The organism is Janthinobacterium breve, assembly GCF_051380895.1.
Classification (GTDB): Bacteria; Pseudomonadota; Gammaproteobacteria; order Burkholderiales; family Burkholderiaceae_D; genus Janthinobacterium.
In genome coordinates this window covers 1-57,671 of the sequence record NZ_JBNYXY010000004.1, presented here as the reverse complement: position 1 = coordinate 57,671, position 57,671 = coordinate 1, and the positions used below count along the sequence as shown (strand labels likewise).

General features: G+C 62.4%; 50 protein-coding genes and 1 tRNA gene (1 of these 51 running past the window's edge). 15 read left to right on the top strand and 36 right to left on the bottom strand.

Annotated elements, in window-relative coordinates:
* From ACQ4W0_RS08260 to ACQ4W0_RS08250, 3 genes are all read left to right on the top strand, one after another.
* A protein-coding gene (locus tag ACQ4W0_RS08260; RefSeq protein ID WP_436576636.1) for a LysR substrate-binding domain-containing protein crosses the window boundary here: on the top strand, positions 1–186 show its final stretch. It extends 750 nt beyond the left edge of the window; the window shows 186 of its 936 coding nt (coding positions 751–936); its start codon lies off the left edge, out of view; it ends in the stop codon at positions 184–186.
* Between the two features lie 186 nt (positions 187–372).
* Entirely contained in the window at positions 373–1,419 is a 1,047-nt protein-coding gene (locus ACQ4W0_RS08255; RefSeq protein ID WP_436576329.1) for a hypothetical protein, read from the top strand.
* A 234-nt stretch (positions 1,420–1,653) separates the two neighbouring features.
* Positions 1,654–5,250, top strand: a complete 3,597-nt coding sequence (locus tag ACQ4W0_RS08250; protein ID WP_436576328.1) for an indolepyruvate ferredoxin oxidoreductase family protein — start codon at positions 1,654–1,656, stop codon at positions 5,248–5,250.
* A 53-nt stretch (positions 5,251–5,303) separates the two neighbouring features.
* Here ACQ4W0_RS08250 and ACQ4W0_RS08245 read toward each other — a convergent pair whose 3' ends face one another.
* Entirely contained in the window at positions 5,304–6,314 is a 1,011-nt protein-coding gene (locus tag ACQ4W0_RS08245) for a substrate-binding domain-containing protein (protein ID WP_436576327.1), read from the bottom strand.
* A gap of 435 nt (positions 6,315–6,749) precedes the next feature.
* On the opposite strand from ACQ4W0_RS08245, the gene ACQ4W0_RS08240 reads away from it, so the two are divergent.
* Positions 6,750–7,082, top strand: a complete 333-nt coding sequence (locus ACQ4W0_RS08240; protein WP_436576326.1) for a hypothetical protein — start codon at positions 6,750–6,752, stop codon at positions 7,080–7,082.
* Between the two features lies 1 nt (position 7,083).
* On the opposite strand, the gene ACQ4W0_RS08235 is transcribed toward ACQ4W0_RS08240, so the two are convergent.
* On the bottom strand, positions 7,084–8,127 hold the full coding sequence (locus ACQ4W0_RS08235; RefSeq protein WP_436576325.1) for an MBL fold metallo-hydrolase: 1,044 nt from the start codon (positions 8,125–8,127) through the stop codon (positions 7,084–7,086).
* A gap of 169 nt (positions 8,128–8,296) precedes the next feature.
* Between ACQ4W0_RS08235 and ACQ4W0_RS08230 the strand changes: the two genes are divergently transcribed.
* Positions 8,297–8,920: a TetR/AcrR family transcriptional regulator gene (locus tag ACQ4W0_RS08230; protein ID WP_436576324.1), complete on the top strand. Its 624-nt coding sequence runs from the start codon at positions 8,297–8,299 to the stop codon at positions 8,918–8,920.
* On the opposite strand, the gene ACQ4W0_RS08225 is transcribed toward ACQ4W0_RS08230, so the two are convergent.
* Both ACQ4W0_RS08225 and ACQ4W0_RS08220 read right to left on the bottom strand, forming a co-directional pair.
* Positions 8,893–9,990 carry a WD40/YVTN/BNR-like repeat-containing protein gene (locus ACQ4W0_RS08225; RefSeq protein WP_436576635.1) on the bottom strand — a complete coding sequence of 366 codons (1,098 nt, stop codon included), beginning with the start codon at positions 9,988–9,990 and terminating at the stop codon, positions 8,893–8,895. The two genes, ACQ4W0_RS08230 and ACQ4W0_RS08225, sit on opposite strands and share 28 nt — an antisense overlap.
* 26 nt (positions 9,991–10,016) lie before the next feature.
* Positions 10,017–10,286 carry a MoaD/ThiS family protein gene (locus ACQ4W0_RS08220; RefSeq protein WP_436576323.1) on the bottom strand — a complete coding sequence of 90 codons (270 nt, stop codon included), beginning with the start codon at positions 10,284–10,286 and terminating at the stop codon, positions 10,017–10,019.
* Positions 10,287–10,388: 102 nt separating this feature from the next.
* On the opposite strand from ACQ4W0_RS08220, the gene ACQ4W0_RS08215 reads away from it, so the two are divergent.
* A complete protein-coding gene (locus ACQ4W0_RS08215; protein WP_070258491.1) occupies positions 10,389–10,700 on the top strand; it encodes a hypothetical protein in 312 nt (103 codons plus the stop codon).
* A gap of 1 nt (position 10,701) precedes the next feature.
* Here ACQ4W0_RS08215 and ACQ4W0_RS08210 read toward each other — a convergent pair whose 3' ends face one another.
* From ACQ4W0_RS08210 to ACQ4W0_RS08150, 13 genes are all read right to left on the bottom strand, one after another.
* Positions 10,702–11,010: a 2Fe-2S iron-sulfur cluster-binding protein gene (locus tag ACQ4W0_RS08210; protein ID WP_436576322.1), complete on the bottom strand. Its 309-nt coding sequence runs from the start codon at positions 11,008–11,010 to the stop codon at positions 10,702–10,704.
* Positions 11,011–11,019: 9 nt separating this feature from the next.
* On the bottom strand, positions 11,020–12,171 hold the full coding sequence (locus ACQ4W0_RS08205; protein ID WP_436576321.1) for a Gfo/Idh/MocA family protein: 1,152 nt from the start codon (positions 12,169–12,171) through the stop codon (positions 11,020–11,022).
* Between the two features lie 9 nt (positions 12,172–12,180).
* Complete coding sequence (locus ACQ4W0_RS08200) at positions 12,181–13,233, bottom strand: sugar phosphate isomerase/epimerase family protein (protein ID WP_436576320.1); 1,053 nt, start codon at positions 13,231–13,233, stop codon at positions 12,181–12,183.
* A gap of 93 nt (positions 13,234–13,326) precedes the next feature.
* On the bottom strand, positions 13,327–14,295 hold the full coding sequence (locus tag ACQ4W0_RS08195) for a substrate-binding domain-containing protein (protein ID WP_436576319.1): 969 nt from the start codon (positions 14,293–14,295) through the stop codon (positions 13,327–13,329).
* Positions 14,296–14,356: 61 nt separating this feature from the next.
* A complete protein-coding gene (locus ACQ4W0_RS08190) occupies positions 14,357–15,376 on the bottom strand; it encodes an ABC transporter permease (RefSeq protein ID WP_436576318.1) in 1,020 nt (339 codons plus the stop codon).
* The gene (locus tag ACQ4W0_RS08185; RefSeq protein ID WP_436576317.1) at positions 15,357–16,844 is read right to left on the bottom strand and encodes a sugar ABC transporter ATP-binding protein; all 1,488 of its coding nucleotides are present in this window, start codon (positions 16,842–16,844) and stop codon (positions 15,357–15,359) included. The genes ACQ4W0_RS08190 and ACQ4W0_RS08185 overlap by 20 nt, the downstream gene beginning before the upstream one ends.
* Complete coding sequence (locus tag ACQ4W0_RS08180; protein WP_436576316.1) at positions 16,844–17,869, bottom strand: LacI family DNA-binding transcriptional regulator; 1,026 nt, start codon at positions 17,867–17,869, stop codon at positions 16,844–16,846. Before ACQ4W0_RS08180 ends, ACQ4W0_RS08185 begins: the two co-directional genes overlap by 1 nt.
* Before the next feature lie 138 nt (positions 17,870–18,007).
* Positions 18,008–18,595 (bottom strand): hypothetical protein, encoded by a 588-nt coding sequence (locus ACQ4W0_RS08175; RefSeq protein WP_436576315.1) that lies wholly within the window; start codon positions 18,593–18,595, stop codon positions 18,008–18,010.
* 28 nt (positions 18,596–18,623) lie between these two features.
* Entirely contained in the window at positions 18,624–19,535 is a 912-nt protein-coding gene (locus tag ACQ4W0_RS08170; protein WP_436576314.1) for a glycerophosphodiester phosphodiesterase, read from the bottom strand.
* Positions 19,510–21,150 carry a hypothetical protein gene (locus tag ACQ4W0_RS08165; RefSeq protein ID WP_436576313.1) on the bottom strand — a complete coding sequence of 547 codons (1,641 nt, stop codon included), beginning with the start codon at positions 21,148–21,150 and terminating at the stop codon, positions 19,510–19,512. Before ACQ4W0_RS08165 ends, ACQ4W0_RS08170 begins: the two co-directional genes overlap by 26 nt.
* A 1-nt stretch (position 21,151) precedes the next feature.
* Positions 21,152–22,006 carry a hypothetical protein gene (locus ACQ4W0_RS08160; protein ID WP_436576312.1) on the bottom strand — a complete coding sequence of 285 codons (855 nt, stop codon included), beginning with the start codon at positions 22,004–22,006 and terminating at the stop codon, positions 21,152–21,154.
* A 28-nt stretch (positions 22,007–22,034) separates the two neighbouring features.
* Positions 22,035–23,057 (bottom strand): hypothetical protein, encoded by a 1,023-nt coding sequence (locus tag ACQ4W0_RS08155; RefSeq protein ID WP_436576311.1) that lies wholly within the window; start codon positions 23,055–23,057, stop codon positions 22,035–22,037.
* Complete coding sequence (locus ACQ4W0_RS08150) at positions 23,054–23,818, bottom strand: hypothetical protein (protein WP_436576310.1); 765 nt, start codon at positions 23,816–23,818, stop codon at positions 23,054–23,056. Before ACQ4W0_RS08150 ends, ACQ4W0_RS08155 begins: the two co-directional genes overlap by 4 nt.
* A gap of 175 nt (positions 23,819–23,993) precedes the next feature.
* Here ACQ4W0_RS08150 and ACQ4W0_RS08145 point away from each other — a divergent pair, with 175 nt between their 5' ends.
* The 4 genes from ACQ4W0_RS08145 (at position 23,994) to ACQ4W0_RS08130 (ending at position 28,458) form a co-directional block, all read left to right on the top strand.
* Positions 23,994–25,388 (top strand): caspase family protein, encoded by a 1,395-nt coding sequence (locus tag ACQ4W0_RS08145; RefSeq protein WP_436576309.1) that lies wholly within the window; start codon positions 23,994–23,996, stop codon positions 25,386–25,388.
* A gap of 85 nt (positions 25,389–25,473) precedes the next feature.
* On the top strand, positions 25,474–26,298 hold the full coding sequence (locus ACQ4W0_RS08140) for a hypothetical protein (protein WP_436576308.1): 825 nt from the start codon (positions 25,474–25,476) through the stop codon (positions 26,296–26,298).
* A 48-nt stretch (positions 26,299–26,346) separates the two neighbouring features.
* Complete coding sequence (locus ACQ4W0_RS08135) at positions 26,347–27,078, top strand: hypothetical protein (protein ID WP_436576307.1); 732 nt, start codon at positions 26,347–26,349, stop codon at positions 27,076–27,078.
* 114 nt (positions 27,079–27,192) lie between these two features.
* Complete coding sequence (locus tag ACQ4W0_RS08130) at positions 27,193–28,458, top strand: DUF6445 family protein (protein WP_436576306.1); 1,266 nt, start codon at positions 27,193–27,195, stop codon at positions 28,456–28,458.
* Between the two features lie 62 nt (positions 28,459–28,520).
* Here the strand turns inward: ACQ4W0_RS08130 and ACQ4W0_RS08125 are convergent, their stop codons facing one another.
* The 16 genes from ACQ4W0_RS08125 to ACQ4W0_RS08050 all read right to left on the bottom strand — a co-directional run bounded on the left by ACQ4W0_RS08125 (position 28,521) and on the right by ACQ4W0_RS08050 (position 49,568).
* Entirely contained in the window at positions 28,521–29,462 is a 942-nt protein-coding gene (locus tag ACQ4W0_RS08125) for a LysR family transcriptional regulator (protein ID WP_035823672.1), read from the bottom strand.
* A gap of 91 nt (positions 29,463–29,553) precedes the next feature.
* Complete coding sequence (locus ACQ4W0_RS08120; protein WP_436576305.1) at positions 29,554–30,528, bottom strand: glycoside hydrolase family 43 protein; 975 nt, start codon at positions 30,526–30,528, stop codon at positions 29,554–29,556.
* Between the two features lie 5 nt (positions 30,529–30,533).
* Positions 30,534–31,508, bottom strand: a complete 975-nt coding sequence (gene yjfF, locus ACQ4W0_RS08115; RefSeq protein ID WP_436576304.1) for a galactofuranose ABC transporter, permease protein YjfF — start codon at positions 31,506–31,508, stop codon at positions 30,534–30,536.
* Positions 31,505–32,587, bottom strand: a complete 1,083-nt coding sequence (locus tag ACQ4W0_RS08110) for an ABC transporter permease (protein ID WP_436576303.1) — start codon at positions 32,585–32,587, stop codon at positions 31,505–31,507. The genes yjfF and ACQ4W0_RS08110 overlap by 4 nt, the downstream gene beginning before the upstream one ends.
* The gene (locus ACQ4W0_RS08105; RefSeq protein ID WP_436576302.1) at positions 32,584–34,125 is read right to left on the bottom strand and encodes a sugar ABC transporter ATP-binding protein; all 1,542 of its coding nucleotides are present in this window, start codon (positions 34,123–34,125) and stop codon (positions 32,584–32,586) included. Before ACQ4W0_RS08105 ends, ACQ4W0_RS08110 begins: the two co-directional genes overlap by 4 nt.
* 9 nt (positions 34,126–34,134) lie before the next feature.
* On the bottom strand, positions 34,135–35,109 hold the full coding sequence (locus ACQ4W0_RS08100) for an ABC transporter substrate-binding protein (protein ID WP_436576301.1): 975 nt from the start codon (positions 35,107–35,109) through the stop codon (positions 34,135–34,137).
* A 158-nt stretch (positions 35,110–35,267) separates the two neighbouring features.
* Positions 35,268–36,293 (bottom strand): arabinan endo-1,5-alpha-L-arabinosidase, encoded by a 1,026-nt coding sequence (locus ACQ4W0_RS08095; protein WP_436576300.1) that lies wholly within the window; start codon positions 36,291–36,293, stop codon positions 35,268–35,270.
* A 65-nt stretch (positions 36,294–36,358) separates the two neighbouring features.
* Positions 36,359–37,909 carry an alpha-N-arabinofuranosidase gene (locus tag ACQ4W0_RS08090; RefSeq protein ID WP_436576299.1) on the bottom strand — a complete coding sequence of 517 codons (1,551 nt, stop codon included), beginning with the start codon at positions 37,907–37,909 and terminating at the stop codon, positions 36,359–36,361.
* Positions 37,910–38,067: 158 nt separating this feature from the next.
* Positions 38,068–38,835 (bottom strand): SDR family NAD(P)-dependent oxidoreductase, encoded by a 768-nt coding sequence (locus tag ACQ4W0_RS08085; RefSeq protein ID WP_436576298.1) that lies wholly within the window; start codon positions 38,833–38,835, stop codon positions 38,068–38,070.
* Positions 38,836–38,866: 31 nt separating this feature from the next.
* A complete protein-coding gene (locus ACQ4W0_RS08080; protein ID WP_436576297.1) occupies positions 38,867–40,444 on the bottom strand; it encodes an aldehyde dehydrogenase (NADP(+)) in 1,578 nt (525 codons plus the stop codon).
* The gene (gene araD1, locus ACQ4W0_RS08075) at positions 40,441–41,433 is read right to left on the bottom strand and encodes an AraD1 family protein (RefSeq protein WP_436576296.1); all 993 of its coding nucleotides are present in this window, start codon (positions 41,431–41,433) and stop codon (positions 40,441–40,443) included. Before araD1 ends, ACQ4W0_RS08080 begins: the two co-directional genes overlap by 4 nt.
* A 12-nt stretch (positions 41,434–41,445) precedes the next feature.
* A complete protein-coding gene (locus tag ACQ4W0_RS08070; RefSeq protein WP_436576295.1) occupies positions 41,446–43,188 on the bottom strand; it encodes an IlvD/Edd family dehydratase in 1,743 nt (580 codons plus the stop codon).
* 195 nt (positions 43,189–43,383) lie between these two features.
* Entirely contained in the window at positions 43,384–44,454 is a 1,071-nt protein-coding gene (locus ACQ4W0_RS08065) for an aldose epimerase family protein (protein WP_436576294.1), read from the bottom strand.
* A gap of 18 nt (positions 44,455–44,472) precedes the next feature.
* On the bottom strand, positions 44,473–45,420 hold the full coding sequence (locus tag ACQ4W0_RS08060; RefSeq protein WP_436576293.1) for a glycoside hydrolase family 43 protein: 948 nt from the start codon (positions 45,418–45,420) through the stop codon (positions 44,473–44,475).
* A gap of 23 nt (positions 45,421–45,443) precedes the next feature.
* The gene (locus tag ACQ4W0_RS08055; RefSeq protein WP_436576292.1) at positions 45,444–46,796 is read right to left on the bottom strand and encodes an MFS transporter; all 1,353 of its coding nucleotides are present in this window, start codon (positions 46,794–46,796) and stop codon (positions 45,444–45,446) included.
* A gap of 114 nt (positions 46,797–46,910) precedes the next feature.
* The gene (locus tag ACQ4W0_RS08050; protein ID WP_436576291.1) at positions 46,911–49,568 is read right to left on the bottom strand and encodes a TonB-dependent receptor; all 2,658 of its coding nucleotides are present in this window, start codon (positions 49,566–49,568) and stop codon (positions 46,911–46,913) included.
* 546 nt (positions 49,569–50,114) lie between these two features.
* Between ACQ4W0_RS08050 and ACQ4W0_RS08045 the strand changes: the two genes are divergently transcribed.
* From ACQ4W0_RS08045 to ACQ4W0_RS08030, 4 genes are read left to right on the top strand one after another with little or no spacing between them, the layout of a single operon-like run.
* Entirely contained in the window at positions 50,115–52,256 is a 2,142-nt protein-coding gene (locus ACQ4W0_RS08045; protein ID WP_436576290.1) for a TonB-dependent receptor, read from the top strand.
* A gap of 9 nt (positions 52,257–52,265) precedes the next feature.
* Positions 52,266–52,571, top strand: coding sequence for a hypothetical protein (locus ACQ4W0_RS08040; RefSeq protein ID WP_436576289.1), 306 nt, complete (start codon positions 52,266–52,268; stop codon positions 52,569–52,571).
* Positions 52,572–52,582: 11 nt separating this feature from the next.
* A complete protein-coding gene (locus tag ACQ4W0_RS08035; RefSeq protein ID WP_436576288.1) occupies positions 52,583–54,115 on the top strand; it encodes a PepSY-associated TM helix domain-containing protein in 1,533 nt (510 codons plus the stop codon).
* Entirely contained in the window at positions 54,108–54,443 is a 336-nt protein-coding gene (locus ACQ4W0_RS08030) for a DUF3325 domain-containing protein (protein ID WP_436576287.1), read from the top strand. Before ACQ4W0_RS08035 ends, ACQ4W0_RS08030 begins: the two co-directional genes overlap by 8 nt.
* A 49-nt stretch (positions 54,444–54,492) precedes the next feature.
* Here ACQ4W0_RS08030 and ACQ4W0_RS08025 read toward each other — a convergent pair.
* A tRNA-Arg gene (locus ACQ4W0_RS08025) sits at positions 54,493–54,568 on the bottom strand.
* A 199-nt stretch (positions 54,569–54,767) separates the two neighbouring features.
* Here ACQ4W0_RS08025 and ACQ4W0_RS08020 point away from each other — a divergent pair.
* A complete protein-coding gene (locus ACQ4W0_RS08020; RefSeq protein ID WP_436576286.1) occupies positions 54,768–55,331 on the top strand; it encodes a c-type cytochrome in 564 nt (187 codons plus the stop codon).
* A gap of 116 nt (positions 55,332–55,447) precedes the next feature.
* On the opposite strand, the gene ACQ4W0_RS08015 is transcribed toward ACQ4W0_RS08020, so the two are convergent.
* Together ACQ4W0_RS08015 and ACQ4W0_RS08010 are read right to left on the bottom strand one after the other, a co-directional pair.
* A complete protein-coding gene (locus tag ACQ4W0_RS08015) occupies positions 55,448–57,352 on the bottom strand; it encodes a methyl-accepting chemotaxis protein (protein ID WP_436576634.1) in 1,905 nt (634 codons plus the stop codon).
* A 242-nt stretch (positions 57,353–57,594) separates the two neighbouring features.
* Positions 57,595–57,671: IS3 family transposase (locus ACQ4W0_RS08010; protein ID WP_436576283.1), on the bottom strand; the 77-nt coding region annotated here is incomplete at its 5' end.

The following is a 57,671-nucleotide window of genomic DNA, read 5'->3' as shown; positions in this document are numbered from 1 at the left end:
GACAGCGGCGTCATGCGCAGCTATGCCATCCACAGCCCCGTGCTGTCGCGCACAGTGGCCCTGTGCGCGTCGAAGAACATTCCCCTGACGAATGCAGGCAACGCCGTAAAAAACCTCGTGCTGCAAGTGGCCGCCGAGCTGTGCGGCAGCGGGCGTTGGGTGGGGGCGCATGTGCTGTCCGCATAGCATCGTCTGCGCATCGCCATACCAAAAATACTATCAATTATTTCCATAAAGAAATATCATACCGCATTATCTATTTCGCAATAATGCCTTATGCCATACCTTCGCCCTCTCTTGTCTTTCCTGTTTGTCTGCACGGGCGCCCTTGGCGCATGGCATAGCGCCATGGCCGGCGGACCAGAAAAATCCATGCCCGCCTTCGAATTGCTGCTGCGCGACGTCACGCAGCCTATCAAGAGTGAGGATATCGACGTCGTCGTCTTCATGTCGCCGGAAGAATGCACGCCAGCCACCGGCAAGAATCTGTTCGGTCAAGTCTTAGCAAAAGATAATACGTCAATGCTGCATAGCTGGACTTGCCGCGCCCTGATGGAAGCGGCCGCCGATCCCGCGCAAAAGCTGGCGTTCATCCCCACGCTGTCGAGCGCGAAGCAGCCTTCCGCCCTGGCCACCGTGCAGGCATTGCCAGCCAGCCCGACGGGACGCCGCTATGCCGCCCTCGTCAACTGGCATATCGAGAACGTCACTTCTACGTCGAGCTGCAGCTTCATCGCCTGCGTTTTTTCCTTCACCATGAGCAGCGAAATCGCCGTCGTTGACCGCCTCGACAACAAGTTGATCTGGCACTCGATCCAGAATATCTCCAATTCCATCTTCTCCGACCGCTATGACGAAAAGACGGGCCCGAGCTTGGGCGCGCAGGCGATCTCCACGGCGCTCATTCCCGTGCTGGCAGAAAACCGGGCACAGCTCGGCGACGCCGCCGGCGTGCTGCGCAGCACGGCGCTGGAAGCTGACTCCGCCATCGCCCCTCCCGGCACGGCCCTGGGCACGAAAGCCAACCTGATCATCTTCAACGACTACAACAACAGCAGCAAGCACAGCAGCGACGCCTACGTGGGGCGCCTTTACGATCTGAAGGCGCCACACTTGCCGAAAAAAACCAGTTTCACCTTTTACAATGCCGTCTACAGGAGCTACGTTGCCTTGCAATTAGTCCCCGGGAAGTACGACATCTCGTTCACGACAGAACCGTATAGCGTGGAGATCCAGGCCGGCGGCGCGCCCGTGTATCTGCGTTTATCCAAGGGGATGTTCAACAAGGCGAAGGTGGACAGAATCGATGCCGGAGAAGCCCTGGCACTGGCCCTGAAATCGACCAATCTGCTCTTGCCGGAAGCGACGCCCGCCTCCCACCCGCAACGGCCCCGTCCCGTTTTCTGGACCCAGCCCTGAGTCCTCGCGTCTCCCCAAATGGCGGCTGGCCCGCCATATCATTTTTTCTTATACCCCCATCGCCAAACCGTATTTGCCCCTTCCGCCCCCCCGTTCTACACTGACCACATTAACTATTTTAAATTTAAAATAGTTATGTGCCGCCCACACGCGGCCATCCCGTCTGCACAGCGCGCGCCTTACCGGGCGCGACCTTGTACAGCCGCTATCTGAAACACCCTTTTGGAGACAGCCATGTCCGTGACCACGGAAAACGGCTCCGCAGCGTTCGCTAGAAACGCCGGTGCCGCGCCATCTACGCCCCCCGACACATCCCGTTTGACCAGCGTCAGCCTCGACGACAAATACACGGCCACTTCCGGCGCCATCTTCCTGTCCGGCATCCAGGCCCTCGTGCGCCTGCCCATGATGCAGCGTCTGCGCGACCAGGCCGCCGGATTGAACACGGCCGGCTTCATTTCCGGCTACCGCGGTTCGCCCCTGGGCGGCCTCGATGAAAACCTGTGGAAAGCCAAGAAGCAGCTGGAAGCGCACCACGTGCAGTTCGTGCCCGGCGTCAACGAAGACTTGGCGGCCACGGCCGTCTGGGGTTCGCAGCAGGTGGACCTGATCGGCCCGGCCAAGTACGACGGCGTCTTCGCCATGTGGTACGGCAAGGGCCCGGGCGTGGACCGCTGCGGCGATGTCTTCAAGCACATGAACCATGCGGGCACATCCAAACTGGGCGGCGTGCTGCTGGTGGCCGGCGACGACCATGGCGCGTACTCGTCGACCCTGCCGCACCAGTCCGACCATCTGTTTTCCGCCTCGATGATTCCCGTCTTGTACCCGTGCAATGTGCAGGAATACCTGGACCTGGGCATCCACGGCTGGGCCATGTCGCGCTTTTCCGGCTGCACGGTGGCCTTCAAGGCGCTGGCCGACACGGTCGAATCGTCGGCCTCCATCGATGCCGACCCGTTCCGCGTGGAAGTCAAGATTCCGCAAGACTTCATCATGCCCGAAGGCGGCCTGAACGCGCGTCTGTCGAGCATCCCGCTGGGCCAGCAGGCGCGCAACCAGGAAGCGCTGATGCAGGACTACAAGATCTATGCGGCCCTGGCCTACGCGCGCGAAAACAAGCTCAACCACACCACCATCGACAGCCCGAACGCCAAGCTGGGCATCATCGCTTCCGGCAAGTCCTACCTGGACGTACTGGAAGCGCTTGAAGAACTGGGCATCGACGAGCAGATGGCGGCCGACGTCGGCATGCGTTTGTTCAAGGTGGCCATGCCGTGGCCGCTGGAACCGGACAGCGTGCGTGAATTTGCGCAAGGTCTCGATGAAATTCTCGTGGTAGAAGAGAAGCGGCAGATCGTCGAATATCAGTTGAAAGAACAACTCTACAACTGGCGCGACGATGTGCGCCCCAGAGTCATCGGCAAGTTCGACGAAAAAGGTGAATGGGTGGCGCCGCGCGGCGAATGGCTGCTGACGTCGAAGGCGGATTTTTCCGTCTCGCAAGTAGCGCGTGTCATCGCCAGCCGCATCGCGCGCCTGATTTCCGACCCCGTCACCTGCGACCTGATCAAGGCACGACTGAGTTTCCTCGACGCCAAGGATGCCGTCCTGAAAAAGGCCGTGAATACGCCATTTCGCCCCGCGTTTTACTGCTCCGGCTGCCCGCACAACACCTCGACCAAGGTGCCCGACGGCAGCCTGGCCCTGGCCGGCATCGGCTGCCACGTGATGGCGACGTCGATCTACCCGGAAATGAACAAGCTGACCACGCACATGGGCGGCGAAGGCGCACCGTGGATCGGTCAAGCCGCGTTTTCCACACTGCCGCACGTCTTCCAGAACCTGGGCGACGGCACGTATTTCCACTCGGGCTACCTGGCCATCCGCGCCGCGCAGGCGGCCAAGGTGAACATCACCTATAAAATTCTGTACAACGACGCCGTCGCCATGACGGGCGGCCAGCCCGTGGACGGCTTGATTACCGTGCCCATGATGGCGCAGCAAGTGGCGGCCGAAGGCATCGCCCGCATCGCGCTGGTCACGGAGGATCTGTCGCGCTACAGCGACCGCAGCAACCTGCCCGCCCACCTGACCTTGCACGACCGCAAGGACATGGATGCCGTGCAGCGCGAATTGCGCGAGGTGCAAGGCGTGTCCGTGCTGATCTACGACCAGACCTGCGCGGCAGAGAAACGCCGGCGTCGCAAGAAAGGCGAGTATCCGGACATTGCCAAACGCATGGTCATCAACGACGCCGTCTGCGAAGGCTGCGGCGACTGCGGCGTGCAGTCGAATTGCGTGTCGATCTTGCCGAAGGAAACGGAATTTGGCCGCAAGCGCACCATCGACCAATCCTCGTGCAACAAGGATTATTCGTGCGCCAAGGGCTTTTGCCCCAGCTTCGTCACCGTCGAAGGCGGCAGCCTGAAGAAGACCAAGACGGGCGCCGGCAAGCCGGGCGAAACGGACAACTTCGGCCCGCTACCGGAACCTACCCTGCCCGCTTGTGACGCGCCGTACAACATCCTGATCAATGGCATCGGCGGCACGGGCGTCATCACCGTGGGCGCCCTGATGGGCATGGCGGCCCACCTGGAAGGCAAGGGCGCTTCCGTGCTGGACATGACGGGCATGTCGCAAAAGAACGGTTCCGTCACCTCGCACGTGAAAATCGCCAAGTCGCCTGCCCACATCCGCGCGCAGCGCATCGCCACGGGCGAAGCGGACCTGATTTTAGGGTGCGACATGCTGACGGCCGGCGCGCAGGATGCCGTGTCGAAAATGCGCCCGGGCCGCAGCCTGGCCGTCGTCAACCTGCATGAGCAACCGCCGGGCACGTTCGCGCAAAATGCCGACTGGCAATATCCAACGGCGGAAGTGCGCCAGCTGATCGAGGAATCCGTGGGCGGCGCCGACGCGGCCGACTTCATCGACGCGACCAAACTGGCGACCGCGCTGATGGGCGACTCGATCGCCGCCAACCTGTTCATGCTCGGCTATGCCTGGCAAAAGGGTCGCATCCCGTTGACGGAAGCGGCGCTGCTGCGCGCCATCGAACTCAATGGCGTGGGCATCGAGTCAAACAAGAAGAGCTTCCTGTGGGGCCGTCGCGCCGCCGTCGACGTGCGCAAAGTGACACAGATCGCCACGCCATCGCAAGCGATCATCGTGCAAATGCCGCAAAGCCTCGATAGCGTGATCAAGAAGCGCGTGGAGTTCCTCACCGCCTACCAGAACGCTGCGTATGCGGACGGTTATTTGACCCTGGTCAAACAGGTGCGCGACCGCGAGAATACTCTGGGACTGAGCCAGAAGCTGTCGACGGCCGTGGCGAAAAGCTATTTCAAATTGCTGGCCTACAAGGACGAGTATGAAGTGGCGCGCCTGTACACAGATGGCCGTTTCGTGGAGCAATTGCAGCAGCAATTCGAAGGGAATTTCTCCGTGAAATTCAACCTGGCGCCGCCGCTGTTCGCGAAAAAGGATGCGAAAGGGCATCTGGTGAAAGCGGAGTTCGGTTCCTGGATGTGGCGTGCCTTCAAGCTGTTGGCGAAAGCCAAGGGCTTGCGCGGCGGCGCGTTTGACGTCTTCGGTTACACGGCCGAACGCAAGATGGAACGCGCGCTGATCGTCGACTACCGCGAACTGCTGGCTGGCCTGCTAGTCAACCTGACGGCGGAGAACCTGGCTACCTGCGTGGAACTGGCCTCGCTGCCCGAGAAAATCCGCGGCTTCGGCCACGTCAAGGAAGCGACCGTCGCCACCTACCGCCAGGAAAAAGCGAGACTACTGGCTGTGCTGGCCGATGGAACGAAACACGCGGCCTAGCAAACCGGTAGGGCAATGAAAAACGCAGAGCCTCGGCTCTGCGTCTTTTTTTATCAATCCGGGCAGCGTCCCACCGTCGCTCCCGGCAACAGCACCGGTTGCCAGATTTCCTGCAGCTTTTCCGGCGGCGTACCGGCCAGCAAGGATTGCAGCATCTCGACCATCTTGGCGCCGGCGCGGCGCAGGTCGGGCTGGGCTATGGTGGTGACGTTGATGCCAATCAAGGTGTCTTCCACATTGCCCCAGACAATGACGGAGATTTCCTTGCCAATCTCGATGCCCGCATCCATCAGCGCGCGCACCACGCCCACGCCGGACAGGTGATTATCGACGATGACGGCCGTGGGACGGGGCGAGCAGGCCAGCAATTGCTGCATGGCCTGGTAGCCGCTGCGGCGGTCGAAAGTATTGTCGAGCAAATAGTGGGGATCCAGCGGCAACCCCGCCTGCGCCATGCAGCGGATAAAGCTTTCCTTGCGCTCGTAGGCGAAATGCAAATCCAGCGGCGCACTCAACAACGCGATGCGCTGGTGGCCGTGTGCAGCCAGGAAAGACACCGCCAAGTCGATACCCGTATCGTTGTCGTAGTCAAAATATGCGTACGGCGCGTCGATGCGTGTGCGGCCATTCGCGACAAAGGGAAAGCCCACCTTCGTCAGGTAGGCGATGCGTTCATCGACCACCTTGGTGCGGCCCACCACCAGGCCATCGACCTGGCGCCCGCGCACCATGGTTTCATACGAGGGCTGTTCATTCTGCGGCGACACGGGGGCGATGATGAGGCTCATCTTCGACGCCTCGACGGCGTCGGACATGCCATTCACCACGGAAAGAAAGACGCTGTCGCCCAGGTCGCTGGGCAGCAGGGGATAGATCATGCCCAGCACATTGGTGCGGCCGACGGCCAGGCTGCGCGCCAGCGGGTTGGGCCGGTAGCCGACTTTCTTGGCGGCGGCCAGGACGATTTCACGGGTGCGGGAATTGACTTCCGGATAGCCGTTCAACGCCCTGCTGACTGTCGTTTTCGACATGCCGAGGGCAATTGCGAGGCTCTTGAGATTCATGTGTTAACTACCTGTCTGTATGGCAAAAGAAACCAACTCTGACCGTCAATTATAGCCCAGAGCGCCAAGCAGACCGCGCATTACCGTGCGCCGCAATGGTAGAAAAACAACAACATATTGATACTCTGGAAAGTCGCTTTTAATGGCGGCCATTTTTGCTACGTCCGCAGTGTGGCAGCGGCCATGGCACACTAACAATGGCTGCAAGCGACAGCGTGTACTCACTTTAAAGGGTATGGCGCCAGCTTCGGCATACCGGTTTGGCAACTCAGGGCGCGCATGCTAAAATTATCAAGAAAGCATAATTAGCTGGCACTATGCGAGAATTTGTCCTACTCTTGATGCAGGTAAAGATTACCTGCAGACATGTCGCGCCACCCGGCCTGACCTTTCCCCTTCTGCGCACGCCTGGACATACTTTCAAAGGTGAACAATGTGGTCACGCTGACGTCCGTCAACAATCTGCAAGCCTCGCTGGCCACGGCGCAGCGACGCGTCGAGCAAAGCCAGAACCAGGTGCAACGCGACAGCGAACAGCTGGCGCAAAGCCGCCAGTCGCTGGCGCGAGAACAGGAATCGCTGAGCCAGACGCAGCGCAGCAGCCAGCAAGCCGAGGCCGAGGCTCCGGCCGCCGTCAAAGCGCCGCAGCTGAACCAGGCGATCAAGGTGGCCGTGCCGCAGCAAGCGGCCCCCGCCGCGCCGAAAAGCACGCCCCAGCTGAACAGCTATGGCCAGACCGTGGGCCGCCTGATCGACGTGACGGCGTAAATTACCGAACCATCTCTTCTTCCAGCATCGCCAGCCACCATTTTTTACCCTTCTGCGGCTGCGTCAGGTCGACCACCTCGCCCATCTGCGGCGTGGCCAGGTTCACGCCCTGCTTCGCCGCCAGCCCCGTAATGCGGTCGAACGGTTCATGCCAGGCATGTAAGCCCAGGTCAAAGGTGCCGTTATGCACGGGCATCAGCCACTTGCCGCGCAAGTCCAGGTGGGCTTGCAGGGTTTCCTCCGGCTGCATGTGCACGTCCGGCCACAGCTTGTCATACGCGCCCGTCTCGATCATGGTCACGTCAAACGGCCCGTACTTGTCGCCGATCTGCTTGAAACCGCCGAAATAGCCGGAGTCGCCGCTGAAAAACACGCGCACGTCCGGCGCATCGATGACCCACGACGCCCACAGCGTTTGATTGCCATCAAACAAGCCGCGTCCGGAAAAATGCTGTGATGGCGTCGCCACCAGTTTCACGCCGGCAATCGTGGTGCCTTGCCACCAGTCGAATTGCTGCACCTTGGCGGCCGGCACGCCCCATTCAATCAGGGTATCGCCCACGCCCAGCGGCGTGACGAAGTGCTCGGTCTTGGCAGCCAGTTGCAGCACGGCGGCATGGTCGAGGTGGTCGTAATGGTCGTGCGACAGGATCACGGCCTTGATCGGCGGCAAGTCGGCGATGCTGATGGGCGGCTGGTGAAAACGCTTCGGTCCCGCCCATTGCACGGGCGAGGCACGCTCGGAAAACACGGGGTCGGTGAGGAAGAATTCATTGTTCAGTTTCAGCAGCAGGGTCGAGTGGCCTAGGCGAAACAGGCTGTTGTCGGGTGCGGCCAGCAACTGCGCCTGGCTCAAGGCTTGCACGGGTACGGCTGCAGCCGGCACCGTGCTGTCGGGCTTATCGAAGAGAAATGTCCACATCAGCTTGAGCGTTGCTGCCGTACCCAGTTTGTGCATCTGCACGGGATTGCGGAACTTGCCTTCGTGGCGTTGTGGCGATTCAGTCGGCGCGGCAGGCGCGGCGCGCAAGGTGCAAGAACTCATGATGATCAGGACTCCCAGAAAGAAGAGACGACGTGCGACTCGGTGCAAGTGCATATGCGGCCCGGCAAAGAATTAACAAGGATTAAATTACACTACACAGTGTAGTTCCTATTTCTGGCAAAGTAAACCAAGAGGTGTAAAATATTGTTTTCAAAAGAGATTTCCCGCCATGGCCGCACCGCAACGCCTCACTGACCGCAAGCGCGTCGCCATCGTCGATGCCGCCATCGCCGAGTTTCGCGAGCACGGTTTTGACGCGACCAGCATGGACAAGATCGCTGCCACGGCTGCCGTTTCCAAGCGCACCGTGTACAACCATTTCCCCAGCAAGGACGAGCTGTTTGCGGAAATCCTGCAGCGTCTGTGGGAAAGCAGCGTGGCCCAGCCAGCAGTGCCCTATGTTGCCGACCAGCCGCTGCGCCCACAGGTGCTGGCCTTGGTCGAGCAAAAAATGGTCTTGCTATGCGACGCGGCATTCATCGACCTGGCGCGCGTGGTCTTTGGCGAAACCATCCACTCGCCCGAGCGGGCGCAAGCCATGGTGGCGCGTCTGAATGAAAAGGAAACGGGCCTGAATATCTGGATCCGCGCGGCGCAGCAAGATGGCCGCATCAAGGCGGGCGAGACGCTGGAAGTGGCGCATCTGCTAATGTCGCCACTGAAGACCTTTGCCTTCTGGCCGCAGATCACCCTGGGTGAGCCTCTGCTGGGGCCGGCACGCCGGCGCGAAGTGACGGAACTGGCCGTCGATATCTTCCTGTGCTACTACGGCGTGGCAAAACAGACGGCATAAACGGGCGGCAAATGGGCAGACAGCGTCTGCCAATGGTCGCCCTCATCGCCAGAATACCAGGCGCCGCCCGTGGTCGAGGCCATCAGCAGGCTGCGCCCGTCGTCGGCCAGCGCCAGCCCGTGGCGGTACACCAGGTCGTAGCAATGCTGCTGCGGCAAGCCCGCGCGCAAGACGTCGAAGGTTTTGCCGCCGTCGCGCGTGCGTGTGACGGCCAGCGCGCCGTCAAGGGGAATGCGCAGCACGTCAGCCTGTGCAGGCACGAACCAGGCTATGTCGCCATCGCGCGGATGCACGGCCACGGCAAAGCCGAAATGCGACAGCGGCGCCGTGGTCACTTCCTGCCAATGCCAGCCTGCATCGTGCGAACGCCAGATGCCGTTATGGTGCTGGCACCACAGCGCCTCGGGCGTGCCGGCACTGCGCACGATGCGGTGCGGATCTTGCACGGCTTCGTTTTCATCGAGTTCGGGCGGCATGTAGTCGGCCCGCATGCCCGTCGCGCTCAAGGCCCAGTTGGCGCCGCCATCGCTGGTTTGCCAGACGCCGCCGCAGGAAATGCCGACCAGCACCTTGCTGCTGTCGCGCGGGTCGACGCAAATGCTGTGGATGCCGGGCACGTCGTAGCCGCCGCCAAACCACTGCGCCCGCTGCGGCACGTGCCACAAGGACTCGACCAGTTGCCAGCTGTCGCCGCGGTCGCCGGAACGGAACAGGCCACCAGGCAGGGTCCCCGCCCACAAGACGCCAGGCTGGTCCGCGCCGCCGGCCGCCAGCGACCAGACCTGCTGCAGGGTCCAGGCGATGGTATCGCTGCTGTCCTCGGGTTTCACGGGATAGGCGGGCACGGCGACTTCTTGCCATGTGGCACTGCCCCTGTCCAGGCGGTGCAGCTTGGCGCCGAAGTGCCCCAGGTTCAGGGCCGCGTACAGGGTACCGTCGCGGCTATCGTGCAGCAGCATGGAAACGGGGTCGCCGGCAAACTGCACCAGCGCCAGCTGCCAGGCGCCGGCCGCATCGACATCGAACTGGAACAAGCCCTTGCGGGTGCCGAGATACGCGCGTTGTCCCATGCCTCGTTCCATGCCTGGTGCCATGATTAACCTCCGGAAAGTGCCTGCAAGATATACACCTGACTGTCGGGCTGCAAGGCGTCGTCAAGCACGCGCCGTTCGCGGCAGCGCGCGCCATCGATGAAGATCACCACGTTGCGACGCAATGCCCCCTGCTCGTCGAGCACGTAGCCGCGCAGGCGCGGCTGCTGCGCAAACGCGGCATCGAGTGCGGCGCGCAGCCGTAACGCGGCCACCTCCACCGTGGGGACGTCGATGAAACGTGCCAGTTGTTGGGTAAAATGCAAGTGCGCCATGCTGCCTTCGACGTCGTCGGCCTGGACTCATTCTAGTCCGCTTTGCCGACGATACAATGGCGTTACCGCTAAAATAGCGGCAAGCACACAAGGAGGCCAGGCATGACGATTACCCCGGAAGAATTAGCGGTGCTGATGCAGGAAGTGGAAGTGGCCGATCCCATCGATTTTGCCGACCTGCCTTTCGACGAGCAGGAATTGCGCGGGCTGATCGCCAATCACCTGTGCGAAATGGCCGATGCGATGGAAAGTTTCAGCCCGGAAGACCGCAACCTGGCGCTGCTGGCCGTGGCGGCCAAGCTGGTGCTGGAAAATCTGGTATTGCACGTACAGTTGCTGCGCCGCCACGGCTTGCCCGTGAGCGACAGCGTGGACGCGCTGCTGCAGCGGCTCAAGGGCGGCAAGCCGTCGTGATTCAGGTGCCCGTGCGCACGGCGCGCGCCTGCACGGTAAGATCACTTTCCGCCACGGCCACGCAGGGCAGGATGTAGCCATCGAGCCGTTCATCGGGGCTGATGCCGGGCCAGTCCACCGTGTAGCGTATCTTTCCTTCGGGCATGTGGCACAGGCAGGTACGACAAGTGCCGTTGCGGCAGGAACTGAGCAGGCGGATACCGGCCAGCTCGGCGGCGGCCAGCACGGTGGTGCCGGCCTCGGCCGTGAATTGCCAGCCTTGCGGAAGGATAGTGATAGTAAAGGTGGTGATGCTCAGGGGCGCGCTCATGCGCCCAGTTTAACAGTCCGCCAGCGTGGTCCAGTGACCGCCCGCCGCATGGCTGCGCAGCACGGCTTCGGCAAAGGCCAGGCCCGCCACGCCATCGGCCACCGTCGGCAGCCAGCTGGCTTCCTTGGGCACGGGCAAGCCCGCTTGCAGGGCGCGGATGGCCAGGGCCGCATCCAGGTACAGCTGGGCAAACGCTTCCAGATAACCCTCCGGATGGCCGGCAGGCACGCGCGTGGCGTGGCGCGCGGCAGCACTGTCGACCCGCCCCGGGCGCAGCATCTGGCGGTTGCCACCCTGCGGCGTGACCCACAGTTGGTTCGGCTGTTCCTGGTCAAAGTCCAGTTGCGCCTTGCTGCCGAACAGGCGCAGGCGCACCGTGTTTTCGCAACCGGTCGCCACCTGGCTGGCCCACAGGGTGCCCTTGGCGCCATTCGCATAGCGCAACATCACCTGCACGTGGTCGTCCAGCGTGCGATTCGGAACAAAAGTCGACAGTTCCGCCAGCACGGCGTGCGGCGTGAGTCCGCTGACGAATTGCGCCAGGTGATACGCATGCAAGCCCACGTCCAACAAAGTGCCGCCGGGGCCCGCCTTGAGCGGATCGTTATGCCAGTTGCCCTCGTTCATGCCACCGGCCGTGATCGCATCGGCCAGCCAATCCTGCGAGTATTCCACTTGCACCAGGCGCAGCTCGCCGATCTCGCCCGCCTCGACCATGGCTTTCGCATGGCGCAGCAGCGGGTAGCCGCTGTAGGTATGCGTGAGGGCAAACAGCAGATTTTTGCGTTGCGCCAGCGCCGCCAGCGCCTGGCCCTCTGCCAGCGAGATGCCCAGCGGCTTGTCGCAAATCACGTGGATGCCCGCTTCCAGGAACGCCGTGGCGACGGGCGCATGCAAGTGATTCGGCGTGACGATGGCCACCGCCTCGATGCCGTCCGCCCTGGCAGCCTCTGCCTGCGCCATGGCGCGGTAATCGCAATAGCTGCGCTCGGGCGCCAGGTGCAGCGCGGCGCCGCTTGCCTGTGCGCGCGCCGGGTCGGACGACAGGGCGCCCGCCACCAGCTCGTACTGGTCATCGATGCGCGCCGCGATGCGGTGCACGGCGCCGATGAACGCACCCTGCCCGCCCCCTACCATGCCCAACCGTAAGCGTCGCTGCATATCGTCTCCTTATGTCAAGCCAAGCAAGTGATGAATTTGATCCTGGTCAACCGCACTGCCCGCGAAATCGTCGAACGCGTGCTCGGCTACATGGATGATGTGCTCGCGGATGAAACGCGCCCCTTCGGCGGCACCATCTTCCGGATGTTTCAAACAGCATTCCCACTCCAGCACGGCCCAGCCGGGAAAATCGTACTGGGCCATCTTCGAAAAGATCGCCTTGAAGTCGATCTGCCCGTCACCCAGCGAGCGGAAGCGCCCGGCGCGGTCTTGCCAGTCGCCATAGCCGCCATACACGCCCTGGCGCCCGTTCGGACGGAATTCCGCATCCTTGACATGGAAGGCCTTGATGCGCGCATGATAAATATCGATGAAGGCCAGGTAATCGAGCTGCTGCAGCACGAAATGGCTGGGGTCGTACAAAATCGAGGCGCGCGGGTGATCGTTGACGGCGGCCAGAAAGCGCTCGAAGGTCACGCCATCGTGCAAATCCTCGCCCGGATGCAGTTCATAGCAAAGGTCCACGCCGGCCGCATCGAACGCATCGAGGATGGGCAGCCAGCGCTTGGCCAGTTCCGCGAATGCCGTCTCCACCAGGCCGGCGGGGCGCTGCGGCCACGGATACAAGTAGGGCCAGGCCAGCGCGCCGGAAAACGTCACGTGCGCCTGCAAACCCAGGCGCTGCGAGGCCGTGGCCGCCCACAGCAGCTGCTGCGTGGCCCAGGCCGTGCGGGCGGCGCTGTCGCCCCGCACGTACTCGGGCGCAAAACCGTCGAACAGGGCGTCATAGGCGGGATGCACGGCGATCAGCTGGCCCTGCAAGTGCGTCGACAATTCCGTCACCTGCAAGCCATGGCGCGCGAGAAGCGCCTTGACGTCGTCACAGTACTGCTGGCTGGCCGCCGCTTGTTCCAGATCAAACAAGCGCGGCGCCGTGGGCAGCTGCAAGCCTTTGTAGCCCAGGCCGGCCGCCCATTGCGCCAGGTGTTCGAGCGAATCGAACGGCGGCGCATCGCCGAGAAACTGGGCCAGGAAAATGGCCGGGCCCTGGATGGTTTTCATGTCAATATCCTGTTAGATAAAGCCGGGGTCAGACCCACAATGCCGCTAACGCAAAGGTCATTGCTAGCGGGCGAGGGGGTCTGACCCCAGAATTTAAAAAGGCGAGTTCGGAAAGTAGAACTGCTTGGCGTTCTCGCGCGTGATCAGCACCGACGGGATGATGGTGTTGGCCGGTAATTTTTCCCCTTTCAGGCGCGCTTCCGTCGTCAGCTTGATGGCGTCGTACATGAACTTGGGCGAGTACGACACGTCGGCCACGATCAGCGGGTCGGAACCGTCCATGATCTTCTTCACGGCGCCCTTCGCGCCGGCGCCGCCGAACACTTGCTTGATGTCCGTGCGCTTGGCTTGCGCGATGGCTTTTTGCACGCCGATGGCCATGTCGTCATCGGCGGCCCAGACGGCGTCGATATGCTTGAAGCGGGTCAGATAATCCTGCATGACCTTGAAGGCATCGTCGCGGTTCCAGTTGCCATACTTGGCATCGAGCACCTTGATTTCGGGATGGCCTTTCATGACGGCAGAAAACGCATCGTAGCGCTCATTGTCGAGGGTGGTCGGCATGCCGCGCAGCACGACGATATTGCCCTTGCCATTCAGGCTTTTCGCCAGATACTCGGCTGGCAGCTTGCCGAAGGCCGTGTTGTCGCCCGCAATGTATGCATCCTGCGACTGCGTGTTCGTCAAGCCGCGGTCGACCACGGTGACATACACACCCTTGTTTTTGACTTGCGCCACGGGCTGCGTCAGGGACGCCGACTCGATGGGGAAGATCACCAGGGTGTTGATCTTGTTCACCGTCAACATGTCCTGCAGCTGGTTGGCCTGCTCGGGCGCCGTGGCGGCCGTCTTGACGATGATCTTCAGCCCCGGATGGGCTTTTTCCAGCTCCGCCTTGGCCTGGTTCGCCCACCACACGATGCCCGAGGTAAAACTGTGCGTGGCCGTGGGGATGGCCACGCCGACGACCAGCTTGTCTGCCGCCTGCGCCGGCCCCATCGGCAGCGCCCACGCCTGCATCACCAGCACTGCCATCCCTGCTACCCGTATAAAGCTCTTCATGCTGCTCTCCTCCAAGGTTGTGGGCGCCCGTTGGCCGCCCTTTCAGAACGCCGCTGTGTTTTTATTTGCGGCCTCGCTGCAGGAAGGCGACGGCGATGATCACCACGCCTTGCACTGCGGCATTCAGGTAGACACTGATGATGCTGGTCAAATTCAGGATATTGCTGATCACGGACAAGAGGATGGCGCCGATGACGGTGCCGACGATGCGCCCCTCTCCGCCTTTCAGGGCCGTGCCGCCCACGACGACGGCGGCGATGGCTTCGAGTTCCCACAGCAAGCCCGTGGTCGGCGTGGCCGAACCCAGGCGCGGCACGTACAGCACGGTGGCGATGCCCACGCACACGCCCAGCAGCATGTAGGTGACGATCTTGACTCTGTCGACATTGATGGCCGCATAGCGCGCCACTTGCTCGTTGGAACCAATCGCCTGCACATGGCGGCCAAAGGTGGTGCGGTTGAGAATGATGGCGCCGGCCGCCGCCACGAACAGGAAAATCCAGATCGGTATCGGCGCGCCCAGCACGCTCGTGTAGTAGACGGGGCTGTACAGCTCGGACAGGGTGGCGTCCAGGGTCAGCGCGCCGCCATCGGCCAGGTAGGTCAGCACGGCACGGAAGATGCCCAGCGTGCCCAGCGTAACAATGAACGGTTCGATATTACCCTTGCTGATGAGCAAGCCATGCATCAGGCCAAAGCCGGCACCGAGGATCAAGGCCATGGCGATGCCCAGCACCAGCATGGTGATCGGTGCCAGGTTGCCACCCGCCCCTTGCGCCAGCGCATTCATGAAATAAATCATGCAACCGGCGATCAGGGCCGCCATGGAGCCCACCGACAGGTCGATGCCGCCGGAAATGATGACAAAAGTCATGCCCACGGCGATGATGCCGATGAAGGCCGTGCGCGTGAGCACGTTCATCAAGTTATCCAGGGTGGCGAAGTCGCCATTGAGCAAGGTGCCCGCGATGCACAGAGCTAACAAGCCCAGCACGGGGCCAAAGCCCTTGATGCGCGCGCCGAAGCGGGCAACGGCGGCTGGCAAGGGGGAAACGGTGGTGTCAGTGCGTGCCGGTTGCATGGGCAATCAACTCCTCTTCGGTCAGGTGGTCAGCAGACAGGGTGGCTTGCAAGGTGCCGGCGCGCATCACCGCCACGCGGTGGCACAGGCCGATCAATTCGATCAGTTCGGACGAAATCACGATCACGGCGCGCCCTTCGGCGGCCAGGCGGTGGATCAAAAAGTAAATGTCGCGCTTGGCGCCCACGTCCACGCCACGGCTAGGTTCATCGAGCACGACGACACGCGGGTCCGAATGCAGGTATTTCGCCAGCGCCAGCTTTTGCTGGTTGCCGCCGGACAGCATGCGCGCGCGGCTGTCCAGGTCGCCCGTGCGGATATTGAAATCCTCGACCGCCCTGGCCAGCGCCTGCTTCTCCGCCTTGACATCGAGCCACGGCCGCGCATAGCGCTCCATCGTCATCATGGTGAGGTTTTCGCGCAAGCCCAGGTTCACGTGCAAGCCCTTGCCCTTGCGGTCTTCGCTCAGGTAGGTCATGCCGTGCTGCATGGCCTGCTTGGGGGTACGGATGTCCACGGGTTGACCATTGATCTCGATCAAACCCGCGCTGCGCGCGCGCAAGCCCAGCAGTGCCTCGAACGATTCCGTGCGCCCCGCGCCCACCAGGCCCGCAAAGCCCAGCACTTCGCCCGCGCGCACCTCGAAAGACAGGTCTGTCGACCAGCCGGGCACGCTCAAGCCATCGACCTTCAGCAGGATCGGGGCATCCGGCGCCAGCGGCACTTTCGCGGGGAACATGTCGGACAGTTCGCGTCCCACCATCAGGTTCGCCATTTGCTGGCGCGTGAGGCTGGCAGTCGGTTCGCGCGTGACGAAACGCCCGTCGCGCATGACGATGACTTCGTCCGTGTTGCGCTCCACTTCATCGAGCTTGTGCGAGATATACAGGATGGTGACGCCGTCCGCCTTCAGCTGCGCCATGACGGCAAACAGACGCTGCGTCTCGGACGACGTCAGGGTGGCAGTCGGCTCATCCATGATCAAAAAGCGGGCGCGGCGCGACAGGGCCTTGGCGATTTCCACAAGCTGCTTTTCAGCCACGATCAGGTCGCGGATTTTTGTGTCGGGCGACACCTCCAGGCCTACCTGTTTCAAATAGCGCGACGCTTCTTCGCGCATGGCGGCCTCGTCCAGCAGCCAGCCGCGCGTCTTTTCGTGGCCCAGGAACATGTTTTGCGCCACCGTCAGGTGCTCGGCCAGGTTGAATTCCTGGTGGATCAGCACGATGCCAGCAAGCTCCGCCGCACGCGAACTGGCGAAGCGCCGGGGCTGGCCATCGATCAGCAACTGCCCTTCGCTCACGCTCTCGTAGCCGGCGAGGATTTTCATCAGGGTCGACTTGCCGGCGCCATTTTCGCCCAGCAAGCCATACACGCGCCCCGGCGACAAGGTAAAACTGACGCCATGCAAGACGCGCACGGGGCCGAAATCCTTGCAGACCCCCTCGAAACCGACGGCAACGCTCACTATGCACTCCCTCGTAAAACCAAGTTATGGTTGAGTAACACCCCAGGTACCTGTGCAGCAGGATCCGCCAAACGCAGGAGTAATAATCGCGCCGCCGTCTCGCCCAGCTCGCGCATCGGTTGCGCGATGGTGGTCAGGCCCGGGGCGATCTGCGCGGCAATGGCGATATCGTCGAAGCCGATGACGGCCACGTCTTCAGGCACGCGCTTGCCCAGCTGGCGCAGCGCGCTCAGCACGCCGATGGCCAGGGTGTCGGAGACGGCAAAGATGGCCGTGGGCGCATCGGGCTGGGCCATCATCTGCAAAGTGGCGGCCGTGCCCGCTTCATAGTCGAGGCTTTGCACCGTGTGCACCCACTGCGGCTGCACGGGCAAGCCGGCGGCCGCCAGGGTGTCCAGATAGCCTTGCTGGCGTTGCCGCGCGTACAGGTAACGTTCATCCGAATTGATCAGGCCGATACGCGTGTGGCCGCGCGACAGCAGATGCGCAACGGCGTCCGATGCGGCGCGGTGGTTGTCGATGCCGACATAGGGCACGGCCACGGCGGGGTCGAATTCGCAGCACGCCACCCACGGCAGGCTGACGGATTCATGCGACAGCGCATGTTGCACCGTGTCAGGATCGAGGCAGATGGCGCCATCGGCGCGGTGCATGCGCAGCAAGTCGAAATACGAGCGCTCGCGGCCCGCATCGGCGCCCGTGTCGCACAGCAGCACAAAGTAGCCGTGTTCGCGCGCCACCGTGTCGATGCCGCGCACGATCTGCGCATAGAAGGGGTTGCCCACGTCCGGCACCATGGTTAGCAGCATGCGGCTCTCGGCCGTGCGCAGGCTGCGCGCCAGATGGTTCATGCGGTAGCCGAGCGCCGCCACGGACGCGAGCACCTTGTCGCGCGTGGGCGCCCGCACCCCGGCCTGCTCGTTCATCACGCGCGAGACGGTGGCCACCGACACCCCCGCATGCGCGGCAACGGCGCTGATGGAGACGGTTTCTGTCGGCAAAGAAGACGGGACGGCTGGCGGCATGGCGTTTTTCACATAAATGTAATCGATTACATTTATATGCCAGCACGCCGCCTGATGCAAACATTATCGATGCTGCAATGCGCAAAAAACAGGCAGGACAATACGCAAAAACGGCCCTGCACGGGCCGTCGTCAACGCTTATTTCTGGGACGGGACGCGCGTTTGCTGCACAGCAAAACCGGTGCGCACGGCGGAGAGGGCCGCCACCCACAATATCAGGCCGGCACCCAGGCAGCCGACGGGATGAATGGGGCCGTGGCGCACGGTGAGCGGATAGCCGATGGCCCACACGCACAGGGCCATGCCGATCACCAGGTGGCGGCGCGCCTTGAACAGCCAGGCCAGCGGAAAGAAATGCAGGCCCACGATCAAAATGACGGCGGGGATGAACCACGCCTGCAAGCCCAGGTTTTTCAGGACGTTGCCAACGATGAAGATGGCAATCCATTGCCCCGCGTTCACGATATTGAACAGCCGGCCCGCGCGCTTGGCCTCCGGTGTCTGTTCCGCCGCCGCATGCGCAGCGCGGTGGCGGCGAAACTGGCGCCACGCCAGCATGAACAGCAAGACGGTGATGCCGGCAACCGGCAGTAGTCGCAACGGATCCGCGCCATACGTCTGCACGCACCAGGCGGCGACCCAGGCGCCGCCAAACAGCGAAAAGAACATGGCGCCGATGGCGCTACGGGCAAGCGCGGCGGCAGGATCGGTCTGTGGCAAGGTCATGGCAGGGTCTCCCGGTCAATAAAAGTGATTACTTCATCATCGCGCAAAACGTTTCGGGATTGCCGTCAAGAATGACGCCGCTGGGCCAGCGGTGGCTGCGCTGCTGGGCGCGCAGCAAGGACGCGGCCAGGGCCGAGTCGCCATCGACAGCGTACACGAAGACGGGCATGCTCAGGCTGGCCGCATCGGCCAGCAAATTCGGATTGGCATCCAGGCTGCGCGCATCCACGTGCACGCCGGCGGGCATGCCGATCTGCTGCTGCACGCGCTGCAGCCACGGCTTGTCGAGCTTGGGCGGGCGGGCATTTTTCGCGATATAGCGGCTGACCCGGTTCGCGCCGGCCGCCTGCGCATTGCGCGCGTCAAACACGAGCAGGCCCAGGTAGCCTTGCGGATCGGCGCGGCGCGCACAAGCCAGGTTATTCGGCACGCCCGACGTCAAGAACCAGTTGCCATGCTTGATGTTCGCACGCAATTGCCCCACCAGGGTCGCGATGGGCGCGCACGACGACACGACATCCTTGATTTCCGCATTCAGGGTTTTAGCGGGGAACGCCGTCGCCAGGTCGGCAACATCGCTGACGAACGGCGGCGTTTCCGCCGTCGGTGCGCCGCGGTTCTTCATGCTGGCGGCGCGCCAGTCGTCGGCCGTCAGTTGCTTCACGGTGCGGGGCGATCCCGTGTCGACGACTCTCCCCGTCAGCAGGTCGTGGTGCACCACCCAGCTGCCGTCGCCCAGCAGCTGCAAATCCGTCTCGACGCCGTCCCAGGTGCCGAAATACGTGTTGCGCAGCGCGCTCAGCGAGTTTTCCGGCGCATTGCCGGCGCCGCGGTGGGCATGCACCTTCATGCCCAGGCAGTCGGCCTGGACAGCCGTGCTGGCCATGCAGAGCAGCAAGGCCAGTGCGGCCGCCTTATTTTTGTCCCGGATGATAACCATAATGAATTCCCTGCAAAACGTGGATGCGGATCGCTTCGTTGACGGGGTAGCTGTAGCCCTGCCCCACCGCCACGACGTGCGTTATATTGGCCAGCAAACCCTTGCCGGCGATCTGCCAGCGCGTGCTGTCATCGGCGGCCTGGCGGTTCCAGTCCAGCATCTGGCGAAACAGCTCGCTGCGCGTGACATTATTGTCCGAGAGGCTGAAGATACCCCAGGTTCCCAGAAAGGCACCGGCCAGCACGCCCGTGGCGATCCAGGCGGAACGGCGGCTCAGCTGGCCATCGGCACCCGCCTGCTCGCCCCGGCGGGCCGCCAGCACCAGCAAGCCCACCGTGGCGATCAGGTACAGCAGTTTCGAGAAGTGGCCGATGGCGCCCAGCAAGGAGAAAAACAGGGCCACGGGCGGCACGATGGCCGCGCGCGCCGCTTCCTTGCCCTCTTCAAAGTACTTGCCACCCACTTCGAAGTCGTTGCGGCTGGCGCGGTACTCCACCAGCTTTTCCGCCGTCTGGCGCGCGGCGAACTGGTCGAACAGACGGCTGAACTCGGCGGGGCTGGCATACGCCTCTTGCACCACGGCGCCTTTGGGCAAGCGCAAACCCTTGCTCGCTTCGCTGCCGTCGCCACCGTCCGGCCCGTCGCGCAGGACGGCCTGGATGCCAGGGCGCGCCACGAAGGCGGGGAAGGACAAGCCTGGCGGAATGCGCTCGCCCTTGATGCTCAAGCCCTTGCTGGCCGCTTCCGACGCATAGCGGCGCTTGACTGCCAGGCGGAACGATAACTGGTCGGCCGGGTGCCAGTTGGCCGGGACGGGCACTTTCTTGCGCACATTATTGACCACCGCCGCACGCCGGCGCGCCGGCACCGATTCCGGTTGCCAGCCGTGGCGCGACAGGCTTTGCCGGTAATCGCTCCATGCCGATTCCTGCTGCTGGCGCAAGCCCGTATCGTCGTCGGGAATCATGCCCGAATACAATTTCCACTTTGCGTGCACCTCTTGAATCGCCTGCTGGTACTTCTCATAGTAACCGGCCGCGCCGCCTGCGATCTTGCGGACGTTGAAATTGATCAACTGCTCTTTGGCTGGCTCCATGCGCTCGTCAAGATGGCCGACCGAGACGGCCAGGAACGGGAACAGCGCCAGGAAGGCCTTGCCTTCAGGCTTGGCAAACAGGGTGGGATCATCGACCAGCCCCTGCAATTGCAGGCTGCCGCCCACCAGCGAGCGCTGCATCAAGGTGGTGTTGAAGGCCAGGCGGCGAAATTGCGCATCGCGCGTTTCGACCAGCACAGTGACCGTGGTCTTCAAAATGCTGAACACGACCGCAGCCGTGGCGACGCAGCAAAAGATGATCTTTTTCCAGCTGGGACCGCGACCATTGTTCTTCAGCCGGCGGCGCCACATCAGTTGCAGCACCACCAGCGCGGCGGCGATGCCCGACAGGCTGCGGCCATAGAATTCCACGCCCTCCACGTCGTGCGGCTTGACGTCGCCGCCCACCACGTCGAGCAAGCGGGCATTGAAGCCCAGCTCGAAGCACAGGTAAATAATCGTCAGGACGATCAGAATCAAGGTCTGCCGGATTTGCAGACTGCGTAAACTCGCGGCCATCTTATTTCCTCAAATCGATGACGAGGGGCTTGATCTCTTCGGCCTGGAAGATCATCGGCGCTGCCGCAGGCGCCGCGCTGCGCTGCGCGGGCAGGCTGATGGCGGCGGGCGCCGCCGCTCTGGCCTGGCTCTCCTGGCGGCGCGGCTTGGCGCTGGCGCGGCTGCCCGCTTTCGGTGCGGCGGCGGGCGCCGGGGCCGCTGCCGGTGGCGCCGGGATCACGCGCCCGCTGTCGCCGCCCGGCACGGTGGCGATGACGGGGCCGGTGGCGCGCAAGGCGTCGTCGGCAAACGGCTGCGCGCGCGTATCGACGCCGGGCGGCACGGCCACGCTGGCGTTGAGCAGGCGGTTGTCCGTGTAGATCATGCGCGACAAACGGTTGTAGTTGGGAAAGTCGATATTCAGCGATTTCGCGTCGGCAGCCAGTTCCACGCGGGGGCGGTCCTTGCAATTGCCCACCGTCCACTGCAGCACGTCCGTGCCCTGGAAAGCCAGCACTTCATAGCGGTAGGCGCAGTTGCGTTCCTGGGTTTCCACGATCACCACGGTGCGCTCGCCCACGTTTTCCACGCGCGCCACGCGGGCCGTGATGGCGTTGGCCAGCGGCACGACGCGGAAGGCCTGCGACAGCTTGATCGAATACTTGCCTTGCGGGTCCTTGCGCAAAGTGCCTTCCGTGCCGTCGCGCAGGCGGAAGGTGGACATCGGCGTGCCGAACAACTCGGCCGTATCGAGGCCCACCATCACGCCGCCACGGCCATTCGGCGTCATGGCGCAACCCGTCAACAGGACGCCAGCGGCCACGCCGGCGATCAATGTGCGCCAATGCGCGGATGCAAAAATCTTATACGTTGTCATGCTGGATAACTTTCTCTTATTTCACAATTCAGGGATTGACGACGGCCAGCGGATTGCCCGGGCCTGGCGGCGGCAAGACTTTCTGGCGGTCGCGCGACAGCACGGTGAAGGCGCCCAGGGTGTCCGGTCCGGCGACGATTTCCAGCTGCTCGCGCTGCAGCCAGCTGCGGATTTCCGCTTCTGTTGCCTCGGCGCGGAACAGCACGCGCGTGCGCACGCCCGTCTCGACGCCGCTACCGCCGTTGCGGAATTCGGCATGGCCGACCACGGCGCCGTCTCTCGGCAGGAACAGCCACGCCGATTGCACCACCATTACGCTGGCGGCCACGGCCGTGACGAGCTTCAGCCAGCGGCTGGCGTTGGCCGCCTGCTCAGGCTTAGCTACCGGTGCAAGCGCATCGGCTGCAGCGATCTGCAACTGCTGCAGTCCCTGGCGCAGCAATTGCCGGTAGGCCACGCGGCCATCCTTGCCCAGCTCGCTCGACAGCGGCGTGCCCGTCAGCGCATAGTCGGCGCCGGGCAAGGCTACGCGGGCGATGACGCCGGGCGCCGCCGTGGCGGCATTGGCGCGGCCATGCGTTTCCAGCCAGCGTGCCGCCTGCAGGCGCTCCTGGCTGAACACGCCCAGGCAGGCGCCCAGGTCCGTCACGGCCAGAATCACGGGCATGTCGCACAGCACAAGGCCCGCACGGGGGTCGGCGGGCGCGTCGCGCTCCTCGACCACTAGGCCGCAGGCGTCCGCGTATGCTGTGTCGGGCGTGACAAGCCAGCCGCGCCAGCGCTGCCGCGTGCTATCCCAGGCATCAAGCAGCACGGCGCCAAAGCCGGGGTGGCGCGCCAGCAGGTGGATTTGTCCACCGGCGATGGGCCGCGCGGCCAGCGGCGCGGCGTCGCTGCGGCGCGCAAAGCCGGCCAGCACGTGTTCTGGCACGGCAATGCCGCGCCAGTCGGGGGTATCGCCGCTCACATCCGCGTCCAGCAGCTCGGCGGAGGATGGGGCAGATGGCAGGCGCGCGGCGACGATGGCCAGCGAGGGCGTCAATGCAGTCATGCCGGTGGCCTTTCATCGGTGTTGTGAGAAGTGGACACGGGGTCCAGGTGCAGGGATAACGCGGCCACGCACAAAATATCCAAAACTATTTGCGCCGCCTGCATGTCGCGCGCGGTCAAGGCATCGCCCACGCGCAGCTTGAGCAGGGTCAAGACCCAGCTGCCCAGCAGGGTAGAGCGGTGGGCCGGTTCGACGATCTGGCGTCCTGCGCTATTGGGATCGCCCTTCTGCCTGTGCACCAGGCCCAGCTTGCCGCCGTGGTAATGCGCGGAAGCGATCTGCTCGGCCAGCTCCCTGACAGGCATGCCGCCGCAGCCGCAATGGCGCAGCAGCAAGATCAAATCACGGGGCAAGGTAGTGATAAAAGTGTCGGCCGCGTCGCGCACCTGCTGCGGCGTGAGCTGATAGTCGCGCAGCGGTTCGGCATAGGCGTCGGGCGCGCGCAGCTCGCAGCCCTCTTGCGCATCGGCATCTTCATCATCGCGCTGCTTGCGCAGCTGGTCAATGATGAAGCGCTTGAAGTACAGGAACAAAGCACCGACGTGGTGGGGTGCGGCGTCGCTATCGCTGTGGAGGACTTTTTCAATGAAAAACTGGTGGCGCAAATCCGCCAGCGAGTCGCCCAGCGACGCCGCCTCGCGCGGGCGGCACGGCGTCAGCGCGGCGATGACGCGCTGGTAAAACTCGCCCAGTTCGCCTTGCGTCAGCTGCGGGCGGCGGGTCCAGAAAGCATGAATCCGTTCAAATTGTTCCGATTGCACAGCCGGTCCGATCGTATGTTGGGCGGCACGCGCCACTGGCCGGCGGCGACACCCACCGTGCGCTGGCCAGACAAGAGAAACTTGTCAGTAAGGTAAAATGCATTTAAGCAATTTTCTCATATCACAGTAAAAATCGCTAACTTTTGTTACTTTCACGACAATTCCCGAGACGCCCATGCATCGCCTGATTCCCCTGTTCTTGAGCCTGTTCTTTTTGCTGGGCAGCAACCTCGCGCACGCCGCCGTGCCAGCGCCTGTGCAAGCGGCTCCCGGCAAGCGCATCGCCCTGGTGATCGGCAACGCGGCCTATCCGCAGCCGCTATTGAATCCCGTGAACGATGCGCGCGCCATGGCCGAACGCCTGCGCCGTCTGGGCTTTGAAGTGCTGTTACGCACGGACATCACGGCGGCGCAGCTGCAAAAGGCGTCGGCCGAGTTTTCCACGCAGGCACGGGGCGCCGATATCGCCCTCGTGTTTTACGCGGGCCACGGCGCGCAGGCGGGCGAAGCCAATTATGTGCTGCCGCTGGGCGCCAACATGAATGCGCTGAGTGCGACGGCCATCGCCGCGCAGGGCGTGTCCGTCTCCAGCCTGGCGGGCGATTTGCAGCGCACGGGCGCGCGCGGCGCCGTGCTGATCCTCGACGCTTGCCGCCAGGAATATACGCGCGGCGGTGCAATGGCGCCCGTGCCTGGCGGCAGCAATGCGGCCAGCCACGGTTTTGCCGACACGCAAGCGCCACGCGGCGTGGTGATCGCCTATTCGGCGGGACCGGGCGCTCTGGCGCGCGATTTCTGGTCGCCCGATTCACGCAACAGCCCGTACACCAGCGCCCTGCTCGACGCGCTCGATGCGCCCGGCTTGCCGATGGGCGACGTCTTCTCGCAGGTGGCGGCGCGGGTCGCCGCCATGACGCACGATGTGCAAAAGCCCCGCGTCTCGTTCGGTGAAACGTCGGCGCGCCTGGTGCTGAACACGGGCAGCGGCAAGGGCGTCAGCCCGCCGGCGCCGGGCGTGCTGGCCTCGGGAAACAGCGGCATGCGCGCCCCCGTCCCGGCACCAGCGCCAGCACCCGCCACCACTGCCTCGGGCGCGAAAGTGTGGCCCGGTAACGTGCTGCAAGACATCAACTATGAAATCCGCATGCAGATCGCGGCGCGACCGTTTCCCCGCCAGCAGCTGGAAAAGCGCGCGCGCGGCGGCGACTTGGTGGCGCTGACGGCCCTCGGCTATGGCATCGGCGGCGGCGATGCGGGCATCAAGCAGCCGAAAGTGGGCATGCAGTGGCTGGAAAAGGCCGCCGCCAAGGATTTTCCCATCGCCCAGACCTATCTGGCCGAATTGCTGATGGTCAAGGGCGACCCGGCCTCGCTGAAACGGGCCGGCGTGCTGCTGGACGCCGCTTCGCAGGCCGGCTACAGCCCCGCCCACGCATATAAATTCGATCTGGCCCGGCGCACGGGTGCGCCGCCGCAGGAAGCGGCCCGCCACTTGCAGGACGCCTTCATGGGCTTGATGAAGGATTACCAGGGCGCCGCCAAGGACGTATTACAGCCGCCGAAAAAATAGTTTCAAATAATTTTGGATTTCCCTGAACTGCCCCCGTTATCCGTGGGTACATGCAATACAGCATGACAGTTCTCAGGGAAATCCCATGCACGCATCCAGCCCAGCAGCAACGACCACCACCGGCCAACGGGGCCGCATCCTCGCCTACCAGGCAAGCGGACAAGGTTCCGTCAGTGTGGCCGGCATTCAACATCCCTTCAACGTGACCACGCACTGGCGCTCCGACACGGCGCCCACCATCAACGCCGTCGTCGACGTGCGCTTCAACGATGTGGGCAGCCTCGATAGCGTCACTGCCGTTCCCGCGCAGCAACTGGCGCAGGAAGAGATGGCCGGCGCTGCCAAGCTGGCGCGCGACAAAGGCCAGCAACTGTGGGGCCGGGCCGTGTCGGCGCTGGGCATCAAGGTGCTGGCGACGCTTGGCGTACTGATCGCTGGCGCCTTTGTCTTCAACACCATCGGCATCCGCCTGTTCGCCTCCGTTTCGCGCACCTATTGGCAGTTGCTGGGCCTGTCCGCCGACAGCCTGGAAAGCTTTGCCCGCGATGGCGGCGGCGGTTTTACCTCCGCACAATTTTTCTTCCTGCTGGCCATCGTCGCCTGCTGCGCCACCATGGCCAGCAGCCACCCGAAAGCGGCGCTGGGCAAGTGCGCGCCGCTGCTCTTCATCGTCGTCCACAGCAGCTTGCTGTTGATCAAGATCAAGGGTGCCGTCAGCGAGGCGGGCAACGCCATGGGCGGCATCATGGGTAGCCGGGCGGCCCGCATGGCCGAGCAGATGGCCAGCGAAATGCTGGGGCAAGTGTGGCAAGGCTTGTCGTTTGGCATCGGCTTTTACCTGGTGCTGGCAGCCAGCATTGTCCTGGCCGCTTACGGCGTCGGCGAATACAAACGCAAGACCATCGGCTAAGCCACACGTCCCGCAACGCTTCGTTTAACTCACATTCAAGGAACCACCATGAAACGCACCCTGCCCTCCCTGTTCGCCATCGCCCTGATCCTGTCCGCCTGCGGCAAAACCGACTCCGCCGCACCGACGGCCGCTGCCCCCGTCGCCACCAGCACGGCCGACCTGGCCGCGAAAGCACAAGTCAAGGCGGCCGCCGCCAGCCTGCCGCAAGCGGACGCTGCCACACCAAGCGCCAGCTATGTCGACATCACCAGTGGCAACCAGTTGATGTACAGCTACATCGCCCTATCCGGCGTGCCGCCCGATTACGCGGCGGTGGCGCAGCGCATCTCGCGTGAATATGCGGGCAGCAACGACGCCTTCCGCAAGCAGGAAGTGCTCGACGCGCTGAAACCGCAGATCGACGCCAAGGTCAGCGAAGCGAAAACCAAACGCTACCTGCGCTACCAGATCAATGGCCAGGGCGCGCTGTCGCCGTACGCGATGGACAAGGCCGCCTTCCCCGCCAAGTTCGCCGAAGCGGGCACGTATTACTACATGTACGACAACGGCGACTACAAGCTGGCGTTCACGAATGGCGGCGGCTACTCGCTGCTGAAGGTGGACCAGGACGCGGCCCGCAAGATCGAGGCGGCGCGCAGCGGCTACAAGGACTTCGCCATCATCGTGTATGCCTATGCCCAGGAAGCGGACATGGCCAGCAACCAGGTCAAGGCGCAGATCGTCAAGGTGGCGATCAAGCTGAACGGGGAAGAAATTCCTGTTCAACAAGCGATGTAAACCCAAGGTCAGGTACCGGGGTCGGACCCTCAGGGTCCGACCCCAGCCTTCGTTTTGGTTCACGACCTCGCCACTTGCAGTTACACTATTCGCCAACAACATCGAGAGTGAGACATGGGCGAACCAACACAGGCGGAACAACACCTGGCCAAGGGCCAGCAACTGCAGCAGCAAGGCAAGCTGATCGAAGCGATCAACGCCTACCAGGCCGCCTATAAACTGGACCCGGCCCTGGCGGAAGCGCAGCATTTCCAGGGCCTGGCCATGCTGGAGCTGGGCCAGGGCACCATCGGCCTGGGCCTGTTAAAACTGTCGCTCAGGCAGCAGCCGGACAACGCCCTGTTCCACTACAACCTCGGCAATGTGCTGCGCGGTACGGACAGCGAAGCGGCGCTGGCCAGCTATGCCACGGCGGCGCGGCTGGCGCCGCACGAGCACGATTTCGCGATTCTTCATGCGGAATTGCTGATGGGAAAACAGCGGCTGACGGACACCATCGCCGAACTGGAACGGGCCCACGCCCTGCGCCCGCAGCGCTGGCAAACCCTGCAGGGATTGGCCGAACTGTATTACCGCACGGGACAGCAGGATCTGGCGCTGGCCCGCTACGCGCAAGCCCTGGCGCTGCATCCGGCGCTGGCGCAAACGTGCCGCATCGGCTTTGCCAGTCCGCAAGCGGAACAGGCAGAAACGCTGACACCGGTCAACGTCTCGCCAGTGCTGCAGGACTTCCTGCGCGAAACGGATTTGCACATCCTCGACGACTTCCTGCCCGATCCCACCGCCTGGCGTACGCAGGCGCTGAACTTACCGTTCGAGCAGCAGCGCTATGCGGGGCAAAACTATCCGGGCAGCCAGACGGCGGGCCAGCCCTGCCAGGCCATCATGGAACGCATCGCCACGGCGCTGGGCCGCCCCATCCGTTTTATCTCGCCCGACAACGGTTCCTACCGCCTCAGCTATGCCGACGCCATGGCGCGCACGGATATCCACGTGGATAACGAGACGGGAAATAATTTCAATTTTTATGCGGGCGTGCTGTATCTGAACCCGCCCGAGCAGTGCCAGGGCGGCACCACCTTCTGGCGCCACCAGCCCAGCGGCTGGTACCGTAGATTACCCGAGGCGGACGTGAAAGCGGGCGGCTACGCCAGCTTCAAGGATTTCCAGAAGCGCTGGCTGCCGAACAGTAAAGTACAGAAATTCAACGACTTACAGGAACAGCGCGACAGTTGGCAAGCCTTGCTGGAAGTGCCCATGCGCCATAACCGCCTGATCGTCTACAAGGGCCACTACTTTCACTCGATCAGCAATGTGTTTGGCGACACGCCGGAGAATGGCAGATTGGTGCAGCTGTTCTTTTTTGAGGTGCCGGAATGAACCCCAAAAGCAAGATCTGGGGTCGTACCCTAAGGGTACGACCCCAGCATTTGCCGTTGGGTTTAATACATGTCCGCGGCGGTCGCCCGCACGGCTTTGAGCAGCATATCCGCCCCCGGCGACAGCAAATGATCCTGCTGGCGGATGATGCCGAACGCATCCATCTTGCACGGCAGCTCGATGGGCAAAATGCTCAGCACGTTCAATGATTCGTAGTAATGCGCTACTTCCGTCGGCATCACGTGTAGCGAATCCGTTTGCTGCAGCAAGGACGTGATCAGCAGCAAGGCGGTGGTGTCGACCACATCGACGGGCGGTTCCAGGCTGGCGCGGCGGAACATCATGTCGAAGCGGTGGCGCAGGATGCTGCCCTGCGGCGGCAAGATCCATGGCTGGCCCGCCAGGTCTTTCAATTGCAGATTCTTGCGCGACAGCAGCGGGTGGCCATTGCGCGCCACGGCGCTGGCAGGCTCTTCCGTCAATTCCTCGTAGATGAGGCCGGCGCTGCTTTCCTTTTCCAGGATGCGCCCGATCATGAAGTCCAGGGTACCGTGCTGCAGCATGTCCATCAGGGTATTGCTGTGCTCCAAATGCACGCCGATGCGCATCAACGGCGCCTGCTGCTTGATGCGGGCAATCGCGCGCGGCAGCAAGGCCATGGCCGGCGTCATGATGACGCCCACTTCCACCTGACCCGTCAGGCCCGACTTCAGGGCGACGATATCGTCATGCGCCAGCGACAGGCTGGTCAGCGCCATGCGCGCGTGGCGTATCATCGTCTCGCCGTAGATGGTCGGCTCCATGCCACGCGGCAACCTGTCGAACAGGCGCACATCGAGCATCTCTTCCAGGTCCTTGATTTGCTTGGACGCGGCCGGCTGCGTCATGTGCAATTCTTCCGCCGCGCGGTGGATGTTGCGCTGCTCGTCGAGGGCGATCAGCAGCAGCAATTGCCGCGTCTTCAGGCGGGCTCGCAAGAACCAGTTGGGGTTGAGAGTATCCATGAATAAATCATATCATGATCGATATCAGTTTCTAGCTGATATCGATATTATTGATATCGGTGTGTCTCCTTTTTGTACTGGGTGAAATGGCTCAGGACGCCTTGCAGGCGGGGCCGGGATTGGCCGCCGGGCCAGCCGTTTGCTGGATGAATTCGATCGTGCCATCGGGCTTGTACTTCAGCTCTTCCACGGCGACGGAACGCCGGTATTCGCCGCCGCCGGGCAATTTGTCGTTGTGATAGAAGATATAGGACTTGCCGTTGAACTCGATAATGGCCTGGTGAATGGTTTTCACCACGGCATTCTTGTCCATGATGGGGCCGCGGAAATGCCACGGCCCCGTCGGCGTGGGCCCTGTCGAATACGCCGTTTCTTCGGGGAAGTTGCGCGAGTACGACAGGTAGTAGGTGCCCGCATGCTTGTGCATGTACGCCGCTTCCGTGAAGGCATCCATGCCGAAGGTCAGAATGGGGCCGTCCAGCTCCGTCATGTTCGCTTTCAGCTTGGCATATTTCAAGACCGTGTTGCCCCAGTAAATGTAGGCTTGGCCATCCGTATCGATGAACACGGCCGGGTCGATGTCGTCCCAAGGAATCGCCGTTTGTTTCGTCATGTCATTCGTGATCAGGGCGCTGCCGCGCGCATCGACGAACGGCCCGGTCGGGCTGTCGGACACGGCCACGCCGATAGCCTTGCCGGGGATGGTCTTGTGGTCAACGGTGGAGTAAAAATAGTATTTATTACCGCGCTTGACGATGTCGCCCGCCCAGGCATCCTTGCCGGCCCACGCGAAGGTCGAGTAACGCACGGGCGAGCCGTGATCCGTCCAGTTCGTCATGTCGCACGAAGAATACACGCGCCACTCGTTCATGCGGTAATCCGTGTCGGTAACGCTCGCTTCATCGTGGCCCACGTACAAGTACACCCTGCCATTGTCGACCAGCGCGGCGGGGTCGCCCGTGTAGATATTTTTCACGATGGGATTGGCCGCCTGCGCGCCGAATGAGGCGCAGGCGAGCACCGCCGCCATGCCGATGGCTGCGGCAAGTGTGTGTTGCTTCAACATATAGCTTAACTCCCGTTGGTATTTTTCTGGCCCATGGCCATCAGTCTTTGCCCGACGCAAAAGACAAACAGCAGGCCGCCGATGACGATCTTGGTCCACCACGAGCTGAGCGTGCCGTCGAAGGCGATCAGGGTCTGGATGGTGCCCAGCACCAGCACGCCCGACAAGGCGCCCGCCACATAGCCGTAGCCGCCGCTGAGCAGGGTGCCGCCGATGACGACGGCGGCAATCGCGTCCAGTTCCGTGCCTTGCGCATGCAAGCCATAGCCGGACAACATGTAAAACGAAAACAGCACGCCACCGAGCGACGCGCAAAAGCCGCTGAAGGCGTAAATCAGCACCTTGGTGCGGCCCACGGGCAAGCCCATCATCAGGGCCGACTGCTCGTTGCCGCCGATCGCATACACGGCGCGGCCGAACGGCGTGGCGTGCGCCAGCCAGATGGCCAGGAGCAAGGTCGCCACGGCAATGACCACGCCGGGCGAAACAAAACCACCAAGAAATTGCAGCTGGGTCTGCGACATGGCGACGAACAGCGGGTCGGCTATGGTGATGGAGTTGATGCTGATCAAGTAGCACAGTCCTCGCGCCAAAAACATGCCGGCCAGGGTAACGATGAATGGCTGCAATTTGAAATAATGGATCAGCGCGCCCATGCCGGCGCCAAACACGGTGCCCAGCGCCAGCACGGTGGCGATCACCAGTAAAGGCGGCCAGTGCGCCACGTTGAGCAGCCAGGCGGCGATCATGGTCGACAGGGCCAGCACGGAACCGACGGACAAATCGATGCCGCCAGAAACAATCACGAAGGTCATGCCGACGGCGATCACCAGCAAAAATGCGTTATCGATCAACAGGTTAAAGATCACTTGCGTCGACAGCAAGCCCGGATAGGCGGCGCCACCCAGGCCCAGCATCACCACCAGCAGCAGGACCGTGACGAGCGAGGTGAAATACGGGGTGTGTAGCAAGCCCTTCATGCTTTTCTCCGATGCAGCAATTGCTTGAATTCCGACGATTGCGACAGGCAGACGAGGAAGACGACGACCGACTTGACGACCATGTTCACCTCGGGCGGCACGCCCAGCGAATAGATGGTGTAGGTCAGGGTCTGGATGATGAGGGCGCCTATCATGCTGCCCACGAGGCTGAACTTGCCGCCGGCCAAGGACGTCCCGCCCAGAGTGACAGCCAGGATGGCATCGAGCTCCAGCATCAGGCCCGCATTGTTGGCGTCCGCGCTCTTGATGTTCGAGCTGATCATCAGCCCGGACAGGCCCGCGCAGGCGGCGCAAAACACGTAGACAAAAAAGATCAGGGTCGCCGTCTTGATGCCGGCCAGACGCGCGGCGACAGGATTGATGCCGACAGCCTGGATGAACAGGCCCAGCGCCGTCTTGCGCATCAGCACGGCGGTGATGAGGAAGACCGCCGCCACGAGGAACAGGGAGAACGGCAAGCCAAACAGGTAGCCGCTGCCGATGAAGAAGTACGGCTGATAGTAAACGGTGACGATCTGCCCATCCGTCAGCAACTGCGCCAGGCCACGCCCCGCCACCATCAAGATCAATGTCGCGACGATGGGCTGCAAGCCCAGGCCCGCCACCAGCACGCCATTCCAGGCGCCGCACAGCAGGGCGGCACCCAGGGCGGCGGCCAGGGCCCAGCCCATGGGGATGTTGCTCACGTAGGTCGGTATGCCATTCTCCATCACCATGGTGCCGCCGATCAGCATCGCGGCCACGGTGCCGGACAGGGCCACGACGGCGCCCACGGAAATGTCGATGCCGCGCGTGGCAATCACCAGGGTCATGCCCAGCGCGGCCAGCATCAGGGGCGCGGCGCGGTTGACGATGTCGATCACGCTGCCGTACAAGTGGCCGTCACGGATTTCCAGGTGGAAAAAACCGGGGATGGCAAAGAAGTCGACCAGCAACAGCAGCAACAGCGCGGCCAGGGGGCGGCTCAAAGGGTGATGCAGAACAGTATGCAAAGCGGACGTACCTGTAACGGAAGCCGGGCGCGCCAATGGCGCGTTCGATGGCGTGGATAAACTCATGCGGTGTCTCCGGCGATCACTTGCAGCACGGAACTATCGTCCAGCTCGCCGCGCGCATAGTCGCCGCAGGCCTTGCGGTCGCGCATGACGACGATACGGTCGCTGCAGCGCAGCACTTCCGGCAGCTCCGACGAGATGAACAAAATCGCCATGCCCTTGCGGCACAGTTTGCTGACATAGCTCATGATTTCCTGCTTGGCGCGCACGTCGATTCCGCGCGTGGGCTCATCGAGAATCAGCATGGCCGGCGAGGTCACCAGCCAGCGCGCCAGCAAGGCCTTTTGCTGATTGCCGCCCGACAGGCTGCCAATCGGCGTTTCGATGCTGGCCGTCTTGATGCCCAGCGCCAAGACGTACTCGTCGGCCAGCGCCTGCTGGCGTTTGAACGGGATGGCGCGCAGCAAGCCCGTGCGGGCCTGCAAGGCCAGGATGATGTTTTCGCGCACGGACAGTGACAAAATCGCCCCCTCGTGCTTGCGGTCTTCCGAGCAAAAGCCGATGTCACGGGCGATCGCGTCGCGCGGCACATGGAACTGGCGCGGCTTGCCCTGCATGGTGATAGCGCCGGAATCGGCCTTGTCGGCGCCGAACAGCAGGCGCGCCAGTTCCGTGCGGCCCGAACCGAGCAAGCCGGCCAGGCCCAGCAATTCGCCCTGGCGGATATGGAAATCCATGGGCAGCAAGGCACCCTTGCGGCCCAGCCCCTGCGCTTCCAGCACGGCGGGACCAAAGCTGGCGGCGCCCGCGTCTTGCGCCAGCTCAAGCTCTTGCGCCACAGTGTCGGCCGCCACGCCGATCATCTTGTTCACCAGCGCCAGGCGCGACAGCTCGCTGCAAGCGTATTCCCCTTCGCGCTCGCCATTGCGCATGACGGTGATGCGGTCCGAAATGGCGTAGGTCTGGTCGAGAAAGTGGGTGACGAACAGGATCGCCATGCCCTGCTCGCGCAAACGGCGCAGCACGGAAAACAGCAGAGTGACTTCCGCCTCATCGAGGCTGGACGTGGGTTCGTCGAGGATCAGCACGCGGGCCGAAATGTTCAAGGCGCGCGAAATGGCCACCATTTGCTGGATGGCCAGCGGAAAGCTGGACAGTTGCGCCGTGACATCGATATCGATCTGCAATTGCTGCAGCAAGGCACGCGCCTGTTGCTGCATGGCACGCCAATCGATGGCACCGAAGCGGCGCGGGTAGCGGCCAATAAAAATGTTTTCCGCCACCGACAGGTTCGGACACAGATTGACTTCCTGGTACACGGTGCTGATGCCCAGCGCCTGCGCGTCCGAGGTGGACGCGGGGGCGATGGCTTTGCCGTCAAGCAAAATCTGGCCGCTGTCGGGCGTATACACGCCCGTCAGCACCTTGATCAGCGTCGACTTTCCCGCGCCGTTTTGCCCCATCAGGGTATGCACTTCGCCCGGATACAGGCGCAGGGCAACATCGCTGAGGGCTTTGACGCCGGGAAAGGATTTACTGATGCCGCGCAACTCCAGCAAGGGAGCTGGCGCGGCCGTGTGATGCGCTTGCGTCTTCATCATGCGGCAAGCTTAGTACTTACGGTTCGGAAATTCCTTGGCGGCCACCTCGGCAGGGAACACGCCTTCCACCGTCGTGATGCGCGCCGGCACGGGCTTGCCGGCCACCACATCGCGGGCAATCGACATCAGCTGCGGGCCCAGCAGCGGGCTGCATTCCACGGTGACGTTCAGCTTGCCGGCGATCATGGCCTCGAATGCGCCTTTCACGCCATCGATGGAGATGATGATGATGTCCTTGCCCGGCTTCATGCCCGCTTCCTCGATGGCCTGGATGGCGCCGATGGCCATGTCGTCATTGTGCGCGTACAGCACGTTGATCTTCTTGCCTTCCGCCTTGAGGAACGCTTCCATCACTTCCTTGCCCTTGGCGCGCGTAAAGTCGCCCGTTTGCGAACGGATGATCTTCAACTTGGGATTCTTGCCGATGACTTCCTGGAAGCCTTCCTTGCGGTCGATGGCCGGGGCGGAACCGACCGTGCCTTGCAGTTCGACGATGTTCAGGGTGGCGTCCGGGGTTTTCTTGGCGTAATCGAGCAGCCACTGGCCGGCGCGGCGGCCCTCTTCCACGAAGTCGGAACCGATGAAGGTCACGTACAGCGATTTGTCGGCCACATTGACGGCGCGGTCCGTCAGGATGACGGGAATCTTGGCCGCCTTGGCTTCGCGCAAGACGGTATCCCAGCCCGATTCCACCACGGGCGAAAAGGCGATCACGTCGACCTTTTGCGCGATGAACGAACGCAGGGCCTTGACCTGGTTTTCCTGCTTTTGCTGCGCGTCGGCAAACTTCAGGGTGACGCCATCTTTCTTGGCAGCATCCTTGATGGAGACGGTATTGGCGGTGCGCCATTCGCTCTCGGCGCCTACCTGCGAAAAGCCCATGACGAGGGGCTTGGCGGCAAAGGCGGACGAGGTAGCGAAGGTGGTGGCGGAAAAGGCCAGCAGCATGGCGCTGGCGAGGAGTGTGCGGCGGCTCAAGGTCATTCTTGTCTCCAGTTTTTTTTTGAATACCATCACAGCCGGATGCCGGATGGGCGGTTTTTATGAACCCATGGTAGGAGAAAGCAACATAGCCATCCAATCAATTCTTTTTCGCTTGCGATACCGATTTGCGTATCACCTGGCACACCTCTCCTGGCCCCTTACCGTTCGGCAGCCGGCAATTGGCGGCTTTGATAGCGGTTCAAGTCGCGCGCATCGACTTGCGGCCAGCCCTCCTTGTCCCACGTCATGGGCAAGATCTTGAGCTTCTGCAAGTAATTGTCCGCCGTCTCATACGCGTGCAGCACCAGGTAATCCTTGCCGTCAAACGTGTACGCGCTGTTGTGGCCCAGGCCTTGCCAATCCTTGTCGCCTCTCAGCACCACCGTACCGCCGCCCTGCGCCATGTCGCGGCCATCCTTGTCCAGATACGGTCCCGTCACGCTTTTGGCGCGGCCCACTGCCAGGTGGTAGGTGCTTTTTTCTTTCTGGCAACACAGGCCCCAGGAAACAAAAAGGAAATAGTCGTCGCCACGCTGGAAGATGAACGGCGCTTCGATTTCCTCGGGTGCGGGCTTGAATTCACCCGCCCTTGGTGGCAGTGGCACGCGACGCGCCAGGGAATGCCACTCTTGCGGTTCCGCAACATGGGTCCAGTCGGGCGTCAATTTCACCAGCTTGATGCCGTTCCAGAACGAACCGAACGACATCCACGGCGTGCCCCTGGCATCGGTGATGATGTTCGAATCGATGGCGTTCCACTCGTCGCGCTCGGGCACCGATTGCAGCAGCATGCCCTGGTCGACCCAGCGGTAGTCAGGCGAGCGGGGATTCAAGGTTTTATTGACAGTCACGCCGATGCCCGAGGTGTTCTTGCCGAAACCGGACACCGAGTAGTACAGGTAATATTTGCCGTCGTGAAATTGCACGTCGGGCGCCCATATATGGTCGTCAAACGATGGCGCTGCCGTCTTCGCCCACGTGGGCTGGCCCGCGAAGACGCGCCCTTCCGGCTGCCAGTCGACCATGTTTTTCGAACTGTAAAAGGTGATGCCGGGGCCCGTGCTGTACAGATAATACGTGTCGCCTTCCTTCGCCATCACGGGGTCGTGCACGCTGACCTGGGCCGCCTGGACGGGGCTGAAGGCAAGCATGGCCGCCAAGGCCATCATTGTCGAAAATTGCATCGTGTTCTCCACATGGCCAGCCGGCCCGTCATGCGGGCCGGCTGGATACATCAAAATCGGCAGCTTTATTCGACCGCCACCACCACCACGGCCTTGGCCGGGATAGACACGGTCAGCTTGCCACCTTGCGCCTTGGCATTAAACGCCACCGGCTGCACGGCTTGCGGTTGCGCAAAGCTGTTGACGGCGTCCATCTTGCCTGCGGTCAGCACGCGGCCCGTGATGCTGGCCACTTGCTTGCCCGCCAGGGCCACATTGACGTCGACGGCCTTGTTCGGGTTGGTGTTGACCAGCGACAAATACACCTTGCCATCCTTGGCGCGCGCGGCCGAGGCACTCACTTCAGGAATACTGACCTTGCCCAGGCTGTACTTGCCATTGCCCTGGATGGCGACCGGCAGGGAAGTGGCGTCCTGGAATGGCACGTACATCTGGAATGCGTGGTAGGTGGGCGTGAGGAAATAGCGGTCCTTGTCCGTGATGATCATGGCTTGCAGCACGTTGACCATTTGCGCGATATTCGTCATGCGCACGCGGTCCGCGTGGGCATGGAAAATATTGAAGTTCAGGGCCGCCACCAGCGCATCGCGCAAGCTGTTTTGCTGGAACAGGAAGCCCGTGTTGGTGCCCGGCTCCACGTCGTACCAGGTGCCCCACTCATCGACGTACAAACCCGTCTTTTTTGAGGCATCGTTCTTGTCGATGGCGGCGATATTGTTCTTGATCAAGCTATCGATGCGCAGGGTGCGGCTGAGGGTGGAAATCCATTCATTTTCGCCAAAGCCTGTGGCCGCGCCCTTCTTTTCCCAGATACCGGTCGGCACCGTGTAGTAGTGGAAACTGATGGCGTCCATCATGTTCGGCTTGATTTCGCGGCTCAGGGTGCCGGACCAGCTGATGTCGTCGTCATTGCCGCCGCTGGCGATGAACTTTGGACGCGCGCTTTCCGGCGTCTTCATGAAGGTGTGATAGTGCTTGTACAGGTCGGCGTAGTATTGCGGACGCATATTGCCGCCGCAACCCCAGGCTTCGTTGCCGATGCCAAAGTAATCGACTTTATACGGCTGCGCACGGCCATTCTTGCGGCGCAGCTCGGCCAACGTCGACTTGCTGTCCGACGTCATGTATTCGAGCCATTCGGACATTTCCTGTGGCGTGCCGGAACCGAGGTTGCCGTTGATATAGGTCTGTGCGCCCAACAGCTCGGCCAGGTCGAAGAATTCATGCGTGCCGACGGCATTCGACTCTTCCACGCCGCCCCAGTTGGTGTTGACCTTGGTGGGGCGCTTCTCGCGCGCGCCGATGCCATCCTTCCAGTGGTATTCATCGGCAAAGCAGCCGCCCGGCCAGCGCACCAGGGGCACGTGCAATTGCTTCAGCGCGCCCAGCACGTCATTGCGCCAGCCCTTGGTATTCGGGATCGGCGAGTCCGGGCCCACCCACATGCCTTCGTAAATGCCCGTGCCCAGGTGTTCGGCGAACTGGCCATACACGTTCTTGTTGATCACGGGACCGGGCTTGGCCACGTCGATGGTGACATTGACTGGCGCGGCAAAGGCGCTGCCGACGGCCATGGCCAGGCCGAAGGCCACGACGCGGGTATGGATGAATTTCATGCTGTCTCCTGTTTTTTAGTGAAAAGCAAGGGCCGGGATCACTCCCGGCAATCTGGAATGGCGATGCCTCTCCTGCCGCGGGGTTGGGGCGGCAAGAGGAGTGTTTCAAGATCGGAGTTGCCGGTCAGTGCCGGCGCGAATAAACGGCGCGGGGGCGCTTACACCCAGCCGGCATCGACGATGAACTCTTGACTGGAGCACATCGCGCCGTCATCGGAAGCGAGGAACAGCACCATGGCGGCGATGTCCTGTGGCATCAGCTTGCTTGGCAAGCACTGGCTTTTCTTGATTTCCACTTCCGCCGCCTCGTCGACCCACAGCTCGATCTGGCGCTGCGTCATGACCCAGCCGGGCGTGACCGTGTTGACGCGGATATTGTGGGCGCCATAATCGCGCGCCAGGCCCCGCGTCAGGCCCACGACGGCCGCCTTGGTGGTGGCGTAGACGGGGTAGCCGCCCGACTTCATGTGCCAGGAAATCGAGCTGACGTTGATGATGGAACCGCCGCCCTGGCGCTTCATGCCTTCGAAGACGGCCTGGCACGTGAAGAACATGGGACGTTGATTGATCGCAATGCGCTCGTTCCAGTATTCCAGCGTGACGTCCTGCGCCTGGTGGCGCTGGTCGTTGGCAGCATTGTTGACGAGAATATCGAAGTCGCCCAGCTGCTCCGCCAGTTCCGCCATGACGGCTTGCAGCGAGGCAATATCCGTGATGTCGCAATGGCGGAACAAGGGCGCCGTCCAGCCTGCTTCGGCCAGGCGGCGGCACAGGGCCTCGCTCGCTTCCACGGCAATATCGACAAACGCCACCAGCGCGCCCTGGGCGGCAAATTCGGCCACCAGGGATTCGCCGATGCCGCTGCCGCCACCCGTGATGAACACGCGCTTGCCCTGCAAGCTGCCATATGTCGCCAATTGCTTCATCTTGTCTCCACCTGTGTATTTTTTATGATGATTAAAGTTTGCCTAATACGCCATCGTGACGGCGCCAGATCCCCAGCGGATTATCATCGCGCAGCGACCCCGGCAGCAAGTCCTGCAGCAGGTTCTGGTAAGACACGGGGCGCAGGAAGCGGTTGATGGCCGCCGTGCCCACGGAGGTGCTGCGGCCATCCGACGTGGCCGGGAACGGGCCGCCGTGCACCATGGCCGTCGACACTTCCACACCCGTTGGGAAACCATTGGCCAGGATGCGGCCCACGCGGCGTTCCAGCACGGGCAGCAAACGGCGCGCGTCTTCCAAGTCGCCCGCATCCATCTGCAGGGTGGCCGTCAACTGGCCTTCCAGGCTTTCCGTGATCGCCAGCAACTGTTCCATGTCGCGGCAAGCGACCAGCAAGGAGGCGGGACCGAACACTTCGTCGCGCAGATCGTGCTTGGCGAGGAAAGCCTCACCCGAGGTGACAAACAGGGCGGCGGCGCCCTTGCCTTCCTCGCCCGTGTTTTGCACCAGCGGCGTCACATCGGCGTGCTGCGCCAGGGCGGCGACGCCCTTGGCATAGCTGCTGGCGATGCCGGCCGTCAGCATGGTGGCGGCGGGCGCAGGCGCCAGCGCTTCGGCGGCAGCGGCGGCAAAGGCCGTAAAGTCGGCGCCTTCCAGGCCCAGCACCAGGCCAGGATTGGTGCAGAACTGGCCCACGCCCATCGTCAGCGAAGCGGCAAAACCGCTGGCGATGGCCGCGCCACGGGCGGCCAAGGCTTGCGGCAGCACAAACACGGGGTTGATGCTGCTCATTTCCGCATACACGGGAATTGGTTGCGCACGCTCTGCCGCCACCTTCATCAGGGCGATGCCGCCCGAACGCGACCCCGTGAAACCCACGGCCTGGATAGCTGGATGGGCCACCAGGGTCTGGCCGATGCCATTGCCCGTGCCTGTCAGCAAGGCGAACACGCCGGCCGGCAGCTGGCAAATGGCAATCGCCTTGACGATGGCGCGCGCCACCAGTTCGGACGTGCCAGGATGGGCCGAGTGGGCCTTCAGCACGACGGGGCAGCCGGCGGCCAGCGCCGAGGCCGTATCGCCACCGGCTACGGAAAAGGCCAGCGGGAAGTTGCTGGCCGCAAACACGGCGACGGGACCCAGGCCAATCATGCGCAAGCGCAAGTCTGGACGCGGCGGCGTACGCTCGGGCAAAGCCGAATCGATGCGCGCATCGGTCCACGATCCTTCGCGCAGTAGGCCGGCAAACAGTTTCAGCTGCCCTACCGTGCGGCCACGCTCGCCTTCCAGGCGCGCGCGCGGCAAGCCGCTTTCCGTCATGGCGCGCACGATCAAGTCGTCGCCCAGTTCCAGGATTTGCGCAGCGATGGTGTCGAGGAAATCGGCACGCTGCGCATCCGTGGTGGCGCGGAACGGGTCGAACGCCGCTTGCGCCAGGCGGCAAGCTGCGTCGATTTGCGCTGCGTCCACCATGTGGAAGGCAGGCGCGATGTGCGCGCGCGCAGCCGGGTCCCACGCTTCGAAGGAGCCGCCATTGCCCTTGACGGCTGCGCCGCCGATCAATGCATCACCGGTGATATTGAAACTCATAATGTACTCACTTTCGCAAATGCGGTTGGGAAGACGTCGAGGCGGTTGCGCAAGGCAGGGCCAAAGGCCGGCGCTTCGATTTCAAAGGTTTCGCCCGGCGCCACGCTGACGCCATCGGCAAAGCTTAATGTCGCCGTGCCAAAGAAATGCACATGCACGTCGCCCGGGCGCTTGAACAGCGGATACTTGAAGTGATGGTGTTCCAGGTTGGCAATCGTGTGCGACATATTGTCTTCGCCGCTGACAAAGGCCTTTTCCCAGCGCACATTGCCGGCAGTGTCCAGCACGCGCGAGGCGCCAGCGATGTGCGCGGGCAATTCGCCCACCAGCAGGGCAGGACCCACGCTGCACATGCGCAGCTTCGAGTGGGCCAGGTACAGATAGTTCTGGCGTTCCGTGACGTGGTCCGAGAATTCATTGCCGATGGCGTAACCAACCCGATACGGCTGGCCGTCATCGCCGATCACGTACAGGCCGGCGATTTCCGGCTCTTCGCCGCCATCGAGGGCAAAGTCCGGCATGCGCAGCGGCTGGCCGCTTGGGCGCACGATGGAGCCGTCGCCCTTGTAAAACCACTCGGGCTGGGCGCCGGCCGTGCCATCGGCAGGCTTGCCGCCTTCCACGCCCAGGCGAAACATTTTCATGGAATCGCTCAGGGACTCCGCGTCGCCGCCGATCTTCTTGTGCATGGCATCGCGCGCACCGGCGCTGCCCAGGTGAGTCAGGCCCGTGCCCGTCACGTAGCAATGCGCTTCGTCTGCGTGGTCGAGCGGCGCCAGCAGGCGGCCGCCAGCGGCCACGTCCGCATAGGAATACGTGGTATTGCCGACGGTAGCGTTGACCAGCTCGGCCAGGTTGACCTTCTTGCGGATGGCGTCTTGCGCCAGCGCATACGTCGTGTTGTAGCCTTCGATGACGCGGATCTGGTCGTCTTGCAGCAGGCCGACCAGGCGGCCGCCGTGTTCATTCGTAAATTGCAGCAACAGCATGGAATTCTCCGCTTAATGTGAGTGGCGCGGCACGGCGGAACCGCGATTGCCGACCAGGAAGTCGAAATCGCAGCCTTCGTCGGCCTGCAACACGTGTTCGATGTACAGCTGCTGGTAGCCGCTCTTCGGTCCAGGCGCGCTGCCCAGCTCGCGGACCGCCAGGCGCTCGGCGATTTCCGCGTCGCTGATGTCGATATTCAGGCTGCCGGCGTGGCAATCGAGGGCGATCATGTCGCCATCCTTGACGATGCCCAGGGGGCCGCCCGCCATGGCTTCCGGCGCCACGTGCAAGACTACCGTGCCGTAGGCGGTGCCGCTCATGCGCGCGTCCGAGATGCGCACCATGTCGGTGATACCTTGCGCCAGCAGCTTCGGCGGCAAGCCCATATTGCCCACTTCGGCCATGCCGGGATAGCCTTTCGGGCCGCAATTTTTCATGACCAGCACGGAGTTCGCGTCCACGTCCAGGTCCGGATCGAGGATGCGCGATTTATAGTGCTCGAAATCCTCGAAGACGACGGCCTTGCCGCGGTGCTGCATCAAATGCGGCGAGGCGGCCGACGGTTTCAGCACGGCGCCGCGGGGCGCCAGGTTGCCACGCAACACGCAAATGCCGCCATCGGCCAGCAGCGGGTTATCCAGGGTGCGCACCACTTCATCGTTGTAGATGGGCGCTTCGACGCAGTTGTCCCAGAGCGACTTGCCATTGACGGTCAGCGCATTCTTGTGCGGCAGCAAGTCGCCTTCGCCCAGGCGGCGTATCACGGCCGGCAAGCCGCCCGCATAGTAAAACTCTTCCATCAGGAAACGGCCCGACGGCAGCAAGTCAACGATGGTCGGCGTGCCACGGCCCACACGGGTCCAGTCTTCCAGCTCCAGCGGCACGCCGATGCGCCCGGCGATCGCTTTCAGGTGGATCACGGCATTGGTCGAACCACCGATGGCGGCGTTGACCTTGATGGCATTTTCAAATGCCTCGCGCGTCAGCACTTTCGACAGGCGCAGGTCTTCGTGCACCATTTCGACGATGCGGATGCCCGACATGTGCGCCAGCACGTAGCGGCGCGAGTCAACGGCGGGAATGGCCGCATTGTGCGGCAGGGACGTGCCCAGCGCTTCAGCCATGCTGGCCATCGTCGACGCCGTGCCCATGGTGTTGCAGGTGCCGGCCGAACGCGACATGCCCGATTCGGCCGACATGAACTGGTGCAAGGTGATCGAACCGGCCTTCATCTGCTCGTGCAACTGCCACACGGCCGTGCCGGAACCGATGTCCTTGCCGTTCAGTTTGCCGTTCAGCATGGGGCCGCCGCTGACGACGATGGTGGGGATGTCGACGCTGGCCGCGCCCATCAGCAGCGCTGGCGTGGTCTTGTCGCAGCCGACCAGCAGCACGACGGCGTCCATCGGGTTGCCGCGGATCGATTCTTCCACGTCCATCGAGGCCAGGTTGCGCGTCAGCATGGCCGTCGGGCGCAAATTCGATTCGCCATTCGAGAAGACGGGGAATTCCACAGGAAAACCACCCGCTTCCAGGATGCCGCGCTTGACGTGTTCGGCCAGCTGGCGGAAATGCGCGTTGCAGGGAGTCAGTTCGGACCAGGTATTGCAGATGCCGATGATGGGCTTGCCATGAAATTCGTGGTCAGGTATGCCCTGGTTTTTCATCCAGCTGCGGTACATGAAGCCATTCTTGTCCTGCGAGCCGAACCACTCGGCCGAGCGCAGGGCTACCTTCTTTTTTGTCTCAGACATGCCATTCTCCTGGTTGTGCCATGCCGGATCTAAGGTCGTCGGCCCGGGCAGCGATGTTGGAATACTAAAGAATCCTGCCATGCCTTTCCAATCAATTTTTAATGCGTTCCGATATCGAAAACGGTATCAGCATGCCCCAATGAAAACGCCCTGCAGGCGCGAAGCGGCAGGGCGTGGGCTGTTTGAATGCGATGCTTACTCGGTGGAAAAGCGGTACACGGTTTGCGTCTGATAGACCTCGCCCGGCCGCAAAATGGTATTAGGAAAATGCGCCTGATTCGGCGCATCCGGGAAATGCTGGGTTTCCAGGCACAGCGCGCCGCGGTAGCGGATGGGGCCCTGCTTGCCATGCTGGCTGCCGTCGAGGAAGTTACCGGAATAAAACTGGATGCCCGGCTCCTGCGTATACACCTGCATCACCCGGCCCGAAACGGGATCGCGCACGCTGGCGGCCAGCTTCAGCGCCTGCCCCGGCTTTTGATTCAGCACAAAGTTGTGATCGTAGCCACGGCCGATGCCGATCTGCTCATGCGGCAGGACTATGCTGTCGCCGATGACGGTGCTCTGGCGCAAGTCGAACGGCGTGCCGGTCACGTCCGCCAGTTCGCCCGTGGGGATCGATCCCGCATCGACGGGCAGGTAGCGGTCCGCGTTGATGGACAGCGCGTGGCCGAGGATAGTGCCCTGCCCCGCCAGGTTGAAATAGCTGTGGTTGGTCAGGTTGACGGGCGTGGCCTGGTCCGTCACGGCGTGATAACGCAGGCTCAGCGCATTGTCGTTGTCCAGTTCGTACACGACGGTGACGTCCAGCCGGCCCGGATAGCCATCTTCGCCGTCCGGACTGCTACGCGTGAACATGACGCCCACGGCATCGTCCGTGGTGAACGGCTCGGCCTGCCACATGACCTGGTGAAAGCCCTGGTTTCCACCATGCAAGTGATTGGGCGCATTGTTGACGGCCAGCTGGTAATCCTTGCCGTCCAGACTGAAACGTCCGGCCGCGATGCGGTTGCCGAAACGCCCGATGACGGCGCCCAGGAAAGCGCTGTTGGCCAGGTAGGGTTCGATGCGTTCGAAACCCAGCACGACGTCGGCAAAAATACCGTCGCGGTCGGGCACGTGGATTTCACTGATGATGGCGCCAAGGTCGAGCACTTTGACGCGCATGCCCTGGCGGTTCGTCAGGGTAAAGACGGTGACCTGCTGGCCATCGGGCAGGATGCCGAACGGTGCTTGCGTCACTGAAACAGAATCAACTGGGGTCATGGCGTCGGGTCCGGAATGTTACAGGGTCGATGAGCGGCCAAACACGGGCATGCCTTGCGCATCCCAGCGCAGCGGCTTGACAAACGTGTGGCGGTCCGGGTTCCACAGGGGGTCGCCAACGATTTCCGTGTACGTGCGGGCATGGTACACCAGCAACACACCATCGCCATCGTCGGCCGTGGTAAAGCTGTTGTGGCCGGGGCCATAGATGCCGTGCTCGTAGCAGGTGGCAAACACGGGCTCGGGCGACTTGGTCCACGAGAACGGGTCGAGCAAGTCGGCGGACTCGTTGGCCCACAGCAAGCCCATCGCATAGTTTTCATCGGTGGCGCTGGCCGAATAGCTGATGAAGATCTTGCCGTTGCGTTTCAGCACGGAAGGTCCCTCGTTGACCCAGAAGCCGCGGATTTCCCAGTCGAACTCCGGTTTGCTCAGCATCACGGGCGGACCAGCCAGCTGCCACGGCGTGGCCATCGGCGCGATGTACAGGTTCGAATTGCCTTCGATGGCGACATCTTTCTGCGCCCACAGGTAGTACAGCACGCCGTCGTGCTCGAACGTGGTGGCGTCCAGGCAGAAGGTGTCGATGCCCGTGTCGATCGATCCCATGAATTCCCACTCGCCTTCAAGCGGATTGGCGTTGATATTGCGGATCGCGTACATGCGGTGCTGGAACAGTTTATCTTTGATTTCGCGGCTCGGTGCGGCGGCGAAATACACATACCAGGCGCCCTGGTTGAAGTGCAGCTCCGGTGCCCACACCAGTTCGCTGTACGGCCCCGTTTCCGGCTTGTGCCACACGTCGACTGTTTGCGCGTCGGCCAGCCCGGCGATGCTGCCGGCGCGGCGCAGTTCGATGCGGTCGTACTGGGGCACGGATGCCGTAAAGTAATAATAGCCGTCGCTGTGGCGGTAGATATGCGGGTCGGCGCGCTGTTCGATCAGCGGGGTCAGTACTTCAGCCATGTTGTTTACTCCATTCAATTATTTTACGCAGCGACAAAACCACGCTTGTGCATTTCGGTTTTCACGCCGCTGTAGTACTCATCGCTGATGCGGTACTTGAACATCAGCAAGCCCATCAGCAAGTGGAAGAAACCGGGGATGATCGACAGCATCAGGGCGATGCCGTTCAGGGCGAATTGCGTTTGCTCATGGTTGGGCTGGTAGTCGAAATACGACAGCAGCACGCCTACCAGGCCGCCCGCCACCGCCATGCCCGCCTTCTGGCAGACGGAAATGCCGCCAAAGGCGAAGCCGGAAACGCGCTTGCCCGTTTTCACTTGACCATAGTCGATGGTTTCCGCGATGGCCGACCAGAACACGGGCGCATGCAAGTCCACCACGAAGGACAGCAGGAAATACAGGGCGAAGGCCAGTACGGTGTCGCTCGGCTTCACAAAGAAATAGATCGCCAGGCTGATCAGCGCGACGCCGATCTGCGTGTAGCGGAACAGCTTTACCTTGCAGTAAAACTTGGTGATCCAGGTCGAGGCGATCATGGCCAGGATGGCCGCCACCACGCCCGTGGTGAGGAAGGCGGCCACCGTTTCCGTGCTGCCGCCCAGATAGTATTTCGCGTAATAAATGGCGACGGAGCCGCGTACCACGTAGCCGATGGTGCCCGTGACGCACACGCCGCATAGCACCAGCCACTGGTCGTTCTGCAGCAGCACTTTCAACTGTGCCAGCAAGGACTGTTTTTCCACCACGTGCACGACGCGCTCGGTGGTGGAGAAATAGCAGAACAGGAACAGGGCCACGCCCATGACGGCCATCACGGCCATGGCCGCCTGGTAGCCGACGGCCGGGTTGCCGCCGCCCCAGCGCTGCGACAAAATCGGCACGACGATAGTCACCATGAAGGCGCCGATCTTGGCGAAGAACAGGCGGTAGCCGTTGGCCGACAGGCGGTCCTGCGGGTCGCTGGTCAGGCCGCTGATCAGGGAAATATACGGGATGCCCACGCCGGCAGTCATGATGGTCATCAAAATATACGTGGAATAGGCCCAGATCAGCTTGGCGTCATACTGCCACTCGGGCGTGCTGAAGACAAAGAAGACGCTGACGCCGTACGGCACGGCCAGCCACAGCAGATACGGGCGGTAGCGGCCCGAGGCAAAGCTGTAGCGGTCGGTGATCTGGCCCATGACCAGGTCGGCGATGGCGCCGATGACTTTCACGGCCACGAACAGCAGGGCCAGGTCCGTGGTTTTCAAGCCATAGATATCGGTATAAAAAAAGGTGATGATCAACATCATCGACGAGATGACGACATTGAGCGCCATGTCGCCGGCGCCGAAGCCGACCTTTTCAACGGTAGATAATTTTTGCGTCTCCATGCTTTCCGTCCATTCTTTTCATGATGAATCGTGTCTGACTGCCCAACTGCAACGCAAGGGGCGCTGCCGGCCGAAACCATGCAACGCCCTTGATTTTTTTACTCTACTATCAACTTACATTTTCCAGCGCAGTGATAACCCTACCGTCCGGTCATAGCGGCGCGTATCGCGCGCATACACGCCCGGCTCGTTCCAGTAATCCTTGAACTTGGTGTCAAGCAAGTTATTGCCGTCCAGCGTCACCGTGAACTGCTCGTTGATCTTGTATGACAGCGAACCGTCAAGCTGGGCCGTCGACGCCACTTTCAAGTCCAGGCCGGGGCCGCCCTGGTTGTAGCTGTCGATGAATTTCGAGCGCCAGTTGTAGGCCAGCCGGCCCGACCACGCGTCTTTTTCGTACAGCAGCACCAGGTTGTAGGCATAGCGCGACACGCCCGTGATGGCATGGCTGCCCGTCTCGTCATCGGTCGTGCCGCTCATGTAGGTGCCGTTTGCCTGCAAGCCCAGGCCGCTCAACAGGCCTGGCAAGCCGTCATAAAATTGCTGGTAGCCAATTTCCAGTCCCTGCAGCTTGCCGGCGGCCGTGTTGTACGGGCGATCCACGTCATAGGTCTTGCCGGCGATGGTTTCGCTGGAAATGCGTTGCTGGATATAGCCGTCGAACTTGTGGTGGAACACGGTGGCCGTCACGGAACCGGCCGGGGCGAAATACCATTCCAGTGCGGCGTCGACATTGTCGCCCGTCACCGGTTTCAAGTTCGGGTTGCCGCCCGCGCCCGTCGCCTTCACCGTTTCCGTCGAGTTGACCAGGGCCACGCCAGGATTGAGTTGGGAAAAACCCGGGCGGCTGATTGTGCGGCCCGCAGCAAAGCGGCCGACCAGGTCGGAGCGCAGCTTGATTTTCAGGGCCACGCTCGGCAACACGTCGGTGCTGGCCGTGTCGCTGATGACGGGCGTGTAGACGCCGTCTTGCGAACTGTTGCCTTGCAGGCTTTGCTCAGTGCGCACCACACGCACGCCCACGGTGCCGTCGACGGGGTAGGCGCCCAGCTTGAAGGCGATCTTCGCCTTGGTATAGATCGAGTACGTCTTTTCCGTATCCTTGAAGAAGGAGCCCGGGTCCATGGCGCGCGCCGCGCTGCTGCCCGTGACGGCTTCGCGGATGGTGCCCGTGTTATTGAGCAGGAAGCTGGCGCATGGCGTGTACCACTGCTTCAAGCCATAGTCGGGGCCGCCGCTGGACATCGGTTCCGACAGGCAATTGAGGCCAGGAATCGACGTCACGCTCTGGCGGCCAAATGGAAATGCGGCGCCGGACACGTCCGGTGCTTCCGCATTGCCCTCGAAACTCTTGATCGATTCGGCTTCGCGTTTGACGCCGCGCAAGCCGACGCTGATTTCCTTGAAGAAGCCGCCGGCACCTGGCGTATACGCCAGGTCGGCGCGCACATCGTTCGAGCTGCCCTGATCCCGGCCGTAGCGGTCAAAGAAGCCCTTCAGATAGTAATTCGACGGGTCTTGCAAGTCGATGCCCGTGTAATCGACGTGCAAGGTGCCGTTCTGGTTGGTATTGATGTGGGCATTCGGCACGACGGTGATGGCGTCGAGAATCGGGTTGCGCCAGGTATAGCTGCTTTTGGTGCTGGCCACTTCCGACGTGAAACGCCATTCCGGGTTGATATCCCACAAGCCGCCTACGGCAAATTGATGCGTCTTGGTCTGGTTTTTGTTCGCCTGCGTCGACATGATGGTGTTGACGTTGGTGGAAGTGAGCGTTTGCAGCTGGTTGGTGCCGGGAATCTTGGTGGCCGACACGGGCGTGCCCCACCAGGGCAAGCCGACGAAGTAATCGGATTCCGCGTCGAGCAGAAAGCGCGTGGCCATGCCTTCCGCGTACAGCTCGATGTCGGCGTTCGGACGCCATTGCAGCACGGCATTGGCGGTGCTGCGGCGGCGGTCACCCTTGATCGGCAACAAGCCCACCTGGTCCGGCCCCGTCAAGCCCGGTAACAGGAAACTTTTATCCACGGGTGCCGTATTGAAGGCGCGTTCTTCATGGTAACGGTGCTGCTGCTGCGACAAGCCCAGCAGCGCGCCCACTTCGCCGATGCCCGTCTTCCAGCGGTTAGCCACCATGCCGCTGATGTTCGGGTCGGTGGCCCTGGATTTGTCGCTGTAGACGGCGCGCGTGTTGACGCTGGCGGTAAACTCCTTGAAATCGAACGGGCGGTTGGTGCGCACGTCAATGATGCCGGCCACGCCGCCTTCGACCTGGTCCGCGCCCTGCGACTTATACACGTCCACGCGCTGCAACATGGTGGCGGGAATGTCGGCCAGATTGACGTAGCGGCCCGTGGTGGTGAACAGTTCCCGGCCGTTGAGCAGGGTCGTGACATCGCGCAAGCCGCGGATCATGACAGCGCTCGCTTCGCCCGAATCGCGGCGGATCTGGATGCCGGAAATGCGCGCCAGGGTCTCGGCCACGTTGTTGTCGGGGAATTTGCCGATATCGTCCGCCACGATGGAATCGATGACCTGGTCCGAGCGCATCTTGATCTGCTGCGAATTTTGCGCCGAGCGGCGCACGCCGCTGACGGTCACGACAGACACTTCCGCAGCAGGGTCGACACTGGCGTCGGCCACCACCGCGTCCTGCGCCCATACCGAAGCCGTGCTCAGCAGGCCGATACCGGCCAATGCCGCAACGGCTGCCTTCAAGGTGAATGGACGAGGGAAAGTGGCCGCGAGCGTGCCGGTGGCGTTGCGCATCATGAATCTCCAGATATTGTATTGATATTGTTGTGCTGCTTGCATGTCGTTCGCATGCTCGGCGTTTATCTTAGGGGCTGGACGATAATCTCTCCAATCAATTTTTCCGCAGTTTCGATATCAATTTTGATATCGGTGGCTGGACGACTTTGGAGCTTGCAAACCGACAACGGCAAGGGCGTCAGGGGCGTTTTCGGGAGAAGCTGCACAAAAAAACGGCAGCATTGCCGTCCCTGTGAAATCGGGCCGTCAGCGTTGCGGCAATGGTTGACGTCAATCGGCACGCATTGACATGCCTGTCGCACTTGTTGATAATGACAATCATTCTCAGGCAGCCAAGCATGCAGGCAACTTTTCCTTGCCGGTGCCCTACCTGTCAACAGTCACTGGCGCACCTCGGGTTCTTTTAGACGATAGCTTGCCGCCAACGCGGTAGCTATGGAATGTTCCGCATGCCCGCAACAGTGCCATTTCCTCGCGGCCATGGCGTCTGCGTTGCAATCCTCAGTGCGGCCATGACATTCCCACCCTCAGTCTGAAGGACATCCAGTGAAGTTATTCAAAAGCATGCCGTTGCCTTATCACCCCCTGTACGCCGCCCTGATGGCTGCCCTGGCAGCGCCATCCGCCATGGCGCAGCTGGCGGCGGACGGCAGTGGGACGGACGGCCAGATGCAGGCCGTGGTGGTGTCCGCCTCGCGTTCGAATATCGCGGCAGACAAGGCGCCGCAAACCGTGGTCATCATTGGCAAGGCGGAAATCGCGCGGCAGCTGGCAATTTCCGGCAATTCCTCGGATGTCCTGAGCAGCGTGCTGCCGTCCTACACGCCCAGCCGCGGCAAGATGAATGGCTCGGGCGAAACCCTGCGCGGACGCGCACCGCTGATCCTCATCGACGGCGTGCCGCAATCGAACCCCATGCGCCCCACGGGACGCGAAGCCCATACCATCGATTTTTCCATGGTCGAGCGCATCGAAGTGATCCAGGGTGCGAATGCCATCAACGGCCTGGGCGCCACGGGCGGCACCATCAACATCATCACGCGGCGTCCTGAAAAGGGCAGCTTCAATCAGCACATCGACATCCAGGCGACAGCGCCCACGGCGCAAACGGGCTCCGATGTCATGAATTACAAGACCAGCTACCGCCTGGACGGACGCACGGACAAGCTGGAATACCTGCTGGCCGCCTCGTACGAAGACCAGGGGATGTATCTGGATGGCAAGGGCCGCCCTATCGGCAGCGACAATACGCAGGGCGACCTGATGGATTCGCGCACGTATGACGTGCTCGCCAAGCTGGGCTATGTCATCGATGACAACCAGCGTTTGCAACTATCGATCAACCGCTACAAGATCAAGTCGAAGGCCGGCTACCTGGTCGTCGCCGGCGACCGCACCACGGGCTTGCCCAGCGTGTCGGTGAAAGGCGAGCCGCCAGGCATTGCACCGTGGAACGATGTCTGGACCTCCAGTCTCAGCTACAGCCACGCCAACCTGGCCGGCATGGAACTGTCGGCCATGGTCTTCAACCAGGAATTCGAAGGCTTGTTTGGCGCGGACAATTCCGCCACCTTCCAGGACGCCAGCATCGCTCCCATCGGCAAGCTGTACGACCAGTCGCGCGCCGTCGCCTCCAAATACGGCAGCAAGGTCGGCCTGAGCCGCTCGGACTTGCTCGATGGCCGCTTGAAACTGACGGTGGGCTTCGATACCCTGTTCGACAAGGGCAAACAAGACCTGTACGCGACGGGACGCACTTATGTGCCCGAGTCCGAATACCGCAACCTATCGCTGTTCCTGCAGGGCGAATACAAGCTGACGGGCCAGCTCACGCTGCACGCGGGCGTGCGCAAGGAAAATGCGGACCTGCAAATCGACAGCTACCAGACCCTGGCGCAGTACAAACGCGTCAAGGTGACGGGTGGCAAGCTGAAATTCAATGAAACCCTGGTCAACGCCGGCCTCGTCTACACCCCGCTGCAAGACATCACCGTGTTCGGCAGCTATTCCGAAGGCTTCGGCATGCCTGATATCGGCAGGGTATTGCGCTCGATCAATACGCAGGGACAAAGCATTGCCAACATGCACAACCTGGAGCCGATACTCACGAAGAGCATCGAAGTCGGTACCCGCGTGCGCAAGGGCGCGTGGGATGCAGACGCCAGCTATTTCCGCTCCGATTCGGATTTCGGCACGCGCATCGTGCCCATCAATGGCGCCTTCATGATGGCGCGTGAAAAAACCCGCATCGAAGGCGTGGAAGCGAGCGTCGGCCTGCGCCTGAACGCGGCCCAGCGCGCCAAGCTCGCCTACTCCTACACCAAGGGCCGCTATGACAGCGACGAGAACGGCAGCCTGGACGCCCGCCTCGACGGTTTGAACGTGGCACCCAACCGCCTGATCGCCACCTGGTCGGCCGACTGGAATGCCCAGCTGAAAACCTTCGTGCAAGCACAGCACGCCTTCCGCCAGTCCTTCGACGACCCGGCCAAGGATTTCAGCGGCTACACGCTGGTCGATGCCACGGCCAGCTACCGCCTGCCCAAGGGCGAGCTGCGCCTGGCGGTGGCCAACCTGTTCGACCGCGACTACATCACGTATTACTCGCAAAGCGCGCTGGTCGAACCCAAACGCTACTTCGCCGGACGGGGACGCACCTTGTCGCTCGGCTACTCGCTGCGCTTCTAAGCAGCCCGCATGACGACGCGCGCACGCTCCAGAGTCGCCAGCATCGCCGCCCCGGCATGCATGCTGCTGCGCGTGACGGGCGCCGTGGCGGGCGGCTACGCCGTCACGGCGCTGGGCGTGACGACGGCCGGTGCCGTGATGGCGCGCCTGGGCATAGCCCGTTCGGAAGCGGTCGTGCTGGCGGCGATGCTGGGCTTTATCGTGTATTTGCTGCTGTTGCTGTGGGGCTTTAGCGTGCCGTCGCTGGCACGCCTGTGGCTGCGCCTGGGGGCCAGCGCCGCGGTGCTGGCCATCCTGCTATATCTGATCACCTAGGAAACGGCCGCATGGAACGCACGTTTGGAAAATCCATGGTCTGGCTGCACAGCTGGGCCGGCGTCATCCTGGGCAGCGTGCTGTTCGCCATTTTCTGGATGGGCACCCTGAGCGTCTTCGACGCCGAAATCGACCGCTGGATGATGCCGCAAACGCGGCTGGTGCCCGCCACGCAGCCGCTCTCCCTCGACCGTATTGCCCGCGCCGTGCTGCCTGCCGTGCCGGCCGGCGCCAGCCAGTGGCGCGTCGACCTGCCCACGCCACGCGAACCGACGCTGGGGTTTTCCTATCGCCTGGGCAAGGACAGCGTGGCGCGCCAGCTCGACCCCGCCAGCCATGCCTTCCTCCCGGACCAGGGAACGGCAGGCGGATCGGGCTTTATCTTTCCGTTTCACTACAGCCTGCACCTGACCTGGCTGGACCTGGGCAAATGGCTGGTGGGACTGGCGGCGATGGCGATGCTGGTGCTGCTCGTTTCCGGCATCGTCATCCACAAGAAAATCGTCGCGCAATTCTTCACGTTTCGCCCCCGCAAGCGCCTGCAGCGCAGCGCGCTGGACCTGCATAACCTGAGCGGCCTGGCGGCGCTGCCGTTTCATTTCCTGATCACCTTGTCCGGATTGATCATTTTCATCACGATCTACTTTCCGCAGGCGCATGAAGCCACGTATGGCCGCGGCGAACAGGCCAAGGGCGCCTTCATGGCGCAAGCCTATGGCCGCTTCAAGCGCGCCAGGGCGGGACAGCCCGGCACGCTGGCGTCGGTCGACGCCATGGCCCGGCTGGCCGAACGCGAATGGCATGGCGGACAGCCGTATTTCATGCGCGTCTGGCACCCGGGCGACGCCAACAGCTACGTCGAACTGCGCCGTTCCTATACGGGCGATATCACGATGAACCTGGACCAATTGTATTTTGACGCTGGCACGGGCGCGCTGCTGCAGCGTTTCCAGGCCGCGCCCGTGATGACGGCGCAGCGCGTCATGTCCGGCCTGCATTTCATCCGCTTCAACCACTGGACCTTGCGCTGGCTGTACTTCCTGGGTGGCCTGTCCGGCTGCCTGCTGATCGCCACGGGCTACCTGTTCTGGCTGGAGGGACGCCGTGCGCGGCACGCCAAACAAGGGCTGCACGGCGTGCGCGTGGTGGAGGGGCTGGCCATCGGCAGCGTGACGGGCATCATGCTGGCCACACTGGCCTTCTTCGTCGCCAACCGCCTGTTACCCCTCGACGCCGCCATGGCCGGCATGCCGCGCGCCAGCCTGGAAATGGCAGCCTTCTACGTAGTCTGGGTCGCCGCCTTCCTGCACGCCTGGCTGCGCGCCGGCCATGCCTGGCGCAAACAGGCCTGGCTGATCGCCGTCATGGCGCTGCTGGCAGTGCTGCTGAACTGGCTGACCACGGGCGACCATCCCCTCCACGCGCTGGCCACGGGCCAGCATGCCGTGGCCGGCATGGACCTGCTGCTGCTGGCGACGGCCGTGCTGGCCGCAGCCAGCGCACGCCGCCTGGGCCGCAAGGCGGGGAAAGGCTCACATGCTTGAACTGTCAATGACCTGCGCTGCTGCGGCAGGCATCTACCTTGCATTTGCCTTGCTTGCTCTATCACAAGAAGAACATTGGGCAGCGAGCGTCGACACGCACCCCGCCCCGCCCTCGGCACGGCTACGCCACCGCTGGCGCTACGCTGCCGGCACCGCCCTGGCGCTGGCCGGCGCACTGTGCGTGGCGGCTCACGGCACCGGCTTTGGCCTGTTGCTGTGGGTACTGATGATGGGCGCAGGCATCATGGCCGTGGCCTTCACGCTCAGCTGGAAGCCCCATTGGCTACGCGGCATCGCACAAGGCGCAGGCAAATTCGCGCCACGCTGAGACCAGCGATGCGGCTAAACCGATAGAAGAAATAACGCGAGGAAAATCTTGGTGCGGCTGGCGGGGATCGAACCCACGACCCTTGGCTTCGGAGGCCAATACTCTATCCACTGAGCTACAGCCGCGTAGGGGGAATTTCTGAAGTGATGCGAAGGATACCGTTTTTCTTTACCTACGTCTACGGAAACTGTCGTATCACTGGCAATTGCATGTCACTGCTCAATTTTTGTGCCTATAATTGTGGGTTTCATAAAGGTTTACATCCAAGCATGTAAAAATGCTACCTTACACGGCCATCAGTTTCAAATCTGGACTAAGGACATCATGAGCGACGCACATAACGAACAACAATCAGCGATCAAAACGCCTAAACAATTGCTTGCCGCCGTAGCTGGCTTCTTCCTCATCACCGTCATCGGCATCATCTTGCTGGTGCAGTTCGTCACGGCGCAAAAACTGACGGGCGCCGGTACGGACAGCCAGTCGCCGGAAGCCATTGCCGAGCGCTTGAGCCCCGTCGCCAACGCCGGCTTTACCTTCAAGGATGCCAGCGGTCCGAAGGTGCTGCAAAGCGGCGAAGCTGTCTACACGGCCACCTGCGTGGCGTGCCATGGCGCCGGCGTGGCCGGTGCACCGAAGTTTGGCGATGCGGGCAGCTGGTCGGCCCGCCTGGCCCAGGGCTACGACACGGTCCTGAAACACGCCATCGAAGGCTTGCGCGCGATGCCGGCCAAGGGCGGCAATCCCGACCTCGACGATGTAGAAGTGGCGCGCGCCGTCGTCTACATGGCCAACGCTTCGGGCGGCAAGTTCAAGGAACCGGAAGTGCCGGCACCGGCCGCAGCCGCTGACGGCGCTAGCGCACCAGCGGAAGAAGCGAAGAAATAATCGCGCCGCCGCTTTCAGCGATGCGGTTAAGCGGCCCCCAAAGGCTGCTGCGGATGTGAAAAAGCCGCCCGGTTCAACTGAACCGGGCGGCTTTTTTGATGTCGATGCGCCGCGCGCTACAGCTTGAATCCACCGATGATCTGCTCGAGCTTGCCGGTCTGCTGCTGCATCGAATGGGCTGCCGCGGCCGCCTGCTCCACCAGCGCGGCGTTTTGCTGGGTATTGTCGTCCAGCTGGACGATGGCCTGGTTGACCTGGCCGATGCCCGTTTCCTGCTCCTGGCTGGCCAGCAGGATCTCGCCGATGATGTTGGCGACCTTGTCGGTACCGGCGACGATCTCGTGCATGGTGGCGCCAGCCTGGTCGACCAGTTTGGTGCCGGCGTCAACGTTGTGCACCGATTCGACGATCAGCGCACCGATTTCCTTGGCCGCCGTGGCCGAGCGGTGCGCCAGGTTGCGCACCTCGGATGCCACCACGGCAAAGCCGCGGCCTTGTTCGCCGGCCCGGGCCGCCTCGACGGCCGCGTTCAACGCCAGGATGTTGGTCTGGAACGCGATCCCGTCGATGACGCTGATAATGTCGGCGATTTTCTTCGACGAGCGTTCGATCGCGCCCATCGTCTCGACCACCTGCGTCACCACCACGCCGCCCCGCGCCGCCACCTTCGAGGCGTCCAGCGCCAGCCGGTTGGCCTCCTGGCCGCTGCTGACGTTCTGCCTGACGGTGCCGGTCAACTCCTCCATCGACGCGGCGGTCTGCTCGAGCGCGCTGGCCTGGCTTTCGGTGCGGGCCGACAGATCCTGGTTGCCGCTGGCGATTTCACGCGAGGCCAGCGCGATGGAGCCGGTGCTGCGGCCGATTTCGCGCATCATCTGCTGCAGCCGTTCGATGAAGGCGTTGAAGCTGCCGGCCACATCGTTGAACTCGCTGCCGCCGCCACCCGGCAGGCGCCGCGTCAGGTCGGCGTCGCCGGCCGACAGGGCGTCGATGTTACTCTTGAGTACACCCAGGCGCCCCATGAACAGGCGGATGATGCCGATGAACATGGCCAGCAGCAGCAAGGCGATAGGGATCTGCACCATGCCCAGCTTGCTCAAGATACGGTCGCTTTGCTCGGTCAGCTGGCTGGTCGGCAAACCGGTCGCCAGCACCCACGGACTGCCCGGTATTGCCTTCAGGAACAGCGTGTGGGGCGTGCCGTCGCTGCGATATTCCGATTCGGCCACACCCTGCGCATCGAGCTTGGGCAGCAGGCGGCCGATTTCCGCCACCATCGGCGAGCTCGATGCCAGATCCTCGACTTTCTTGAGTACGATTTCGTCCTTGATATAAGTACTGTTGCTGATGATCTTGCCGTCACGCTCGACGATCAGGATCTGGCCGTGGATCGCTGCCTCCATGTCGGCCACCAGACGGTTGAAAAAGCCCAGCGTGACGTCGATGGTGGAAACGCCGTACAGCTCGTTATCCTTGTAGATCGGCATGGCGCAGTTGGTGCGCGGCTGCGCACTGGCGTCGTCCTTGTAGGCCTTGGCCCAGTCGCAATGCCCCTTGGCCGACTTGAGGCCGCCCAGATACCAGCTCTGCTCGAAGTACTTCAGCGACTCCGGCGAGTTCCAGTGGGTGTTGACAACCAGTTTGTTGGAGGCATCGCGGGCGAAAAAGGTGCTGAACTTGTCGCGCTCGGGATCACGTTTTTTCGGCAGCGGCCAGATGCCGCCGCCAAACACATTCGGGTCGGAGTACTGGTCAACCAGCCCCGGCAACAGGATGTCGATCGCAGCGCTGTCCATCAGCGCCACTGTCTGGGTGATGCTGCGCTGCTGCGCCTCCACCTGTCGCAGCTGCTCGGTAATCCTGGTGGAAATTTTGCTGACATCAAAACCGACCACCATGCCCTCGGTACGTTTCAAATCCGGTGTGACGAAAAAATGGATGACGGCCAGGGTCATGACCAGCAACACCACAAAAACAAGGCTGAACAGGGTGATAAAACGGGCTTGACTGGTACGAAATATGTCTCTCACAATGTTTCCTTTTTGATGACATACGGGGCGCTACACAGGTTTATTATTGTTTTCATCCAGATATAGGCGCTTCAATCTTCGTTGTCAACGAGCAAGGAAAATCGCCCCCTGGGCGCGCAACACTTCCCTCATTGTGCTCAGCTTGCTTCCGCAGTAGCACGTCCATGTCGGGCGCAAAAAAAACCGCCCGGCTGTGAACTGACCCCAAATAGTTGGACGGTTTAGTTTTCTTACTAGGTAGCCAAGGGCTGAGTTCTGTATTGCACGGGACTCAGCCCTTTTAACTTGAGTTTGATACGCTCGTGATTAT

Coding starts and splice junctions, on each gene's coding strand:
- ACQ4W0_RS08255 (WP_436576329.1), top strand. CDS start 373: ATGCCCGCCTTCGAATTGCTGCTGCGCGACGTCACGCAGCCTATCAAG.
- ACQ4W0_RS08250 (WP_436576328.1), top strand. CDS start 1,654: ATGTCCGTGACCACGGAAAACGGCTCCGCAGCGTTCGCTAGAAACGCC.
- ACQ4W0_RS08245 (WP_436576327.1), bottom strand. CDS start 6,314: ATGAATCTCAAGAGCCTCGCAATTGCCCTCGGCATGTCGAAAACGACA.
- ACQ4W0_RS08235 (WP_436576325.1), bottom strand. CDS start 8,127: ATGAGTTCTTGCACCTTGCGCGCCGCGCCTGCCGCGCCGACTGAATCG.
- ACQ4W0_RS08230 (WP_436576324.1), top strand. CDS start 8,297: ATGGCCGCACCGCAACGCCTCACTGACCGCAAGCGCGTCGCCATCGTC.
- ACQ4W0_RS08225 (WP_436576635.1), bottom strand. CDS start 9,990: ATGGGACAACGCGCGTATCTCGGCACCCGCAAGGGCTTGTTCCAGTTC.
- ACQ4W0_RS08220 (WP_436576323.1), bottom strand. CDS start 10,286: ATGGCGCACTTGCATTTTACCCAACAACTGGCACGTTTCATCGACGTC.
- ACQ4W0_RS08215 (WP_070258491.1), top strand. CDS start 10,389: ATGACGATTACCCCGGAAGAATTAGCGGTGCTGATGCAGGAAGTGGAA.
- ACQ4W0_RS08210 (WP_436576322.1), bottom strand. CDS start 11,010: ATGAGCGCGCCCCTGAGCATCACCACCTTTACTATCACTATCCTTCCG.
- ACQ4W0_RS08205 (WP_436576321.1), bottom strand. CDS start 12,171: ATGCAGCGACGCTTACGGTTGGGCATGGTAGGGGGCGGGCAGGGTGCG.
- ACQ4W0_RS08200 (WP_436576320.1), bottom strand. CDS start 13,233: ATGAAAACCATCCAGGGCCCGGCCATTTTCCTGGCCCAGTTTCTCGGC.
- ACQ4W0_RS08195 (WP_436576319.1), bottom strand. CDS start 14,295: ATGAAGAGCTTTATACGGGTAGCAGGGATGGCAGTGCTGGTGATGCAG.
- ACQ4W0_RS08190 (WP_436576318.1), bottom strand. CDS start 15,376: ATGCAACCGGCACGCACTGACACCACCGTTTCCCCCTTGCCAGCCGCC.
- ACQ4W0_RS08180 (WP_436576316.1), bottom strand. CDS start 17,869: ATGCCGCCAGCCGTCCCGTCTTCTTTGCCGACAGAAACCGTCTCCATC.
- ACQ4W0_RS08175 (WP_436576315.1), bottom strand. CDS start 18,595: ATGACCTTGCCACAGACCGATCCTGCCGCCGCGCTTGCCCGTAGCGCC.
- ACQ4W0_RS08170 (WP_436576314.1), bottom strand. CDS start 19,535: ATGGTTATCATCCGGGACAAAAATAAGGCGGCCGCACTGGCCTTGCTG.
- ACQ4W0_RS08165 (WP_436576313.1), bottom strand. CDS start 21,150: ATGGCCGCGAGTTTACGCAGTCTGCAAATCCGGCAGACCTTGATTCTG.
- ACQ4W0_RS08160 (WP_436576312.1), bottom strand. CDS start 22,006: ATGACAACGTATAAGATTTTTGCATCCGCGCATTGGCGCACATTGATC.
- ACQ4W0_RS08155 (WP_436576311.1), bottom strand. CDS start 23,057: ATGACTGCATTGACGCCCTCGCTGGCCATCGTCGCCGCGCGCCTGCCA.
- ACQ4W0_RS08145 (WP_436576309.1), top strand. CDS start 23,994: ATGCATCGCCTGATTCCCCTGTTCTTGAGCCTGTTCTTTTTGCTGGGC.
- ACQ4W0_RS08140 (WP_436576308.1), top strand. CDS start 25,474: ATGCACGCATCCAGCCCAGCAGCAACGACCACCACCGGCCAACGGGGC.
- ACQ4W0_RS08135 (WP_436576307.1), top strand. CDS start 26,347: ATGAAACGCACCCTGCCCTCCCTGTTCGCCATCGCCCTGATCCTGTCC.
- ACQ4W0_RS08130 (WP_436576306.1), top strand. CDS start 27,193: ATGGGCGAACCAACACAGGCGGAACAACACCTGGCCAAGGGCCAGCAA.
- ACQ4W0_RS08125 (WP_035823672.1), bottom strand. CDS start 29,462: ATGGATACTCTCAACCCCAACTGGTTCTTGCGAGCCCGCCTGAAGACG.
- ACQ4W0_RS08120 (WP_436576305.1), bottom strand. CDS start 30,528: ATGTTGAAGCAACACACACTTGCCGCAGCCATCGGCATGGCGGCGGTG.
- yjfF (WP_436576304.1), bottom strand. CDS start 31,508: ATGAAGGGCTTGCTACACACCCCGTATTTCACCTCGCTCGTCACGGTC.
- ACQ4W0_RS08110 (WP_436576303.1), bottom strand. CDS start 32,587: ATGAGTTTATCCACGCCATCGAACGCGCCATTGGCGCGCCCGGCTTCC.
- ACQ4W0_RS08105 (WP_436576302.1), bottom strand. CDS start 34,125: ATGATGAAGACGCAAGCGCATCACACGGCCGCGCCAGCTCCCTTGCTG.
- ACQ4W0_RS08100 (WP_436576301.1), bottom strand. CDS start 35,109: ATGACCTTGAGCCGCCGCACACTCCTCGCCAGCGCCATGCTGCTGGCC.
- ACQ4W0_RS08095 (WP_436576300.1), bottom strand. CDS start 36,293: ATGCAATTTTCGACAATGATGGCCTTGGCGGCCATGCTTGCCTTCAGC.
- ACQ4W0_RS08090 (WP_436576299.1), bottom strand. CDS start 37,909: ATGAAATTCATCCATACCCGCGTCGTGGCCTTCGGCCTGGCCATGGCC.
- ACQ4W0_RS08085 (WP_436576298.1), bottom strand. CDS start 38,835: ATGAAGCAATTGGCGACATATGGCAGCTTGCAGGGCAAGCGCGTGTTC.
- ACQ4W0_RS08080 (WP_436576297.1), bottom strand. CDS start 40,444: ATGAGTTTCAATATCACCGGTGATGCATTGATCGGCGGCGCAGCCGTC.
- araD1 (WP_436576296.1), bottom strand. CDS start 41,433: ATGCTGTTGCTGCAATTTACGAATGAACACGGCGGCCGCCTGGTCGGC.
- ACQ4W0_RS08070 (WP_436576295.1), bottom strand. CDS start 43,188: ATGTCTGAGACAAAAAAGAAGGTAGCCCTGCGCTCGGCCGAGTGGTTC.
- ACQ4W0_RS08065 (WP_436576294.1), bottom strand. CDS start 44,454: ATGACCCCAGTTGATTCTGTTTCAGTGACGCAAGCACCGTTCGGCATC.
- ACQ4W0_RS08060 (WP_436576293.1), bottom strand. CDS start 45,420: ATGGCTGAAGTACTGACCCCGCTGATCGAACAGCGCGCCGACCCGCAT.
- ACQ4W0_RS08055 (WP_436576292.1), bottom strand. CDS start 46,796: ATGGAGACGCAAAAATTATCTACCGTTGAAAAGGTCGGCTTCGGCGCC.
- ACQ4W0_RS08050 (WP_436576291.1), bottom strand. CDS start 49,568: ATGATGCGCAACGCCACCGGCACGCTCGCGGCCACTTTCCCTCGTCCA.
- ACQ4W0_RS08040 (WP_436576289.1), top strand. CDS start 52,266: ATGACGACGCGCGCACGCTCCAGAGTCGCCAGCATCGCCGCCCCGGCA.
- ACQ4W0_RS08035 (WP_436576288.1), top strand. CDS start 52,583: ATGGAACGCACGTTTGGAAAATCCATGGTCTGGCTGCACAGCTGGGCC.
- ACQ4W0_RS08030 (WP_436576287.1), top strand. CDS start 54,108: ATGCTTGAACTGTCAATGACCTGCGCTGCTGCGGCAGGCATCTACCTT.
- ACQ4W0_RS08020 (WP_436576286.1), top strand. CDS start 54,768: ATGAGCGACGCACATAACGAACAACAATCAGCGATCAAAACGCCTAAA.